This window comes from Frateuria edaphi (assembly GCF_021117405.1).
Taxonomy (GTDB): Bacteria; Pseudomonadota; Gammaproteobacteria; order Xanthomonadales; family Rhodanobacteraceae; genus Frateuria_A; species Frateuria_A edaphi.
Window position 1 is genome coordinate 625,131 of record NZ_CP088251.1, and the last position, 57,671, is coordinate 682,801.

General features: G+C 69.0%; 47 protein-coding genes (1 of these 47 only partly in view). 28 read left to right on the plus strand and 19 right to left on the minus strand.

Features of this window, described 5'->3' with window-relative positions; genetic code table 11:
- The 4 genes from LQ772_RS02780 to LQ772_RS02795 all read right to left on the minus strand — a co-directional run.
- Positions 1-440, minus strand: partial view of a xanthine dehydrogenase family protein molybdopterin-binding subunit gene (locus LQ772_RS02780; protein ID WP_231323796.1) — the start only. It extends 1,813 nt beyond the left edge of the window; only the first 440 of its 2,253 coding nucleotides appear in the window; its start codon is at positions 438-440; its stop codon lies off the left edge, out of view.
- Positions 437-964: a (2Fe-2S)-binding protein gene (locus LQ772_RS02785; protein WP_231323798.1), complete on the minus strand. Its 528-nt coding sequence runs from the start codon at positions 962-964 to the stop codon at positions 437-439. The genes LQ772_RS02780 and LQ772_RS02785 overlap by 4 nt, the downstream gene beginning before the upstream one ends.
- A 146-nt stretch (positions 965-1,110) precedes the next feature.
- A complete protein-coding gene (locus LQ772_RS02790; RefSeq protein ID WP_231323800.1) occupies positions 1,111-2,430 on the minus strand; it encodes an APC family permease in 1,320 nt (439 codons plus the stop codon).
- A gap of 166 nt (positions 2,431-2,596) precedes the next feature.
- Positions 2,597-3,472 (minus strand): PhzF family phenazine biosynthesis protein, encoded by an 876-nt coding sequence (locus tag LQ772_RS02795; RefSeq protein ID WP_231323802.1) that lies wholly within the window; start codon positions 3,470-3,472, stop codon positions 2,597-2,599.
- Positions 3,473-3,610: 138 nt separating this feature from the next.
- Here LQ772_RS02795 and LQ772_RS02800 point away from each other — a divergent pair, with 138 nt between their 5' ends.
- The 7 genes from LQ772_RS02800 to murD all read left to right on the plus strand — a co-directional run bounded on the left by LQ772_RS02800 (position 3,611) and on the right by murD (position 12,596).
- Positions 3,611-4,267: an outer membrane beta-barrel protein gene (locus LQ772_RS02800; protein ID WP_231323804.1), complete on the plus strand. Its 657-nt coding sequence runs from the start codon at positions 3,611-3,613 to the stop codon at positions 4,265-4,267.
- Between the two features lie 58 nt (positions 4,268-4,325).
- The gene (locus LQ772_RS02805) at positions 4,326-4,940 is read left to right on the plus strand and encodes an outer membrane beta-barrel protein (protein WP_231323806.1); all 615 of its coding nucleotides are present in this window, start codon (positions 4,326-4,328) and stop codon (positions 4,938-4,940) included.
- 130 nt (positions 4,941-5,070) lie between these two features.
- Positions 5,071-6,585, plus strand: a complete 1,515-nt coding sequence (locus LQ772_RS02810; protein ID WP_231323807.1) for a fumarate hydratase — start codon at positions 5,071-5,073, stop codon at positions 6,583-6,585.
- A 359-nt stretch (positions 6,586-6,944) separates the two neighbouring features.
- Positions 6,945-9,512, plus strand: a complete 2,568-nt coding sequence (locus LQ772_RS02815) for a bifunctional aspartate kinase/diaminopimelate decarboxylase (protein ID WP_231325867.1) — start codon at positions 6,945-6,947, stop codon at positions 9,510-9,512.
- Between the two features lie 160 nt (positions 9,513-9,672).
- Positions 9,673-9,867, plus strand: coding sequence for a DUF559 domain-containing protein (locus LQ772_RS02820; protein ID WP_231323809.1), 195 nt, complete (start codon positions 9,673-9,675; stop codon positions 9,865-9,867).
- 36 nt (positions 9,868-9,903) lie between these two features.
- A complete protein-coding gene (gene murL / locus LQ772_RS02825) occupies positions 9,904-11,238 on the plus strand; it encodes a UDP-N-acetyl-alpha-D-muramoyl-L-alanyl-L-glutamate epimerase (RefSeq protein ID WP_486606323.1) in 1,335 nt (444 codons plus the stop codon).
- On the plus strand, positions 11,238-12,596 hold the full coding sequence (gene murD / locus LQ772_RS02830) for a UDP-N-acetylmuramoyl-L-alanine--D-glutamate ligase (protein ID WP_231323811.1): 1,359 nt from the start codon (positions 11,238-11,240) through the stop codon (positions 12,594-12,596). Before murL ends, murD begins: the two co-directional genes overlap by 1 nt.
- Positions 12,597-12,773: 177 nt before the next feature.
- On the opposite strand, the gene LQ772_RS02835 is transcribed toward murD, so the two are convergent.
- The 9 genes from LQ772_RS02835 to LQ772_RS02875 all read right to left on the minus strand — a co-directional run bounded on the left by LQ772_RS02835 (position 12,774) and on the right by LQ772_RS02875 (position 23,796).
- The gene (locus tag LQ772_RS02835) at positions 12,774-13,061 is read right to left on the minus strand and encodes a KGG domain-containing protein (RefSeq protein ID WP_231323813.1); all 288 of its coding nucleotides are present in this window, start codon (positions 13,059-13,061) and stop codon (positions 12,774-12,776) included.
- 146 nt (positions 13,062-13,207) lie between these two features.
- Positions 13,208-13,414, minus strand: coding sequence for a DUF2795 domain-containing protein (locus LQ772_RS02840; protein ID WP_231323815.1), 207 nt, complete (start codon positions 13,412-13,414; stop codon positions 13,208-13,210).
- Positions 13,415-13,429: 15 nt separating this feature from the next.
- Positions 13,430-13,753 carry a hypothetical protein gene (locus LQ772_RS02845; RefSeq protein WP_231323817.1) on the minus strand — a complete coding sequence of 108 codons (324 nt, stop codon included), beginning with the start codon at positions 13,751-13,753 and terminating at the stop codon, positions 13,430-13,432.
- A gap of 188 nt (positions 13,754-13,941) precedes the next feature.
- Positions 13,942-14,175, minus strand: coding sequence for a KGG domain-containing protein (locus LQ772_RS02850; RefSeq protein ID WP_231323819.1), 234 nt, complete (start codon positions 14,173-14,175; stop codon positions 13,942-13,944).
- A 57-nt stretch (positions 14,176-14,232) separates the two neighbouring features.
- Positions 14,233-14,415 (minus strand): hypothetical protein, encoded by a 183-nt coding sequence (locus LQ772_RS02855; protein ID WP_231323821.1) that lies wholly within the window; start codon positions 14,413-14,415, stop codon positions 14,233-14,235.
- Positions 14,416-14,867: 452 nt separating this feature from the next.
- Complete coding sequence (locus LQ772_RS02860) at positions 14,868-18,614, minus strand: translocation/assembly module TamB domain-containing protein (RefSeq protein ID WP_231323823.1); 3,747 nt, start codon at positions 18,612-18,614, stop codon at positions 14,868-14,870.
- A 166-nt stretch (positions 18,615-18,780) separates the two neighbouring features.
- Positions 18,781-20,538: an autotransporter assembly complex protein TamA gene (locus tag LQ772_RS02865; RefSeq protein WP_231323825.1), complete on the minus strand. Its 1,758-nt coding sequence runs from the start codon at positions 20,536-20,538 to the stop codon at positions 18,781-18,783.
- A gap of 88 nt (positions 20,539-20,626) precedes the next feature.
- Entirely contained in the window at positions 20,627-23,227 is a 2,601-nt protein-coding gene (locus tag LQ772_RS02870; RefSeq protein WP_231323827.1) for a glycosyltransferase family 2 protein, read from the minus strand.
- A 164-nt stretch (positions 23,228-23,391) separates the two neighbouring features.
- Complete coding sequence (locus tag LQ772_RS02875; protein WP_231323829.1) at positions 23,392-23,796, minus strand: helix-turn-helix domain-containing protein; 405 nt, start codon at positions 23,794-23,796, stop codon at positions 23,392-23,394.
- A gap of 88 nt (positions 23,797-23,884) precedes the next feature.
- Here LQ772_RS02875 and LQ772_RS02880 point away from each other — a divergent pair, with 88 nt between their 5' ends.
- The 4 genes from LQ772_RS02880 (at position 23,885) to LQ772_RS02895 (ending at position 28,654) form a co-directional block, all read left to right on the plus strand.
- Positions 23,885-25,162 (plus strand): HlyD family secretion protein, encoded by a 1,278-nt coding sequence (locus LQ772_RS02880; RefSeq protein ID WP_231323831.1) that lies wholly within the window; start codon positions 23,885-23,887, stop codon positions 25,160-25,162.
- Positions 25,155-27,317 (plus strand): peptidase domain-containing ABC transporter, encoded by a 2,163-nt coding sequence (locus tag LQ772_RS02885; protein ID WP_231323833.1) that lies wholly within the window; start codon positions 25,155-25,157, stop codon positions 27,315-27,317. Before LQ772_RS02880 ends, LQ772_RS02885 begins: the two co-directional genes overlap by 8 nt.
- Positions 27,318-27,384: 67 nt before the next feature.
- Positions 27,385-27,573 carry a class IIb bacteriocin, lactobin A/cerein 7B family gene (locus tag LQ772_RS02890; RefSeq protein ID WP_231323835.1) on the plus strand — a complete coding sequence of 63 codons (189 nt, stop codon included), beginning with the start codon at positions 27,385-27,387 and terminating at the stop codon, positions 27,571-27,573.
- Positions 27,574-27,775: 202 nt separating this feature from the next.
- Positions 27,776-28,654, plus strand: a complete 879-nt coding sequence (locus LQ772_RS02895) for a hypothetical protein (RefSeq protein ID WP_231323837.1) — start codon at positions 27,776-27,778, stop codon at positions 28,652-28,654.
- Between the two features lie 327 nt (positions 28,655-28,981).
- Here the strand turns inward: LQ772_RS02895 and LQ772_RS02900 are convergent, their stop codons facing one another.
- The gene (locus tag LQ772_RS02900) at positions 28,982-29,446 is read right to left on the minus strand and encodes a Dps family protein (protein WP_231323838.1); all 465 of its coding nucleotides are present in this window, start codon (positions 29,444-29,446) and stop codon (positions 28,982-28,984) included.
- 112 nt (positions 29,447-29,558) lie between these two features.
- Here LQ772_RS02900 and hrpA point away from each other — a divergent pair, with 112 nt between their 5' ends.
- The 6 genes from hrpA to LQ772_RS02930 all read left to right on the plus strand — a co-directional run bounded on the left by hrpA (position 29,559) and on the right by LQ772_RS02930 (position 41,679).
- Entirely contained in the window at positions 29,559-33,680 is a 4,122-nt protein-coding gene (gene hrpA / locus LQ772_RS02905; protein WP_231323840.1) for an ATP-dependent RNA helicase HrpA, read from the plus strand.
- A 205-nt stretch (positions 33,681-33,885) separates the two neighbouring features.
- Positions 33,886-36,000, plus strand: a complete 2,115-nt coding sequence (locus LQ772_RS02910) for a RelA/SpoT family protein (protein ID WP_231323842.1) — start codon at positions 33,886-33,888, stop codon at positions 35,998-36,000.
- A 75-nt stretch (positions 36,001-36,075) separates the two neighbouring features.
- Positions 36,076-37,824: a tetratricopeptide repeat protein gene (locus LQ772_RS02915; RefSeq protein ID WP_231323844.1), complete on the plus strand. Its 1,749-nt coding sequence runs from the start codon at positions 36,076-36,078 to the stop codon at positions 37,822-37,824.
- Positions 37,825-37,835: 11 nt separating this feature from the next.
- Entirely contained in the window at positions 37,836-38,666 is an 831-nt protein-coding gene (locus tag LQ772_RS02920; protein ID WP_231323845.1) for an NAD-dependent epimerase/dehydratase family protein, read from the plus strand.
- Positions 38,667-38,842: 176 nt separating this feature from the next.
- Complete coding sequence (gene mrcB / locus LQ772_RS02925; RefSeq protein ID WP_425600833.1) at positions 38,843-41,146, plus strand: penicillin-binding protein 1B; 2,304 nt, start codon at positions 38,843-38,845, stop codon at positions 41,144-41,146.
- Positions 41,147-41,157: 11 nt separating this feature from the next.
- The gene (locus LQ772_RS02930) at positions 41,158-41,679 is read left to right on the plus strand and encodes a tetratricopeptide repeat protein (RefSeq protein ID WP_231323849.1); all 522 of its coding nucleotides are present in this window, start codon (positions 41,158-41,160) and stop codon (positions 41,677-41,679) included.
- A gap of 40 nt (positions 41,680-41,719) precedes the next feature.
- On the opposite strand, the gene LQ772_RS02935 is transcribed toward LQ772_RS02930, so the two are convergent.
- Together LQ772_RS02935 and LQ772_RS02940 are read right to left on the minus strand one after the other, a co-directional pair.
- Positions 41,720-42,109: an MAPEG family protein gene (locus LQ772_RS02935; protein ID WP_231323851.1), complete on the minus strand. Its 390-nt coding sequence runs from the start codon at positions 42,107-42,109 to the stop codon at positions 41,720-41,722.
- Positions 42,110-42,179: 70 nt separating this feature from the next.
- The gene (locus LQ772_RS02940) at positions 42,180-42,752 is read right to left on the minus strand and encodes a TMEM175 family protein (protein ID WP_231323853.1); all 573 of its coding nucleotides are present in this window, start codon (positions 42,750-42,752) and stop codon (positions 42,180-42,182) included.
- Positions 42,753-42,843: 91 nt separating this feature from the next.
- Here LQ772_RS02940 and yoaA point away from each other — a divergent pair, with 91 nt between their 5' ends.
- Positions 42,844-44,781, plus strand: coding sequence for a DNA repair helicase YoaA (gene yoaA / locus LQ772_RS02945; protein WP_231323855.1), 1,938 nt, complete (start codon positions 42,844-42,846; stop codon positions 44,779-44,781).
- Positions 44,782-44,948: 167 nt separating this feature from the next.
- Positions 44,949-45,317: a VOC family protein gene (locus LQ772_RS02950; RefSeq protein ID WP_231323857.1), complete on the plus strand. Its 369-nt coding sequence runs from the start codon at positions 44,949-44,951 to the stop codon at positions 45,315-45,317.
- On the opposite strand, the gene LQ772_RS02955 is transcribed toward LQ772_RS02950, so the two are convergent.
- Positions 45,314-46,171 (minus strand): helix-turn-helix domain-containing protein, encoded by an 858-nt coding sequence (locus tag LQ772_RS02955; protein WP_231323858.1) that lies wholly within the window; start codon positions 46,169-46,171, stop codon positions 45,314-45,316. The genes LQ772_RS02950 and LQ772_RS02955 overlap by 4 nt on opposite strands.
- A gap of 128 nt (positions 46,172-46,299) precedes the next feature.
- Between LQ772_RS02955 and LQ772_RS02960 the strand changes: the two genes are divergently transcribed.
- The 9 genes from LQ772_RS02960 to LQ772_RS03000 all read left to right on the plus strand — a co-directional run bounded on the left by LQ772_RS02960 (position 46,300) and on the right by LQ772_RS03000 (position 55,421).
- Positions 46,300-46,452 (plus strand): hypothetical protein, encoded by a 153-nt coding sequence (locus tag LQ772_RS02960; RefSeq protein WP_231323860.1) that lies wholly within the window; start codon positions 46,300-46,302, stop codon positions 46,450-46,452.
- 45 nt (positions 46,453-46,497) lie between these two features.
- Positions 46,498-47,124 carry an HAD hydrolase-like protein gene (locus LQ772_RS02965; protein WP_231323862.1) on the plus strand — a complete coding sequence of 209 codons (627 nt, stop codon included), beginning with the start codon at positions 46,498-46,500 and terminating at the stop codon, positions 47,122-47,124.
- Between the two features lie 311 nt (positions 47,125-47,435).
- Positions 47,436-48,563 carry a DmsE family decaheme c-type cytochrome gene (locus LQ772_RS02970; protein ID WP_231323864.1) on the plus strand — a complete coding sequence of 376 codons (1,128 nt, stop codon included), beginning with the start codon at positions 47,436-47,438 and terminating at the stop codon, positions 48,561-48,563.
- 28 nt (positions 48,564-48,591) lie between these two features.
- On the plus strand, positions 48,592-51,183 hold the full coding sequence (locus LQ772_RS02975; protein ID WP_231323866.1) for an MtrB/PioB family outer membrane beta-barrel protein: 2,592 nt from the start codon (positions 48,592-48,594) through the stop codon (positions 51,181-51,183).
- Between the two features lie 10 nt (positions 51,184-51,193).
- Positions 51,194-51,913 carry a c-type cytochrome gene (locus LQ772_RS02980; protein ID WP_231323868.1) on the plus strand — a complete coding sequence of 240 codons (720 nt, stop codon included), beginning with the start codon at positions 51,194-51,196 and terminating at the stop codon, positions 51,911-51,913.
- A gap of 131 nt (positions 51,914-52,044) precedes the next feature.
- Positions 52,045-53,346 carry a GGDEF domain-containing protein gene (locus tag LQ772_RS02985; protein ID WP_231323870.1) on the plus strand — a complete coding sequence of 434 codons (1,302 nt, stop codon included), beginning with the start codon at positions 52,045-52,047 and terminating at the stop codon, positions 53,344-53,346.
- 42 nt (positions 53,347-53,388) lie between these two features.
- On the plus strand, positions 53,389-54,219 hold the full coding sequence (locus LQ772_RS02990; RefSeq protein WP_231323872.1) for a helix-turn-helix transcriptional regulator: 831 nt from the start codon (positions 53,389-53,391) through the stop codon (positions 54,217-54,219).
- A 165-nt stretch (positions 54,220-54,384) separates the two neighbouring features.
- Positions 54,385-54,540: a hypothetical protein gene (locus LQ772_RS02995; protein WP_231323874.1), complete on the plus strand. Its 156-nt coding sequence runs from the start codon at positions 54,385-54,387 to the stop codon at positions 54,538-54,540.
- A gap of 113 nt (positions 54,541-54,653) precedes the next feature.
- Positions 54,654-55,421, plus strand: coding sequence for an isocitrate lyase/PEP mutase family protein (locus LQ772_RS03000; RefSeq protein WP_231323876.1), 768 nt, complete (start codon positions 54,654-54,656; stop codon positions 55,419-55,421).
- A gap of 54 nt (positions 55,422-55,475) precedes the next feature.
- Here LQ772_RS03000 and LQ772_RS03005 read toward each other — a convergent pair whose 3' ends face one another.
- Entirely contained in the window at positions 55,476-56,888 is a 1,413-nt protein-coding gene (locus LQ772_RS03005) for an FAD/NAD(P)-binding protein (protein ID WP_231323877.1), read from the minus strand.
- Positions 56,889-57,176: 288 nt separating this feature from the next.
- Positions 57,177-57,650 (minus strand): DoxX family protein, encoded by a 474-nt coding sequence (locus LQ772_RS03010; protein WP_231323879.1) that lies wholly within the window; start codon positions 57,648-57,650, stop codon positions 57,177-57,179.
- Positions 57,651-57,671 lie beyond the last annotated feature (21 nt).

A 57,671-nucleotide genomic window follows, 5' to 3' on the forward strand; every position in this document is an offset into this window, starting at 1 on the left:
CGCGCGGCGGCCTGGGTAATTAGCCAGCGCGCCAGCGCGCCAGCCTGGCGCAGGTCGGCCCATGCGGCGGGAATCGAGTCCCCGGTGCCGCTGCGCTGGTGACCGTACGTCCACACCGGCTTGCCGTCCTTTGCCTCGACGCCCAGGCCCAGCGGCACCACGGTGACGCGGGTCCAGTCGGCATCCAGCTCCTCGGCGAGGATGCGTGGCAGCGCGGTGGCGGTGCCGGTGCCGGTGTCCGGGTCGCGCGCGCCGATCAGTACGTTGCCGTCGCGATCGATGCGCACGTAGGCGCCGAGCTGGCCGAAGTCGTCGCCGAGCATGGCGGGCGGGACCGGCACCTCGGCCTTGGCGTATCCCACGCCAACGACCAGCGCCCCGGCGGTGCCGGCGATCACCTTGAGAAAGCGACGGCGCGAAACCTGCAGGGTGCCGCTCATGCCTTCGCTCCGGCGGCGCGCTTGATCGCGCGGCGCACACGCGTCTGCACACCGCAGCGGCAGCGGTTGGGCAGCTTGTCGATGTCCTCGTCGGAGGGTTTGGGCTTGCGCGTAAGCAGGTCGATGCCGGCGATCAACCAGCCGGGCGTGCAGTAGCCGCAGCCGATCGCGTCCTCGTCGATGAAGGCCTGCTGGAGCGGGTGCAGGCTGCCATCGGGGTGCGCCAGGCCCTCGACGGTGGTGACGCGGGCGCCGGCGAGCTTGGCCATCGGCCGCTTGGTCGCCGAGACCGCCTTGCCGTTGACCAGTACCAGGTCGTAGCCGTCCTCGCCGTGCGCATCGCCGAGTTTGGTGCCGGTCAGGCGCAAGACGTCGCGCAGGTACCAAAGCAGCGGCATCAGCGGATCGCCGGTGTGCCGGAAGCGCTCGCCGTTGACGATCAGGTCGATGCCCTCGCGCACCGGTTCCGGCGTGATGTCGCCGGTGGTGGCGGGCGGCAGGCCCTGGGCTTGCGCTTGCTGCATCGGAGGATCTCCACGCGAGGGTCGCCTATTGTGGCATCGCGCGGGTGATGAGGCAGCCGGGGGAGGGTGAGGCGTTCAGGCGCCGCCGGGTGCGGCATTCGCGCCTGCAGGGCCGCTTTGGCGAAGCAGGAACCGGCCACGGGGGCCTACGGACGAGCCTTGCGGCGCCACACGTAATACACCGGCACGCCGGCCAGCATGATCAGCACGCCGATGCCGGCGTTGCGGGGGTTGTCGCGCATGGTCGCGATCACCACCGCACCGATCGCGGCGACGAACAGCAGCGGCAACAGCGGGTAGCCGGGGACACGGAAAGGCACTTCGCCCCGGTCATGGCGGCGGTACCAGAACAATGTCGCCACGCCGACCGCGCAGGCCAGCCAGTCGCCGAAGGTGGCGTAGTCCAGCAGGGCGCCGTAGCTGCCCGACAGCGCCAGCACGATCGCCCAGGCCGAAAGCGCGGCCAGCGCGACGTTGGGCGTGCGATGGCGCGGATGCAGCCGGGCCACGGCGCCGAAGAACAGCCCGTCCGCTCCCATCACCTGCAGCACGCGCGCGCCGGCGACCAGCGTGATGTTGCAGAAGCCCAGCGTGGAGATGGCGATGCCCACCGCCATCAGCCGCGCGCCGATGGGACCGAACATGCGGTCCATCACCTGCGCGGCCGGCGCGGTGCTGGCGGCAAGTCCCGCGTGCCCGAGCACGGCGAGATAGGCGAGGTTGACCAGCGCGTAGGCGCCGATCACCACCAGCATGCCGATCAGCAGCGCGCGCGGCAGGTTGCGCTGTGGCGCGTCGATCTCGCCGGCGAGGTTGTTGAGGTAGGTGAAGCCCGAGTAGGCGAACAGCACCGGCAGCGCCGCGCCCATGAACCCCACGCCGCCGCGCGCCGGATCGACCGCCAGCGCGGCCGGTGCGTGCGCCCCCGCCAGGTACAGCCCGCACGCCACCAGCACTGCAACGGCCAGCAGCTTGAGCAGCGCGAACAGGTTCTGCACCTGCGCGCCCAGCTTGAGCCCGAACAGGTTGACCAGCGCCACGAACACCAGCGCGCCCACGGTCAGCGGCAGCGCGGCCGACGACGGCAGGGCGAAGGCCGCGACCGTGTAGCTGGCGAAGATGGTGGCGACCGCCGCCGTCGAGCCGGAGTAGATCACCAGCAGCATGGTCCAGCCGAACAGGAATCCCGCGAGCGGCCCGAATGCTTCGCGCAGGTAGACATAGGTGCCGCCCGCCTGTGGCCGGCGCGCGCCGAGCTCGGCGTAGCACAGCGCGCCCACCATCGTGAGCAGCCCCGCGCCGATCCACGCCAGCAGCAGCGCCAGGCCCGATTCGGTGCGCTGCGCGGCGATGCCCGGGTTGAGGAAGATGCCACCGCCGATGATGCCGCCGACCACGACGAGGGCGGCATCCCAGGGGCCCAGGCTGCGCTGGTAGCCTTGCGGTGCGTGGTTGCCTGTATCCATGCGATTCCCCTGGGAGAGCGGGGAGCATCGCCGGTGCGGTATACCCCGGGCAAGCGCTGGACCGCGAAAGACCTCGGAGGATGCATCAGCCCACATCGCGACGGGCGGTGGGCTGAGGCTCACCTGGGGTAGTTCCGGCTGCGACGATGGCACCGGCCGCGCGGGATCAATCGATCGCGAACGTCCCGCGCACGCCTATCGCGCACTGGCCACCGATGGTGACGGTGCCGGACGCCTCGTCGATGGCCACCGCTACGCGCCCGTCCCGGCCCACTTCGCGGCCCTGGCTGGCGACGTAGCGGCCGCCGTAGCGCGCCACGTCGCCGGTGTGGTGCAGCAAGGCGCCGATGGCCGCATTGGCGCTTCCGGTGACCGGGTCTTCCGGGATGCCGTCGGCCGGGCAGAACGCCCGCACGGCCATCGCCGCGTCGCCGCCGTCTTCGGCGCCGAACACGCTCACGCCCACGGCGCCGTGCGCCAGGCACAACGCTGCGATGGCCGAAAGATCGGGCGCCAGCGCGCGCACGGTACGTGCCTGGCCAAGGTCGCAGACCAGCCATAGCGGGCCGTTGTCGATCGGATGCACGGCCGTGGCGGGAAGCTCGGCCCCCAGGGCATCGGAAAGTGACGCGGCGAGGGATGCATCGGCGCGGTCGATGCGCGCCCGCGGCGCCTGCACGTGGATCGTGCGGGTGGCGCCGCTGCCCTGCACGGCTACCGGCAACAGGCCGGCGGCGCATTCCTGCACCAGTTCCGATTGCACCGGCACGCAGCCGGTCTCGATCGCGGCATAGGCGCTCCCGACGCTGGGATGGCCGGCGAAGGGCAGCTCCTGGCGCGGGGTGAAGATGCGCACGCGATAGTCCGCGCCCGGCTGGGTGGGACGCAGCAGGAACGTGGTCTCGGAGAGGTTCGTCCAGCGCGCGATGCGCTGCATCGTCGGCCCATCCAGCGCGTCCGCGCCGATCACCACCGCCAGCGGGTTGCCCTCGAGCAGGCGCGAGGCGAAGACGTCCAGTTGCAGAAAATCGAAGGTCGGCATCGGCGTTCCGAATCAACGAATGAGGGGCGAGTGTAGGTGATCCCCTACAGCGCCGGATCGCCTGCGGACCTAAAATGCGCGCCGCCCGGCATACCCCACCGGGCTTTACCAACAAGACAAAAACAGGGATTTCCAAGCATGAACAAGATTCTGACCGTCGCCCTCGGCGCGGCGCTCGTTGCCGCCTCCGCCTCCGCTTCCGCCGCGGACGCCAATGGCTCCTTCTTCATCAACGCCGGCGTGGGCCAGGCGCAGTACCACGTCGGCCACACCGACGGCCTGGGCTACAAGCTCGACGACAAGGACACGGCCGGCGCGCTGCGCTTCGGTTACGCCTGGAAGGTCGGCAATGGCTTCGACCTGGGCGTCGAGGGTGGCTACGTCGACCTGGGCAAGCTGGTCGCCAAGTACCACGGCGAGAACGAAGACGCTTCCCTCATCGTGAACGAGAAGGCCGACATCGAAGCCAGCGGCTGGATCCTCGGTGCCAACGGCAAGTACACCTTCAGCAACAAGTGGTTCGTCTCGGCGCGCGCAGGCTGGTTCCGCTCCACCGCCGACGCTTCCTACCGCTACGAGGAAATCTACGCCGACGCGCCGGACTACCGCGAATACGCCAGCGGCGACGCCAACGGCAACGGCTGGTACGGCGGCGTGGGCGTGGGCTACAACTTCGCGCCGAACTTCAGCCTCGGCCTGAACTACGACAACTACCACGGCAAGGCCAGGACCGATCTTGGCAGCATCGACGGCAACGTCGGCGCGTACACGGTCACGGCGGAATTCCGCTTCTGATCGACCGGCGGCGGGCCTGCGAAGGCCTGCCGCTTTCTTTTCCCCCAAGGACGAATCCATGAACAAGTACGTGCTCTCCCTCTCAGCCCTGATCCTGGCCGGTGCGTGCAGCTCCGCTTTCGCACAGGACAACCGCGCGTTCTTCGTCAACGCAGCCGCGGGCCAGGCTACCTATCACGTGGACGACGCCGATGGCGACAACTACGCGGGCAACAATTCCGACTCCGCGACGTCCCTGCGTCTTGGCTATCTGTGGCACGGGCCGGTGGATATCGGCGTCGAGGGCGGCTACGTCGACCTGGGCCAGCTGAAAGCCTCGCTGATCAGCGGCGCGGTCTTCGAAGAGGCCACGGTCCACGCGAAGGGCTGGTTGCTCGGCGCGGCCGGCAAGTACCACTTCGCCGACCAATGGTTCGTATCGGCGCGCGGTGGCTGGCTGCGTGCGTCCAGTGACGTCGACTTTCGGATCAGTACGCCAGCGGACTCGACCAGCGCCAGCAGCAGCGTCGACGGCAACGGCTGGTACGGCGGCGTGGGCGTGGGCTATGACTTTTCCGATAACGTCAGCCTGGGCGTCAACTACGACAATTACCACGTCAAGGCGCAGACCGACGGCGTGTCCGCCGACGCCAACGTCGGCACCTGGATGGTGACGGCCGAATACCGCTTCTGAGCGGGGTCGCGTTCGATCGCCGCGACGGCCGCCTCGAGCGGCCGTTGTTTTGTCCGGCCCGGCCGGCTGCGGCACAATAGCGCTCTTGTGCGCCGCGCAAGGCGGTGCGTTTAAGCCGAAAAAGCCGCCCATGACCACCATCAAGCAAGACGACCTGATCCAGTCCGTCGCCGACGCGCTGCAGTACATCAGCTACTACCATCCCGTCGACTACATCACCAGCCTCGCCGCCGCCTACGAGCGCGAGGAATCGCCCGCCGCGCGCGACGCGATGGCGCAGATCCTGATCAACTCGCGCATGGCCGCCGAGGGCCACAGGCCGCTGTGCCAGGACACCGGCATTGTCACCGTGTTCCTGAAGGTCGGCATGGACGTGCGCTGGGACGCCACCATGAGCCTGGAAGACATGGTCAACGAGGGCGTGCGGCGTGCCTACAACCATCCGGAGAACAAGCTGCGCGCGTCGGTGCTGGCCGATCCGGCCGGCAAGCGTCTGAACACGCGCGACAACACCCCGGCGGTGATCAACATGTCGATCGTGCCGGGCAATACGGTGGACGTGATCGTCGCCGCCAAGGGTGGCGGCTCGGAGGCGAAATCCAAGTTCGTGATGCTCAATCCGTCCGACTCGATCGTCGACTGGGTACTGAAGACCGTGCCGACCATGGGCGCCGGCTGGTGCCCGCCGGGCATGCTCGGCATCGGCATCGGCGGCACCGCCGAGAAGGCGATGCTGCTGGCCAAGGAATCGTTGATGGAACACATCGACATCCAGGAGCTGATCGCGCGCGGGCCGTCCAGTCGCGTCGAAGAGCTGCGCATCGAGCTGTACGAGAAGGTCAATGCATTGGGGATAGGCGCCCAGGGCCTGGGCGGACTGACCACCGTGCTCGACGTCAAGATCAAGGACTACCCCACGCACGCGGCCAACCTGCCGGTGGCGATGATCCCCAACTGCGCTGCGACCCGCCATGCGCATTTCACCCTGGACGGTTCCGGTCCGGTGATGCTCGATCCGCCCTCGCTGGAACACTGGCCGAAGCTCACCTACGACGCCTCCAAGGGGCGTCGCGTAAACCTCGACACCGTCACCCGCGAGGAAGTGGCGACCTGGAAACCGGGCGAGGTGCTGCTGCTCAACGGCAAGCTGCTGACCGGTCGCGATGCGGCCCACAAGCGCATGGTCGACATGCTGAACAAGGGCGAGCCGCTGCCGGTCGATTTCAACGGCCGTTTCATCTACTACGTCGGGCCGGTCGATCCGGTGCGCGACGAGGTCGTCGGCCCGGCGGGTCCCACCACCGCCACGCGCATGGACAAGTTCACGGGACAGGTGCTGGCGCAGACCGGCCTGCTGGGCATGGTCGGCAAGGCCGAGCGCGGTCCGGCGGCGATCGAGGCGATCAAGGAGCACCGCTCGGTGTATTTGATGGCCGTGGGCGGCGCGGCCTACCTGGTGTCCAAGGCGATCAAGGCCTCGCGCGTGGTGGGTTTCGCGGACCTCGGCATGGAGGCGATCTACGAGTTCGAAGTCAAGGACATGCCGGTCACCGTGGCGGTCGATTCCGCGGGCAGCTCGGTGCACCAGACCGGGCCGAGGGAGTGGCAGGCGCGGATCGGGAAGATTCCCGTCGTTGTTCAATAACGCCCTGCGCGCAGCGCATACCTTCGCATCTTCTCCGCTCCGGGGAGAGGATCGAGGCGAGGGGCAAGGCTGGCGGGGAACCCGAACTGACCGGGGCCGGTAGGTCAGGCCGAGGCCGGGCCGGCCCCTCACCCGGCCCCTCTCTCCGGAGGAGGGAGGGGGCTGCTCTCGGCAAGCTCCATGATTCAGCCGCCTAAACGTCCAAAAGCTGCCATCAAAAATCCATTGCATTCGCCTTGCCGCAGCGCAACACTGGCGCGATTGTTTTCCGCCACCACTGCAATGGAGCCCTCGTGACCCCGCAAAACCCCGCGCCGCTTCCGGCGGACGCGCCCGTACCAGGCCAACCCTGGATCGTGATGAAGTTCGGCGGCACGTCCGTCGCGACGCTGCCGCGCTGGCAGAACATCCGTGAGCTGATCGCCAGCCGCCGCGCCGAAGGCGCCCGCGTGCTGGTGGTCGTGTCCGCGCTCACCGGCATCACCGACGCACTGAAACAACTGTGCGGCGAGGGCAACGGGGACAAACGCAAGGCGGCGGCCGATGCGATCGCGCAACGCCACCACGACTTGCTGGGCCACATGCAGCTGCCGTTGTCGGATGCGCTCGCGGTGCGGCTGGCCGACCTCGCGGCGCTGGCCGCCGAGGGTCCGGCGTCGCTGGGCGAACTGGCCTGGGCGGCGCAGGTACAGGCGCACGGCGAACTGATGTCCAGCGCACTGGGCGCGGCCTATCTCAGCGCCAGTGGCCTGCCTACGCAATGGGTGGATGCGCGCGAGTGCCTGGCCGCGATCGCGCTTCCGAACCAGAACGAGCGCACGCGGCTGCTTTCGGCCACGGTCGAGGCGCACCCCGATCCGGCCCTGGCCGCGACGCTGGCTGAGCAGGGCGAGGTGTTCATCACCCAGGGCTTCATCGCGCGTGAAAACCAGGGGCGCACCGTGTTGCTCGGTCGCGGCGGATCGGACACCTCGGCGGCGTACTTCGGCGCGCTGCTCAAGGCCTCGCGGGTGGAAATCTGGACCGACGTGGCCGGCATGTTCACCGCCAACCCGCGCCAGGTGCCCGGCGCAAGGCTGCTGCAGCGTCTGGATTACGAGGAAGCCCAGGAAATCGCCACCACCGGCGCCAAGGTGCTGCACCCGCGTTGCCTGTCGCCGCTGCGCGAGCCGCGCGTGCCGCTGCTGATCAAGGACACCAACCGGCCCGAACTCGAAGGCACCGTGATCGGCCCGGAGGTGCGCGAACACGCGCCGAGCGTCAAGGCGATCAGCGCGCGCAAGGGGCTGACGCTGGTGTCGATGGAGTCGGTCGGCATGTGGCAGCAGGTCGGTTTCCTGGCCGACGTGTTCGCGCAGTTCAAGAAGCATGGCCTGTCGGTGGACCTGATCGGCTCGGCCGAAACCAACGTCACGGTGTCGCTGGACCCGACCGAGAACCTGCTCGACTCGGACGCGGTCGCGGCGCTGGCGGCGGATCTGGCCAAGGTGTGCCGGGTCAAGGTGATCGCGCCTTGCGCGGCGATCACCCTGGTCGGCCGCGGCATGCGTTCGATGCTGCACACGCTCTCGACCGTGCTGGCCGAGTTCGGCCAGCTGCGCGTGCATCTGATCTCGCAGTCGTCCAACAATCTCAACCTCACCTTCGTGGTGGACGAGACGGTGGTCGACGAGCTGCTGCCACACCTGCACGAGCTGCTGATCTCGGCCGGCGCGCTGCGCACCGACGACAGCGCGCTGTTCGGCCCGAGCTGGCAGGCGCTGTACGGCAGCGGCGAGGCCGCGGCGCAGGCCGCCGCCTGGTGGCGCGATCCGTTCGCGCGCGAGCGCCTGCTGGCGCTGGCCGCGGAAGCCACGCCGCGTTACGTCTACCACCTGCCCACCGTGCGCGCACAGGCCCGGGCGATGCAGTCGCTGGGCGTGGTCGACCGCGTGCACTACGCGGTGAAGGCCAACACCCATCCGGCGATCCTGCGTGCCTTGGCCGCGGAAGGCTTCGCCTTCGAGTGTGTGTCGCCGGGCGAACTGAAGGCCGTGCTGGCGACCGTGCCGGACACCGCGGCGCTGCTGTTCACGCCCAACTTCGCCCGACGCGCCGATTACGCCGACGCACTGGCCACGCGCGCCACGATCACCCTCGACGCGCTGCACCCGCTGGAACATTGGGGCGAACTGTTCCGTGGCCGCGAGATCGTGCTGCGGGTGGATCTCGGTCGCGGGCTGGGCCACCACGAAAAGGTGCGCACCGGCGGCAACGGCAGCAAGTTCGGGTTGCCGGTGGAACAGATCGATGCCTTCCTTCGCCTGGCCGACACGCATCAGGTCAGCGTGCGCGGGCTGCATGCGCATCTGGGTTCGGGTGTGCTCGATCCGAAGCACTGGGGCGAGGTATACGCGCAGCTGGCGAGCCTGGCCGAACGCATCGGCAGCGTGGCCTTCCTCAACATCGGCGGCGGCCTGGGCGTCCCTTCGCACCCGGGCGAAGCGCCGCTGGACATGGCGGCGCTGGAGCGCGTGCTGCGCGAGGTCAAGGCGGCCTATCCGCATTACCAGCTGTGGATGGAGCCGGGGCGTTATCTCGTCGCCGATGCCGGCGTGCTGTTGGCTCGCGTTACCCAGATCAAGGGCAAGGGCAGCCTGCGTTACCTCGGCGTGGACGCCGGCATGGACAGCCTGATCCGCCCCACCCTGTACGACGCCTGGCACGAGATCGTGAACCTTACGCGGCTGGATGCGCCCGCCGAAGCGCTGTTCCAGGTGGTCGGGCCGATCTGCGAATCGGGCGATGTGCTGGGTACCGATCGGCGCCTGCCCGAGGCGCAGGAAGGAGACGTGATGCTGATTGCGCAGGCCGGGGCATACGGGAAGGTGATGTCGTCGCGGTACAACCTGCGGGACGAGGCGGACGAGGTGATCCTGGAAGGGTGAGGGTCCGCTCTAGCAAAAGACGCCCATGGAGGGGAGGCGATGAAACGCATGAACGTGAAGCGGGCGCCCGGACTGCGCCTTGGCATGACAGACGCCGAGACGGCGCTCGGGTACCGCCTGAAGAATCGGCAGTGAGAGGGCTGCAAGTTTCGCCGACAGCATGAGGTCGATCGGTGGCGGCCGACACTTGGAGCAACAGCACTATGACGACGCACGCACGCGCCACCTCCCATCCAAGGGCTACCGCGTGCTGCGTTTCTGGAACAATGACGTACTGACGAACATCGAGAGCGTGCTCGAGGTGCCGATGGAGGCTTTGACGAGCCCCAGCCCCTCATCCCAGCCCATTCCCTAAGGGAAGCGGGAGCCCGCACGACGGAGAGATAAACGAGTGACGACGATCAACCCGCGCCTCACCCACAGCTTCCGCTTCGTGCGGGCCAGCTACGCCGACGGCGTGGCCGAGCTGGCCTACGCCTTCGACCAGGGCAAGGAAATGATCGAGCGTATCCGCTTCCCGGACGCTCCCACGGTGCCAGCCGAGCGCCAGCAGGCGTTCGACGCGGCGCTGAAGCTGCTGCATTTGATCGCCGGCGTGAGCTACTACAAGGCGGGCGTGCCGCCGAAGATCGGCATCGAACCGCTGGACGAGGCCACGGCCGACCTGGCCGATGCGTTGTATCTGCACGGACTGGCCGAATTCGCCTATCGCAATGGCCTGGACCTGCGCGGGCGCATCGCGTTCCCGCGCGGCGCCGCCACGCCGTCCGCAGCGCCTGCCCTCGACCTGCCCAAACGCACCCTCGTCCCCATCGGCGGCGGCAAGGACTCGCTGGTCGCGGTGGAGGCGATCAAGTCGATCGGCGGCGAGGCCACCGCGGTATGGGTGGGCAATTCCCCGCTGATCGCCGCCTGCGCCGAGCGCACCGGACTGCCGACGCTCAACATCCAGCGCGAACTCTCGCCGGTGCTGTTCGAACTCAACCGCCTGGGTGCCTGGAACGGCCACATCCCGGTGACTGCCGTGAACTCGGCGATCCTGGCGCTGGCGGCGGTCCTCTACGGCTACGACTCGATCGCCTTCGCCAACGAGCGCTCCGCTTCGGCCGCGACGCTGGAGTACGAGGGCCAGCAGGTGAACCACCAGTGGAGCAAGGGTTTCGCCTTCGAGGTATTGCTCTCGGACTGGCTGCACACCCACGTGGCCGCGGACCTGGACTACTGCTCGCTGTTGCGGCCCTGGTCGGAACTGGCGATCACGCGCGCCTTCGCGCGCCTCACGCCGTACTTCGACGCCTTCTCCAGCTGCAACCGCAACTTCCGCATCCTCGGGCCCAAGCCGGCCGACCGCTGGTGCGGGCAGTGCCCGAAGTGCCATTTCGTGTTCCTGGCGCTCGCGCCGTTTCTGCCCAAGCCGCGGCTGCTTTCGATCTTCGGGCGCAACCTGCTGGATGACGAAAGCCAGGCGGCCGGTTTCGATGCCCTCCTGGAATACCAGGACCACAAGCCGTTCGAGTGCGTCGGTGAGGGTGCCGAGGCGCGCGCGGCGATGTACGCACTGAGCCAGCGTTCGGAATGGCAGGAGGACGCGCTGGTCGCCCGGTTCATCCGCGAGATCCTGCCGCAACTGGACCGCTCCCGGCTGGCGCTCGAGCCCTGGCTCACGCCGTCGGAAGAACATCGCGTGCCGGCCCGGCTGCAGCGCGCGCTGGAGGCGATCGGCTGATGCGCATCGCCGACCTGGCCGGCCAGCGCGTGGCCATCTGGGGCTTCGGCCGCGAGGGCAGGGCGGCGATTGCGGCCTTGCACGCACGCCTGCCGCAGATGCCGCTCACGCTCTTCTGCGGCGCCGCGGAGGTGGCCGCGGCGCAGGCGTTCGATCCGGCGTTACTGGTGCGCGCCGAGGAGCCCGACGCGGTCGCGCTGGGCGGCTTCGACGTGGTGGTGAAATCGCCGGGCATTTCCGCCTACAAGCCGGCGCTGCTCGGTGCACAGGCCAGCGGCACGCGCTTCACCTCCGGTACCGCGTTGTGGTTTGCCGAGCAGCCACAGGCGCCGGTGGTGGCGGTGACCGGCACCAAGGGCAAGAGCACGACCACGGCGTTGATCGCGCATCTGGCCCGGTCGCTGGGCGTGCGTACGGCGCTGGCCGGCAATATCGGGCTACCGCTGCTGGAACTGCTCGACGTACAGGCGCAGCTGTGGGCAGTGGAGCTGTCCAGTTTCCAGACCAGCGAGGCAGGGCCGCTGCCGCTGGGCGTGATCACCAGCCTGTACGAGGAACACCTCGACTGGCACGGCTCGCGCGAGCGCTATGTCACCGACAAGCTCAAGCTCGCGCGGGCGGCGCGCACGCTGCTGGTGAACGGCATGCAGGAGACGCTGCTCGATCACACGGCGGAGCACCCGCGGCGCGTGCTGTTCGGGACGCCCGAGGGTTGGCACGTGGACGATGGGTTCATCCGGCGCGGCGGCGAGCGCATCTTCGACACGGCCAGGCTGCCGGTGCCCGGCCAGCACAACGCGCTCAACGCCTGCGCTGCGCTGGCCGCGCTGGAGACGATGGGGCACGACGCGCGCGCAGCGGCGCCGGCGCTGGCGCATTTCCACGCACTGCCGCACCGCCTGCAACCGCTGGGCGAGCGCGACGGCCGCTCGTGGATCAACGACTCGATCAGCACCACGCCGCAGGCGACGCTGGCGGCCCTGGCGAGCCTGGAGGGGCGCGAGGTCACCGTCATCGTGGGTGGGCACGATCGCGGGCTGGACTGGTCGGAGTTCGTCGAAGCGGTGAGCGACCAGGCCGGCCTGGCGATCGTGGCGCAGGGTGCCAACGGGCCGCGCATCGCCTCGGCGCTGGGCGAAGCCCAAGCGGTGGGCGAGGTCGTGCTGGTGGCTTCGCTTGACGAGGCGGTGGAACGGGCCAGGGCATTGACGCCCGCGGGCGGCGTGGTGCTGCTGTCGCCCGGCGCGCCGAGTTTCGACCAGTTCCACGACTACGCCGAACGTGGCCGGCGCTTTGCCGAACTGGCCGGATTCGATGGTCAGGCGATCAGCGGCATCGAAGGACTTGGCGTCGCCTGAACGGATGCGGGAGCACTTCGATCGGCCTTCGACCTACCTTGGGGTGAACGCCCAGTCGCCGACGTCGGAGCGACAGCGCCAGGTTTGCTTCCCCGTCGGGAGAGGGCCGACAAGCGTGTGGGAATTCGGGCAAAGCGGCGTGCCAGGCATCGCCGCCAACCGGGTCGCGAGGTCGCGCTAGCCCTCCGATTCCCTGCCCTTGTTCACCAGGTCGCGGACGCGATGACCACCCTTGGTGCCCAATTCCGAGTAACCCTCGGAACCGAGCTCCTCCTTGCGGGCCTCGCCGCCCTTCTTGCCGAGCGCCGAATAGCCTTCCGGTCCCAGCTGGCTCTTGCGCGTCTCGCCGCCTTTCTTGCCCATCTGCGAGTAGCCCTCGGGACCGAGCTGTTCCTTGCGGATCTCGCCGCCCCTCTGGCCGGCCTCGCGCACGGTCATGTTGCCGGTGTTCTTGTTGCTTGCCATGGTTCGCACCTCTCGGTTGGCAGTAGTTGGGTGGAGCCCACGCGGGCTCCAATGGTTCCGGTGTCCGGGATGCCTGCCGCGTCGACCCGCTCGCCCGCGTGGCGGCCTCATCGGCGGATTCCGTGGCGGACAGCATGCCGACGGGGTTACTCCACGTCGCCGTAGCCCTTCATCACCTCCTGCGGACCGCCATAGTTGTCCCCGGGCAACTCGCGGAGGGTCCGCATCACCTCCTCGGGCGCGTCATTGCGGCGCGCGGCGTCGATCAGATCCCGCTTCCCGGCCGGGTACTCCACGCCAGACAGATACTTCTGCACGTTGGCGGGCGAATTGCCTCCCAAACCTCGTGTCATGGTGAACCTCCGCGATTACTCGCCGTTCTCGGATTCCTTGCCCTTGTTGATCAGGTCGCGCACGCGCTGCCCGCCCTTGGCGCCCAGTTCGGAATAGCCTTCCGGACCGAGCTGTTCCTTGCGGGTTTCGCCGCCTTCACGGCCGATTTCGCTCATCGCGTTCGGGCCACGCTGCTCGCGCAAGGCCTCCACGCCCTGGTGGCCGAGGTCCGAATAGCCCCCGGGACCGAGCTGTCCCTTGCGGATCTCGCCGCCCCTCTGGCCGGCTTCACGCACGGTCATGTCGCCGCTGCCTCTGGGACTGGATGGGGTGTGGTTGTTGCGTTCGTTGTTTGCCATGGTCTGTCTCCGGGTTGATGGGAGCGCCCGCCAGGGGCTGGGCATGCGTTGCAACCCGTATGCCACTGCGCAAGAAGCCAAGCCGCGCCGGTTGCGGGCCGGGAGGCGGATGGCGGGGCGTGTAATTTGCGCCTGCCGGTGGAAAGAACTGCCAGCCTTGCGCGCGTGGGTGGAGCGCCTGCCTGGTGTCAGTTGCCCTCGCTCTGCTTGCCCTTGTTGATCAGGTCGCGGACGCGGTGGCCGCCCTTCGTACCGAGTGCCGAGTAACCCTCGGATCCCAGTGCCTCCCGGCGTGCTTCGCCGCCTTTCCTGCCGATCGCCGAATAGCCTTCGGGACCGAGCTGTGCCTTGCGGATCTCGCCGCCCTTCTGGCCGGCTTCGCGGACGGTCATGCCGCCCCTGTCGTCGTTCTGGTGCTTCATGCCCGTCTCCTGGCTTCGATGCGAAGGAAGTGCGGTGGTGGTCGCCATGCAGGCCGATCAGTGGCGGCGGCCGTCGCGGTCCTCGGCCTCGCGGCCCTTTTCGACCAGCTCGCGTTCGCGCTGCCCGCCCTTGTGGCCGCCCTTCTGGCCGGCCTCGCGGACGGTCATGTCGCCCCTGCCGCTGCCATGGGCCTGTTTCGAAGGTTGCTGGTCGCGCTCGTTTTGCTGTCTGTCTCTCATCGGTCGGCTCCCGTGGTGGATCGTGGTGGCTGTTGCCTGCGCCCTGATCGCCGTGCTGTCCGGCCTGGCGGGATCGCTGACCAGCTCCCGCGCGTGATGACCGGCTCGAACACCAGCGCGCCGGTGTCAGGCAGCCAAGGGACTGCATCAGCGATGCCAGAACCAGGCGTGCCGCGGGCTCCGGGGTTTCGCTGCTCGGCGCTCGGCGGGTGCCTGAAAATTTGCGTTGCCCGGGAAAGAACTACAGGCGCGACCAGGCGGGTGGCTGCGTGGTTGGCGGGCAGGGCGCCGGGCACAGCGGGCAGCAACCATGACCGCGTGACGCCGCGCCACCGGCGAGGAAGACGGGCGGCATCGACCGCTACGGAGTGCCCGCGCGCCAAACGACATGAAGGCGGGCCACAGGATTGCCCGGGAATTGCGCGAACGAGCAGCGGCGCTTCCGGGAACGCTCAGCGCTCCAGCCGGTAATTGAGGCTCGCACGGCTGAATTCGGTGGCGTTCTGCACTTCGAGGTTCCAGCGCTGGCTGAGCCGGTAGCGCAGCGTGATCACCTGGCCCGGCTCGAACAGCCCTACGCCATAGCTCAGGTACAACCGCGGCGAGAGGTACTTGCCCACCGTGAAGGCCGACTCGCCGCCGAGCGCCTCATTGCTGGACACGCCGATCTCGTCGATGCCCAGCCGGCTGCCGATGCTCTTGGCCAGCAGGTCGCCGGCGGCCGAGCCGAGTGCCTGCGCCGCGGCGCCGACCATGTCGCCCTCGCCGCCGCTGACCTGCGACAGCGGCTTGCCGGTGATCAGGTAGGAGAGCGCGTCGGACTGCTCCATCGGCGGATTGGAAAACACGGTGAGGACCGGACGCTGCGCCGTGCCGGTGATCAGCAGTCCGACCTCCTGGCCCTCGTCGATGGTGGCGTTGGGGTTCAGGCTGCGCACCGCGCGCAGGTCCAGGCCGGGGTTGTCGATCGGCGTGCCGGCGAACAGCAGCTTGCCCGCCTCGATGTGCAGGTCCTGGCCGTAGGCCTGGTAGGTGCCGCTCACCGCGATCTGGCCCTGGCCGCGGGTGGCGCGGCCGGGTTCCTCGATCACCGTGAGCGTGCCGGCAAGCTTGCCGTCCAGGCCCTTGCCAGTCAGGTGCGCGCGGCGGCCGAGATCGACCTTCACGCGTGCGTAGATCGGCAGCTGCGCGGCGGCGGCTTCCTGCTCGCGCTCGTCGACCACGACCACGTCGGACGATGCCTTGGTGGCGCCGCCACCGGGCAGGCGGTCGAGGTTAACGTCGGCACTGTCCAGCGCGACGTCGCCGGTGACGTGCACGCCTTGGACATCGCGCTGCACGCGCAGGTCGGGCGTGAGCACTACTTGGGCCGCGGGGATGTCGGCCACGGTCACGTTCTGGCCGGTGAGCGTGATCGCGCTGGGCGTCTGGGTGGTAAGTCCGTAGCTGCCGCCGATCACCAGCGTGCCCTTGCCCGAGCGCACGTGGCCGTCCAGTTCCACGTGCTGCGCGTCGGGGGCGCGCAGCACCACGGTGCCGTCGGCGAGTTTGAGGCCCAGCGCGGGCACCTCGGCGGCGAATCCGTCCACGGTGGCCTGGCCGGTCACCGCCGGTTGCGCCAGCGTACCGGCGAAACCGAAGCGACCGTCGAGGCGGCCCTGCACGTTGGCCAGCTCGCTGGTGAGCAGTTCCAGCGGGGCGAGGCTGTCGAGGTTCACGGTGAGCTCGCCGCCAAGCGCCTGCGCATCGCCATCGATGGTCACGCGGCCGTCCAGCCGTCCATCGGCATTGAGCGCGGCGTGGGCTTCCAGCTGCTGGTGGCCGGGAGCGAGCCTGGCGTCGACGGTAAGCCCGCGCCATGCCAGCAGCGGGCGTTGCGCCTGCTGGACGTAGGTGACCGATCCCTGGTCGGAGGCGAGCGTGGCCTGGCCGCTGAGCGCGCCGGCGGCGCTGCGCTTGAGCGTGCCTTCGCCATGCAGTTCGCCGTCGGCGCGCATGGGCAGGTCCGCGTAGCCGGCGGCGTTGAGCAGCAACGCCAGCGGCAGCGCCCGCAGGCGATAGCTGGCTGCCAGGTTGCCAGCCTTGTCCTGCCTGCCCTGGACGCACAGCAGCGGATCGCCGGCGGTGAGGCACAGCTGGGACAGCGCCAGCGCACCGTCCTCGTAGTCCAGCGTGGCCGGGTCCTGCAGCCGCCAGCGCGGCAAGCCCTGGGGCTCCAGGTCCAGCCTGTCCAGAGTGCCCTTCCAGTGATGCCGGTCCAGGCTGCCATGCAGGGCGAGTTGAGCGGAGAGCTGACGGCCATTCGCGTCGAGCGTGAGCGTGTTGGCTGCCTCGGTGCCATCGGCGTGCAGCGCCAGCGTGTCGAAGGCGAGGCCGCCGAGCCAGGCGTCGCGCGCGTCGAGGTCGACATGGCCGCCCGGGCGGCTGATGTCCGGCACGTGCGCCTGCACATCGAGGCGACCGACGCGCTGGGTGCCGTAGGCGATCGTGCTGCCGTGCACTTCGGCGTCTATCCCCAGCGCGGGCTCCAGGCCGGTAACGTGCACATGCGCGTCGAGCCGACCGCCGGCGTCGGGCAGCCAGTCGGCCAGCGTCGCGATGGTCGCCTGCACCTGCACATCGTTGCGTGCGCCGGGCTTGCCTTCGACTGACAGCGTGCTGCGGCCGGAGGCAAGCGACAGCGTGCCATCCACCACTTCATTGGGCGAGAGGTGCAACTTGCCCTGGCCTCGCACGGCGCGGCCGCGCAGTCGACCGTCGAGGCGGGCGAGATCCAGCGTCGCATCGGGGTGGCCCGAGGGCAGGGTGCCGCGGGTCGTCAGTTGCGCGTCCAGCGCGCCGTTCCAGCCGGCGAAAAGTTGGCCCGGGTCGAAGTCCTCCGCGTCGGCCGCCAACTCCCAACCGAACACCGGTTGCAGCGTGAGCGTGCCTTGCGCGTGCAGGTGCCCCTGCGGCTGGCGGACATCCAGCATGTGCAGGGCCAGCTGTTGCGGCGTGCCGTCGACGTTCACCACCAACTGCGCGAGCTTGCCGGGCGGGCCGATCGCGATGTCGCCCTGCGCGTGGAACTGCGCCGTGCTGCCACGCACGTCCAGCTGCCCATGACTGGCCAGCGGCTGGCCAGCCAGCTCGGCGGGCAGCTCCAGGTCCTGCCATGACAGTTGCAGCGTGCCGCCGGGCGGTGTGGCGTCGAGCTGGATCTGCCCGTGCGCCTGCAGCCTGCCCTTGATCTGCGGCGAGGTGAGGGTGAGCGTCTCCAGCGCGAGGCGGCTGCGGTCGTCGCTCAGCTGCGCCTTCAGTGGGGCCAGTTGCAGGCGCCACTGGTTGAGGTCGACGGTGCCGGTGAGCGTGCCGCCAAGGCGGTCGCCCTTGCCGGTCAAGTCGAGCGCGAGGCTTTGCAGCGTGCCTTGGCCGAGTAGCGATGCGGGGTTGAAGCGCGGCGCCTTCAGCGCGGCTGTCCAGGGCCAGGCGCCGCCTTGTTCGAGCTGGACCTGCACATGCGCCGCCATCGGCTGGCTGAGCGCGAGGGCGAGCCTCGCGCGGGCACCGTCGCTGTGCGCCTGCAATTGGCCCGCGTAGGTGGTGTCGCCCAGCGTCCAGGCGAAGCTCGCCTGGCCGGTGCCCTGCCAGGTGCCGCCGATGGCCAGCGTGCCATTTACGTCCGCGCGGCCCTGGGGCGAACGCAGGCGCAGCGTGCGGATGACGACGCCCTGCGCGTTCCACTGTCCGGCGAGATCCAGCGTGTCGGCGGTGAACAGCGGCTGCTTGCCCTGGTGGATGGCGACGTCCGCCACGTGCGCCTGGTCGACCTGGATCGCCAGCGGCGGGTTGAGCGAGAGCGGGCCGCGGCTTTGTTCGTTCGGTGCGGGAGGCGGCAACGCGACATCGACGCCCTGCACGTCGAGCATATCGAGGTGCAGTTGCTTGCCGAGCAGCGGCCAGAGGCGCGCGTCCAGCCTGGCGCTGGCCACGCGTATGTCCAGGCCCTTGCCGTCGGCATAGCGCAGGCCCTTGAGCTGCAGCGGGCCGGCAAGGCTGCCGCTCGATTGCTGCACGCTGAGTGCGCCATCGGTGAACCCGCTGGCGCGGGCGAGCGCAAAGCGCAGGCCCGCGCCGGTGCCCAGCAGCCACCACAGGCCCAGCGCCAGCAGCAGGAGCAGGACCAGCACGGCGATGCCGATGCGCTTGAGCCACTTCATGCGCGCCGCCCGCTGTTGCCACAGCCGCGTACCACGGCGCTACGGAGCAGAAGGTCCGGCACTCGGGCCTTGGGCGCGGGGTTTCCCTCGCCGACCCCCGGGCACCGCCCCCCCCGCGCGGGGGAAGGACCGATGGCGTGCATTGCGTGGAGGAGGCCGGTGCGCATCACAGGTCCGGTCCTATCACCACGTGCAACTGGATGCCGTGTGCATGGTCGTCGCGGATCGGCGTACCCACGTCGACGCGGATCATCCCCACCGGCGACAGCCAGCGCACGCCCAGGCCCGCACCCAGGCGCGGGCGGTAATCGGTGCCGTTGAACGCGTTGCCGGCGTCGACGAAGGCCGCCATGCCCCAGTTGCGCGTGAAGTAGTGCTCGACCTCGGTGCTCGCCACCAGCAGGTTGCGGCCGCCGATCACGCGGTCGAAGCTGTTGCGCGGGCCGATCGCCTGGTAGCCGTAACCGCGCACCGAGCGGTCGCCGCCGGCGAAGAAGCGCAGCTGCGGCGGCAGGGCGGAGAAATCGCCGGTGGAGGTGAAGCCGGCGCTGGCGCGCAGGATAAGCCGGTCGCGCTTGGTAAATGCATCGATCCACTTCGCATCGGCGGCCAGCTGGCTGAAGCGCGTGTCCGAGAGCAGCGAACCGGCGGTGCTGCGTGCGTACACGCTGAGCGACCAGCCGTGCCGCACGAACGTGGGGTTGTCGCCGTGCTTCTTCGACAGCGACGCCTCGGCGAACACCAGCTTGCTCTGGCCGCGTTCGATGCCCGGCGTGTTGTCCGGCTCGTTGCCGCGCTTGCCGACGGTGAAGGTGCCGATCAGCGCGTGCGCGCCGACGGTGCGCGTCCAGCCGCGCCACAGGTCGGTGTGGTTGCCGACCAGTTCGAGCGTGCGCGATTGCGAGGTGACCGTGTCGGCGTCGCGGAAGTTGACGCCGAAGTTGAGGCTGCGCTGCTCGCCGCCCGGCAGCGGGATCATGTACAGCGAGGACAGCGTCTTCAGCCGCTGCGCCAACACCAGCTCGTTCTTCCACTTGTGCCCGCGGCTGTTGACCCAGCGCCGCTCCAGCCCCAGGCGCACGCCGACACCGGTGTCGGTGCCGAAGAACGGGCCGCCGGTGTACACGCTGCGCTTGGCCGGTTGCAGCTCGACCTGCACGTCGACGGTGCGGCCGGTGTCGTCCACGTCCGGCCGCACGTTCACCACCGAGAAGTAGTCGGCGCCGTTGAGCGCCTGTTGCAGGCGCAGCAGATCTGTCTGGTCGAGGTAGTCGCCCTGCTTGAACGGCACGTAGCGTTCGAGGAAGCCCGGATCGAACTGCGAACCCGTGAACTGCACTGCGCCGAAGCGGTAGCGCGGACCGGCCTGCCACGCCAGGTCGACCACGGCGCTGTGGTCGGCGCGCGTCACCCGCACGGTGTGCGTGACCAGCTTCGCGCCGAGGAAGCCATTGGCGGTCAGCGCGCCGCCGACGTCGTCGCGCGCCTTCCCGTAGGCGCCGTGGTCGAGCACCTTGCCCTTGAGGCGTTCCACCGCGCGTACGGCACCCCGGACCGCAGGGATCGTCTGCGCCGCCTCGTCCAGCTTCACGTGCACCTCGGTGATGCGCACCGGCTCGCCCGGCTTCACCGTCAGCGTGACCTGCCAGTCATCCGCGCCGGTGCGGGTCAGCGCGCCCTGCACGCTGGCCTCGTAGTAGCCGTAGGGTTCCAGGGCTTCGCGCGCCTCGTCGGGCGCGTCGTCGTACAGGCGGCGGATCTGCGCGTCGCTGACCGGCCGCTTCGCGTACTGCGACAGCGTCAGGCTACCCTGCACCGCGGACTTCAGCGGATCGTCGATGCCCTTGATGGTCAAGCGCACGCCTGCGTGCGCCGCCAGCGGCAGCAGCAGGAGCAAGGCGATCAGGCGTCGGAGGCGGCGCATGTGGTGGGGGACGTCCCTGTGCGGAGGCCTGCGGGGCGCTCCAGCTTAGCGACGGCGATGTTGCCGTCGCATAAACGTTCCTCGGGGCTCAACCGACCTTGTCGCCAGCCTTGTGCGCGATCCAGGCGCCGACCACGGCCGAGAAGTACGGGATCGACTGCGCCGCCAGGATGAACATCCACAACGTGCCTTCGATGTACCGCGTGCCGAAGGACAAGCCCATGCCGACGATGCACAGCACCAGCGCGCAGGCCATCAGCAGTTCTTCGCGCACCGGCGCGAAGGCGGCAAAGCCCGACTCGCCCAGGCGCCGGCTCTTGGCCGTCACCACGAACGCGGTCTTCTCGCGGGTCAGGCCATGCAGGATGCCGCGCGCGATCGCGTGCGAGAGGCCCATGCTGGCTACCGAGGCCATCAGCGTGTCGTACCAGCCGCAGGGCACGCGCGCGCGGTAGAGCACGATGCCGAAGATGGCCTTGGCGAAGAAGAACCCGATCACCGGGATCAGGAACAGCTGCATCGGCAGGCTGAAGTACTGCGGGTAGGCGACCATGCCGGCGGTCCAGAACAGCGCCATCAACGTAAAGATCAGGTGCAGCGCGTCGGCGAACCAGCTGAACCAGCCAGTGAGGAAATGGAAACGCTGGCCCAGCGACAGCGGCCCCCGTTGCGTCATCCATTCCCAGCGCCCCTTCAGGATCTGCATGGCGCCGAACGCCCAGCGGTAGCGCTGGCTCTTGTAGGCCTTGAAGTCGGCGGGGGTGAGGCCCTTGCCCATCAGCTCGTCGACGTAGACCAGCTCGTAGCCGGCATGCATCAGGCGCAAACCGAGCTCGGCGTCCTCGCAGATCGTCCACTCCGACCAGCCGCCGGTGCCTTCCAGCGCGCTGCGGCGGACCATGGTCATGGTGCCGTGCTGGATGATCGCGTTGCGCTCGTTGCGATGGTGCATGCCGATGCGGAAGAAGCCGTCGAACTCCCACGCGGTCATGCGGCGGAAACGGTTGTGCTCGAAGTCGCGGTGCGCCTGCGGGCACTGCACCACGGCCACCTTCGGGTCGTGGAAGTAGCCGGTCAGGGTGGACAGCCAGTCCTCGCGCACCACGTAGTCGGCGTCGATCACCGCCACCACCTCGGCGCGCGGGTCGGTCTCCTTCAGACCGAAGTTGAGCGCGCCGGCCTTGAAGCCCGGCCACGGCTCAAGGTGGAAGAAGCGGAAGCGCTTGCCCAGCTGCTCGCAATAGGCCTGCACCGGCTTCCACACGTCCGGGTTCTTGGTGTTGTTGTCGATCACCAGGACTTCGAAGTTGTCGTAATCCAGCACCGCCAGCGAGTCGAGCGTGGCGATCACCATTTCCGGCGGCTCGTTGTAGCAGGCCAGGTGGATCGACACGAACGGCTGCTTGTCCGGCCGGTCGGGCTTGAGCATGGCCGCGTGGCGCTGCCAGCCCCGGCGCCATAGCACCTCGGTGAACTCGAAACCGTTGATCAGCAGGATCGCAAGGATCGCCACCTGCGCCGGGAACAACAGGACCAGCATGGTCCAGTCGATCCAGCTCAGGTAGAAATTGAAGGGCAGGGTGGCCGACCAGACGATCAGGCCGCAGGCGAGCTGGATCAGCAGGCAGAAGAACAGCCGGCCCATCAGTCTGAAGCGCGCGAACTTGCGCGCGAACCAGATCATCGGGAGCAGTGCGAGCAGGCTGGCCGCCAGCGCCTTCCACGGCCAGGCGGTGTCCTCGGTGACCGGACCGGTGAACGGGAACTTCAGTTGGCGGTCGGCGTTGAAGGTGCCCCAGTAGGCGCCGGTGCGGCCCTCGCCCAGGTTCTCCTTCCACGGCTGGTCGAAGGCCTCGAGCAGGTAGTAATCGATGTTCCGTGTCTTGGCCGCATTGAGCCAGTCGCGGATGAAGATCGCCTCGTTGGAGATCGAGGGATCGGCGTACTCGTGGCGGTCGCCGTTGGACGGCCAGCCGATCTCGCCCACCACCACCGGCTTGTCCGGGTAGTGCTGGACGATGTTGTCGTAGGCGCCGAGCGCCGCATCCACCGCGTCCTTGCGCGCGATGCCGTTCCAGAACGGGAACAGGTGGATGGTGACGAAGTCCACGTGGTCGCCCAGTTCCGGATACTTCAGCCAGATGTAGTCCGGCTCGGCGATCGACACCGGCTGGCGGATCGCCGCGCGGGCGCGATCGAGGTAGTCCTCCATCTGCTCGACGGTCAGGTCGCCGCGGAAGAGCACTTCGTTGCCGATGATCACGCGGTGGATGGTCTCGGGATAGCGACGCGCGAGCGCGATCACCGTCTCCAGTTCCTTCTCGTTGTTGATCAGGCGCGTGTCGATGTTCGCGCCAGCCATCACCTTGAGGCCTTCCTTCTCGGCCAGGCGGTAGACCTGCGGGTTTTCCAGCGTCGAATAGGTGCGGATGCGCGGGGTATAGCGGCGCAGCAGCTTCAGGTCCGCGTCGATCTCCTCGTCGGAGGGAAAATCCTGCTTGAGCGGGTTCTGGTAGCGCTGGAACACCGACACCGAATAGCCGCTGATCGGCCCGTGGAAGTCCTCCGGGCCGTGCGGGCGGTTGCTCCACCACCACAGGGCGATATTGAGCGCGGCCACGATCAGCGCGAGCAGGACGGCCGCAAGCAGCGGGTACCGGCTGTCGTGGGTGGGTGCTGTGGCGCTCAAAAACGTTCCCCGTCGGACGCCTCCATTTGAGGCCAAGTTAGCCCGCGGAGCTTAACGATCCGCGCGAGATGGCTCAATAAAGGCCCTGGGGGGTGGTCAGCGCGAGGTCAGCCGATCGGACGGCCAAGGGTTCGCCTGCGCGCCAGCGGTGTCATGCCACGCCGTCAGAACAAGAGCCAATCGCCGAGAATCGCCAGCAAGGCCTGGCCGGCGGCTTCGCCGCTGATCATGTCCGCGGAGCCGACAAGTGCGGAACGCAGGCCCGGTAGACCAGCGATGGTCGCGATGCCCGCCAGCTTGAAGCCGAAGTGCTGCGCTACCCGCCGCCAGACCTGCTTGTTGGACGCGTCCGATGCCTGCTCGAACTGCACGCGCAACAACCACGGCGCCGTGGCCTCGCCCAGTACCGCGCACATCTTCTCGATCAGCCAAGGTTCGGCCTGGCTTCCTCGGGTGCGCCAATTGCTGACGGTCTGGTTCTTCACGCCCAGTGCCTGCGCGGCTGCGCTGTCCGCGTGCATGGCCAGGGCCTGCTTGTATCTCGTCAGGAGTTCCAGCGTCGCGCTCATATCCTCACCCTGTTGACTTTTGTCCTCACCCTGAGGAAATCTGGAAGAAGGGAACGGTCCTCGGGGGAGGATCGTAAAGGGCAGGGACGTGTCAGGGGAATCACTCTTTCGGCGGGAAGTGCTGGAAGCGCGGCAGGGCAGCTGGCTGGGCGGGATCGCCGTGGCGGCGCCAGTGTCGCGCTGGCTCGTGGCTGTACTTGCGCTCGCGCTGGGCGCCGCCATTGTCCTGTTTCTCACCTTCGGCTACTACACGCGACGCGAGAGTGTCGTCGGCCAGCTCGTCCCCAGCTCCGGCCTCCTCAACGTGGTCGCGCCGGGGGCAGGGACGATCAGCCGCGTCGTGGTCCAGGAAGGCCAGAGCGTCAAGGCGGGTGATGTACTGCTCGAGCTGGCCAGTGCCCAGGACAACAGTATGCTGGGCGACACGCACGCGCTGGTCGGCCACCAGCTCGACCAGCAACGCGCGGGGCTGCAAGCGGACCTCCGGACGCAGGAAAAACTCGCTGCCCAGCAGGCAGATGCCATGCGCGACAAGGCGCGGTTGCTGCAAGCGCAGCTGGACCAGGTCAGCGGTCAGATCGGCCTGCAGCGACAACAGGCGGCCAGCGCCGAACAACTGCTGGATCGTATCCGCCCGCTCGGTGGCAAGGGCTACGTATCCGCGCTGCAGATCCAGCAGCAGGAGGCCTCGGTGATCGAGGCCAAGACGCAGTACAGGGCCCTGGTTCGCCAGCAACTGGATGTCCGCCAGCAACTGCAGGCGGTACGGCAGCAGCTGGAGCAGCTCCCGCTGGATACTGCCACGCGCCACAACGAGACCGAGCGCCAGCTGGCATCGATCAACCAGTCGATCGCCCAGAACGAGGTCCAGCGCGCCCTGGTGCTGCGTGCCCCCCGCGACGGCGTGGTTTCGGCGGTGCTCTTCAAGCCCGGCCAGATGGTCAGCGCGGCACAGCCATTGCTGTCGATCCTCCCAGGCGGCTCGCGTCTGCAGGCGCAGTTGCTTGTGCCCAGTCGCGCGATCGGTTTCATCGAGCCGGGCAGTCGTGTGGTACTGCGTTACCAGGCCTTCCCCTACCAGAAATTCGGCCAGCAGTATGGCCGCGTCGCGGATATTTCGCGCAGCGCGCTGTCGCCGGCGGACGTCGGCGCGCTGGTCGGCCAGCAGGCACGCGAACCGCTCTATCGCGTGCAGGTCGACCTGGATCGGCAGACGGTGCCCGCTTACGGCAAGGCGGAGTCACTGAAGTCCGGCATGGCGCTGGAGGCGGACATCCTGATGGAACGCCGCCGGTTGATCGAATGGGTATTCGAGCCGCTTTACGGCATCGGACACCGCCTGTCCGGGGACGCGGCACATGGCTGACGGAACGCAGCCGGACGAGCGTCCGGCAAGCACGCCAGGCCAGCCTCTGCAGCTGCAATTCGGCTGGCGTCGCGCGCTACCGCTGATGCTGCAGACCGAGGCGGCCGAATGCGGCCTGGCCTGCCTCGCGATGGTCGCGGCTTATCACGGGCACGACGTCGACCTGGCGGGCCTGCGCCGCCGCTTCTCGACCTCCCTGAAGGGAACGAGCCTGTTGCAGATCATGGGCATCGCGGGCCAGCTGGGATTCTCCACGCGGCCGTTGAAGCTCGATCTGGAGGAGCTGGGACAGCTCAAGCGGCCTAGCGTGCTGCACTGGGATCTCAATCACTTCGTCGTGTTGAAAGACGTCACGGCCAGGCGGGTGGTCATCCACGATCCGGCCCGTGGCGCGCGGTCGTTGAGCTTCGAAGAGGCGTCGCGCCACTTCACCGGTGTCGCGCTGGAGCTTTCCCCAGGCGCCGATTTCAAGCCGATCGCCGCGCGCCGACACGTCACCCTGCGGGCGCTTACGGGCAAGTTCCATGGGATCGTATCGGCCCTGCTGCACGTCCTCGCGTTGGCCGTGGTGCTGGAGCTATTCACGCTGGTCAGCCCGTTCTTCATGCAATGGGTCATCGATCAGGTCCTGGTCTCGGCCGATCGCGACCTGCTGACCTTGTTGGGGATCGGCTTCCTCGGCGTCACTGTCTTCCAGGCCGCCTTCACCGCAGCGCGTTCATGGACCCTGACCTGGTTGGGCGCCACGGTCAGCGTGCAATGGCAGACCAATCTGGTGCGGCAACTCCTGAAACTGCCGCTGGACTGGTTCCAGAAGCGCCATGTGGGCGACGTAGTGTCGAGGTTGGGGTCGGCGCAGACCATCCAGAAGACGCTCACGACGCAGTTCATCGGCTCCCTGCTCGATGGAGTCATGGCCATCACGACGTTGGTGGTGATGGGCTTCTACAGTGTGCCGCTTACCCTGTGGGTGGCGGGCGTGTTCGTCCTCTATGGCCTGCTGCGCTGGATCTTCTTTCGGCCTCTCCGGCGGGCAACCGAAGACCAGATCGTTTACGCCGCCCGCCAGCAGAGCGAGTTGCTGGAATCCATCCGCGGCGTGCTGCCGGTCAAGCTGGCCAACCAGCAGGATGAGCGCTCCGCGCGCTACGCCAATGCCACAGTCGAGACCACCAACCGAGATGTCGGCGTGCAGAGGCTGACGATCGCGTTCAGCGCCAGCAATCAGATGATTTTCGGCTTGGGGCGGGTAGCCCTGGTCTGGATCGCCGCACTGCAGGCCCTCGATGGCAACCTTTCGGCCGGCATGATGATCGCCTTCGTCAGCTTTGCCGATCAGTTCACCAGCCGGGCTGGCGGGCTGATCGACAAGTGGGTCGACTTCCAGATGCTCGGGCTGCATGCCGAGCGCCTCGCCGACGTGGCCTTGACCGAGCCGGAGCCCGAAGACACTTCCACTTGGACCGGCTCCCTCCAGGACTCGAGCATCGAGTTGCGCCACGTGAGCTTTCGCTATGCGGACGGTGAGCCCTGGGTGTTGAAGGACTGCAACCTGCGGATCGAGTCCGGCGAATGCGTTGCAATCACCGGACCTTCCGGCTGCGGCAAGACGACCCTCGTCAAGATCGTCCTGGGATTGCTGGAACCCACCGAGGGTGAGGTCTTCTTCGGCGGCGTGCCGCTGCCCAAGATCGGCGTGAAGCGATTCCGCAGCATGGTCGGCGCCGTCATGCAGGAGGACCAGCTATTTGCCGGTTCGCTGGCGGACAACATTTCGTTCTTCCAGGCCCGCCAGTCGGACGAGCGGATCGAGGCAGCGGCTCGCATGGCGGCGATCCATGAGGAGATCGCGCGCATGCCGATGGGCTACCAGACGCTTGTGGGCGACATGGGTTCGAGTCTTTCCGGCGGCCAGAAACAACGGGTGATCCTCGCTCGCGCCCTGTATCGCGAGCCGAAGCTGTTGCTGCTGGACGAGGCGACCAGCCACCTGGATGTGGAAAGGGAGCGGCTCATCACGCAGGCCGTCAGGGGCCTGGATGTCACCAGGGTGATCATCGCCCACAGGCAGGAAAGCGTCTCGAGCGCGGATCGCGAAATCAGCTTGGCAGCACATGGCCAGGCGAGAGTCGGCCCAGGACGGGCCGATGAGTGAGGGGAAGGGAAGCGATCGAAAGTGCAGTAACGGATCTGTCAATCAACTCAACAGAAAGGAAACGATCATGCAGAAGTTGACCTTCGATCAGGTGAAGAACGTCAATGGCGGCCTTATCTCCGCCGGTCTCGAGTGCGTTGGTGGCGCCATCCTCACCGCGGCTTCCGACGGGCTGTGGCTCCTCGTGGGTGGTGCCATGGTGGAAGCGGGCGCCTGTTACGACTTCGGCTACGAGCTCGGCGAGGCCATGAACTGAGCGCATTCATAGCAGCCTGGACCCCGCATGGGGTCCAGGCTTCTTGTTTCCCGGAGGACTGTATGAAGCTTGCCAAGACGAAGCTGCGCTCGGCGTTCACTTGCCTGGGCATCGCGTTGATCGTGATCGGTGTCGTCCTCAAATACTTCGGCTGGTGAGTCTGTCAGCCCCCAACTGACTTCCATTCCATGCGTACGCTCCCATGATCGACTTGTTTCGTTGTGCGGGCACGGTGCTCCTCGCCAGCGTCCTGTTGCTCTCGATCCTGCTCAAAGCCAGGGACAGGCGTCCGGTCGAGCAATGGTTGCGCAACCGTTTCCCCCGCGTGCGTGCGGCCGTGCTGTTCTTCGCGATCATCGGAGCCGAAACTGCCTTGTTGGTGGCGGTGCTGGCCGTTGGGCCACGCAGTACCGGGTTCATGGTTGCCGTCTGCGGAGTCCTGGCGATTTGTGCATGGCTCTTCCGCGTCTTTGGCCGTGGCAAGGTCGGGTGCCCCTGTTTCGGCTCCGCCTCGCTGAGCGCGGATTTGCGGGCCGAAGTCGTGTTCCTGCTCGTCCTCGTGGCGGAACTCGTGCTTGGTGGCTTGTCGATGCGCTGGCAGTTGCCGGTTGCCCTGTTCTGCGCGTTCGCTGCTGCCGTGGCCGTGGGTTTCTACGTGCTTTCGCGCGGGCTTGCCTTGCAGGGCTTCACCGGCACACCGGTGGCGGACGCGGGAAAGGAAGGAACCGCGCTCCTGGGCGAAGCCAGCCGGGACGGACGCCCCCTCGCGCTGATTTTCCTGTCCACCCGGTGTCAGGTATGCATGACCTTCTTGAAGTATCTGGAGCAATCCTCGGAACTGTTCGCCACTTGGATCGACTTGCGCCTGGTCATTGATGGCCTGGAAGTGGCCGAAGAAACGCTGTTTGGCGGCAGCACGATCGTCTCCGTGCCTTACCGTCGATTGGCCAATGCGCTGCAGGTAGTCGAAAGTCCCACGATGGTGCTCTGGCGCAAAGGCGTGGTCACGCGATACCGCGGGATCCAGGCATGCAATCTCGCATTGTCGGAAATCGTCCGCGTGACCGTGGCGGGTGCCTGACTTCCGGAGCTTTCGTCGGCGAAGGCAAGAGTTTTCAGGCGGCGGGACTATGGCGCCATCGGGTTGAGACTACGACCGCCACCACGCTGCATCCGGGCATGTCGGCTCAGACGTTCGGGAAAGCATCGACCTCCACAGGCGCCTTGTGCCTCGCCTGACTCACATCTTCGGGCAAATCCGGATGTTGCGGTTCCTAAGAGAGACATCCGCTCGTGCCTGCTGGCGGTCCGGGCAGGAACCCCCACGCCGGACCAGTGCCGACTGCGGCTGCCTCACGCCATCGGTGCGGCACCTGAGGAAGCTGCCCAGGCCCGCAACCGACGCCTTTTACTTCAACAGCGAGCGCAGCATCCACGCGGTCTTTTCGTGTTCCTTCAAACGCCCCGTCAGCATGTCGGCAGTGCCTTCGTCGCCGCCGTCCTGCGCGACCTTGATGGCGCCGCGGGCGGTGTGGGCGGCGATCTCGTGGCCTTCGACGAGCTGGCCGACCATCTCCTTCCATTCCGGTACGCCCGATTCCTCCTTGATCGAGGTGAGCTTGCCGAACTGGCTGTAGGAGCCCGGCGCGAATACGTCCAGCGTGCGGATGCGCTCGGCGATCTCGTCGGCGGCCAGCCACAACTCGTTGTACTGGGTCTCGAACATGGCGTGCAGGCTGTTGAACTGCGGGCCGGTGACATTCCAGTGGAAACTGTGGGTCTTCAGGTACAGCGAATAGGTGTCCGCCAGCAGCTTGGAAAGCTGTTCGGCGATGGTCTGGCGATCCTGCGGGGCGATGCCGATGTTGGTCATGGAAATCCCTCCTCGTGAGTGGGTACGGGATCCACGGTACCGACTGGCGAGCGCGCCGTGAAATGAATCGTTCCGATGAGGGCCATAGCCTGCGGCTATCATGTGCGGTCCCATGAACGACACGCCGCCCGCATCCTCCGACGAAGCCCGCCTGCGCGCCTTGCGCGAGGCGCTCTCGGGCGTGTCCAGTCGCGACTTTGGCCGGCTGCTGGGACGGTGGCGCGGGCTTTCGCGCCAGCCCGATGCCCGCAAGCTCGACGCACTGGCGGCCGACATCGGCGTCTCGGCGGCGCGGCGCCAGGCGCGCGCCGCGGCCAAGCCGGCGATCCGGCTGGACGAATCGCTTCCGATCACTACGCGCGCCGACGAGATCGTCGAACTGATCCGCAAGCACCAGGTCGTGGTGATCGCCGGCGAAACCGGCTCGGGCAAGACCACCCAGCTGCCCAAGCTGTGCCTGGCCGCCGGCCGCGGCGAGGCGGGCATGATCGGCTGCACCCAGCCGCGCCGCCTGGCTGCGCGCTCGGTCGCCCGCCGCGTGGCGGAGGAACTGGGTACGGCGCTGGGCGAACAGGTCGGTTTCCAGGTGCGCTTCACCGACCAGGTCTCCGAGCGCACGCTGGTCAAGTTCATGACCGACGGCATCCTGCTGGCCGAGACGCAGGGCGATCCGTGGTTGTCGTCCTACGACACGGTGATCATCGACGAGGCGCACGAGCGCAGCCTCAACATCGACTTCCTGCTCGGCTACCTCAAGCGCCTCGCCCAGAAGCGGCCGGAGCTGAAGATCATCGTCACCTCGGCGACGATCGACACCGCACGCTTCGCCCAGCATTTCAACGACGCGCCGGTGGTGTCGGTCGAGGGGCGCGCTTATCCGGTCGAGGTCCGCTGGCGCGCCGCCGACGCTCTGGGAGCGCACCCGGTGCGCGACCGCGGCCCTCACCCGCGGGACACGTCCGACCGCGTCCAGCAGGGCAGCGCCGAACACATCGGCCTGGTGCTCGACGAGATCATGGCCGACCGCAGCCTCGGCAGCGGCCCCGGCGACGTACTGGTGTTCCTCCCCGGGGAGCGCGAGATCCGCGACGCGCACCTGCTGCTGTCGCGCCGCCAGTACCGCGAGACCGAAGTGCTGCCGCTGTATGCGCGCCTGTCGGCGGCCGACCAGGATCGCGTGTTCAAGCCCGGACCGAAGCGGCGCATCGTGCTGGCGACCAACGTGGCCGAAACCTCGTTGACCGTGCCGCGCATCCGCTACGTCGTCGACACCGGCAGCGCGCGGGTGATGCGCTATAGCCAGCGCAGCCAGCTGGAGCGGCTGCACGTCGAGCCGGTCTCGCAGGCGGCGGCCGACCAGCGCAAGGGCCGCTGCGGGCGCATCGGCCCGGGCATCTGCTATCGCCTGTACGGCGAGTCGGATTTCGAGACCCGTCCGCGCTACACCGACCCGGAACTGCTGCGCTCGTCGCTCGCCAACGTCATCCTGCGCATGCTCTCGCTGAAGCTCGGCGAGGTGGAGGATTTTCCCTTCCTGGAAGCGCCCGATCCGCGGATGGTGGCCGACGGCTACCGGCGCCTGGCGGAGATCTCCGCCATCGACGAGCGCCGGCACCTGACCGCCATCGGTCGCCAGCTGGCGCGACTGCCGATCGACGTGCAGCTGGCGCGCATGCTGGTCGAGGCGCAGGAACGCCATGCCCTGCGCGAGTTGCTGGTGGTGGTGGCGTTCCTGTCCATCCAGGACCCGCGCGAGCGGCCCGCCGATGCGCGGCAGCAGGCCGATGCGGCGCATGCGGCGTTTGCCGATCCCAAATCCGATTTCGTCGGCGTGCTCAACCTGTGGCGCGAGTACACGAAGGCGCACGAGGAGCTGACCCAATCGAAACTGCGCGACTGGTGCGGGCGGCATTTCCTGTCGTTCCTGCGCATGCGCGAGTGGCGCGAGCTGCACCGGCAGTTGTTGCTGGTGGTGGCGGAGCTGGGGTGGACGCTGGACGCCAGCGCAAAATCTGCTCCCTCTCCCCCCCGGGGAGAGGGTTGGGGTGAGGGGACACCCTCGCGAAAGAGCCCGGCTCAAGTCCGAGGTGCCCCAGCACGCGCTTCGCGCAGCGAGGCGCAAGGGTCGCGCCGCGCCAGGAAAGCTCCGGGCGAGCCCCAGCCCCTCACCCCAGCCCTCTCTCCGGAGGGGAACGAGGTCGAGGCGCGCCCCGAACAATACGAAGCGATCCATCGCTCATTGCTCGCCGGTCTTCCTACCCAGGTCGGCCACAAGGACGAGAAGGGCATCTACCGCTCCACCCGCGAGCGCCGGTTCCAGGTCTTCCCCGGCTCGGCGCTGGCGAAGACGCCGCCCGCCTGGCTGTTCGCCGCGCAGATCCTCGATGTCGGCGGTCGCGTCTGGGGCATGAGTTGCGCGCGCGTGGAACCGGCCTGGATCGAGCAACAGGCCGCGCACCTGGTCAAGGGCAGTTGCCGCGATGCGCACTGGTCGCGCAAGCGCGGCACGGTGGTCGCCTACGAGCAGGTCAGCCTGTTCGGGCTGACCCTGGTCGAACGCCGTCCGGTCACTTTCCAGAAGCAGGATCCGGCACTCGCCCATGCGATCTTCTTGCGCGAAGCGCTGGCACGCGGCGACCTCGATGCGCGCGCGGATTTCGTGCGAGCCAACCAGCGCGTGCTCGACCAGGCGCACGAGATCGAGGCCAAGCAGCGCCGCGAAGGCCTGCTGCGCGGCGAGGACGAGCTGGCGGCGTTCTTCGACGACAAGTTGCCGGAGGACGTTGCCAGCACGCGCGCCCTCGATGCCTGGTACAGCCGCGCGCGTCCGGCCGAGCAGGCCGCGCTGCGCTGGTCGTTGGACGAGGTGATGGCCGGCGGTGCCGGGCTCGACCCGAAGGCGTTTCCCGCCACGCTCGACCTTCCACCACAGCGCTACAAGCTCGAATACCGCTTCGTTCCCGGCGACGAGGCCGACGGCGTCACCCTGCAGCTTCCCCTGGCGATGCTCAACGCGCTGCCCGCCGCCCGCTGCGAATGGCTGGTGCCGGGCCTGCTGGCCGACAAGGTGGCCGAACTGATCCGCGGTCTGCCCAAGGCCCTGCGGCGCAACTTCGTGCCCGCGCCGGACTTCGCGCGCGCCTTCGTGGAAGCCGAGGCGCCGCGCGAGCAGCCGTTGGTCCCGGCACTCGCCGCTTTCCTCAAGCGCGCCACGGGCGTGGACGCGCCGCCCTCCGAATTTGCGGCGGTGGAACTGCCGCCGCACCTGAAGATGCGCTATCGCCTGCACGACGAGCGCGGCAGGACGCTGGCCACCGGCCGCGACCTCGCCGCATTGCGCGCGCAATGGGAAACCCAGGCCCGCGAAGCCTTCTCGCGCAAGACCGACGTCGAGCTGACGCGCGAGGACGTCACCCGCTGGGACTTCGAGGAGATTCCCGCGCAGGTGCGCTCCGAGGGCGGCCTGAGCGCCTTCCCGGCACTGGTCGACCTGGGCGAGGCGGTGGCGCTGCGCGTGTTCGAGCGCCACGACGAAGCCCGCGCGGCGCATCTGAAAGGTGTCGAGCGGCTGCTGCGCAACGCGCTGGCAAGTGACATGAAGCAGGCCCGTCGGCGCCTGCCCATCCCCAATCCGCTGTCGCTGAAATATGCGCCCCTTGGCAGCGTGGAATCCCTACGCGAGGACCTGGTCGAGGGTGGCTTTGCCGACCTGCTGGCGACGCACGCCTTGGACGCGCGCACGGCCGGCGACTTCGAGGCACTACGCACCGCCCTTGCACGCGAGCTGTTCGGCGCAGCCGTCGAGCGATTGAAGCTGGTCGAACCGGCCATCGAGGCCCAGGCCGATCTCAAGCCCTGGCTGGAACCTCCGCTGATCGGCTTCGCCCGCGCCAGCTATGACGACCTGCGCGAGCAGCTCGACGCGCTGCTCGCGCCCGGCTTCGCCCGCGAACTGCCGAAGGCGCGCCTGGCGCACTACCCGCGCTACCTCAAGGCCATGCGCCTGCGCGCCGAACGGCTGCGCCAGGACCCGGCCAAGGACCAGCAGCGCATGCTCCAGGTGCTGCCGTACTGGCGCGAGTACCTCCGGCACCACGCCGGCGGCGCGGCAGACCTCGACGAACTGCGCTGGTTGATCGAGGAATGGCGCGTCTCGTTGTTCGCGCAGGAACTGAAGACCGCCGAACCGGTGTCGGCCAAGCGCCTCGCGAGGGCGCTGGAGGCCCTGGGGTGATCGGTCAGCCGTCGGGCTGAACGCTGCGCTCCGTTTGCCCCGCAAGCGGGAAGGGAGCGTGAGCGAGGCGTCCGGGGGCAGAATCCTTGCGTCGCCATGCGGCGCAGGGCACGCGGCGCAGGGTGTGCGCCCGGATGGGGCAGGTTGCGGGGGAACCTTCCGCCACGGCCACCGGCACGGACCTTCTTCTAGAATGTCCCTTCCCATGTCCCAGCCCACCCATCCCGCATCCACCCGCCTGGCTCAATGGCACGCCCGCGCGGCCGCGCTGCCGCCGCTGGCGGATGCTCTGGCGACCTGCACGCCGGCGAACGAGGCCGAATGCGCGGACGTGCTGGACCTGCTCGCCATGCTCGGCTGCGATGCGCAGACACAGGCCGCCGCGGTGTGGTTCGAGCTGGCGCAGAGCGACCCGGCAGCCTGGCAGGCTCGCGCGCCGTCGCTGCCGCTGGAAGTGCAGCGGCTGGTCGAAGGCCAGCTCGCCGCGCAGAAGGTCTGGGCCCTGCACGCGCAGCGCGAGACTGGCACGCACGAGGGCCTTCGCCGGCTGCTGCTGGCAATCATCCGCGACCTTCGCGTGGTGTTCGTACTGCTGGCCCGGCAACTGGCGAAAATGCGTGGCGCGACGGCATTGCCCGAAGCCGAGCGCATGGCGCTGGCCAGGCTCACCCGCGACATCCACGCGCCGCTCGCCAACCGGCTCGGCATCTGGCAATTGAAGTGGGAGCTGGAGGACCTCGCGTTCCGCTACCTGCAGCCGGACACCTACAAGCGCATCGCGCGCCTGCTGGACGAGCGCCGCGCCGACCGCGAGGCGTTCATCGCTCAGGTGCTCGCCGAGCTCGGCGCCGCCCTGGAAACGGCCGGCATCAAGGCCGACCTCGCCGGCCGCCCCAAGCACATCTATTCCATCTGGAAGAAGATGCACCGCAAGGGACTGGAGTTCTCCGACCTGTACGACATCCGCGCGGTGCGCATCCTGGTCGACAGCGTGGCCGACTGCTACGGCGCGCTGGGCGTAGTGCACGCGCAGTGGCAGCACCTGCCGCGGGAGTTCGACGATTACCTCGCCCGCCCCAAGGGCAACGGCTACCGCTCGCTGCACACCGCGGTGATCGGTCCGCAGGGCAAGACGCTGGAAGTGCAGATCCGCACCCATGCCATGCACCGCGACAACGAACTGGGCGTCGCGGCGCACTGGCGCTACAAGGAGGGCGGCGGCGCCGATGCCGAGTTCGAGGCGAAGATCGCCTGGATGCGCAAGCTGCTCGAACCGCGCGCGGACGAGGAGGTAGCCGCAGAGCTGCGCACCGAGTTGCTGGAAGACCGCGTCTACCTGCTCACACCCAAGGGCGAGGTGTTCGACCTGCCACACGGCGCCACCGTGCTCGACTTCGCCTATTACGTGCACACCGAGGTCGGCCATCGCTGTCGTGGCGCCAAGGTCAACGGGCGCATCGTGCCGCTCACGCACCAGCCGCGCAGTGGCGACCGCGTGGAAATCGTCACCGCGAAGAACGCCGAACCGAGCCGCGACTGGCTCTCGCCGCACCATGGCTACCTCAACACCAGCCGTGCGCGCGAGAAGGCGCGGTCCTGGTTCCACCGCATCGCGTTCGACGCCAACCTTGCCGCCGGTCGCGCGCTGCTCGAACGCGAGCTCAGGCGGCTCGCGCTGCCCAACGCCGACCTGTCGAAACTGCCCGCCCATTTCCACCTGAAGACGCACGAGGAACTGCTGGTCGCGCTCGCGCTTGGCGAGGTCAGCGCTGGCCAGATCGCGCGCGTGCTGCAGGAAGCGGCACACCCGGTCGAACCCGCGCCGCCGCCGGCGCAGCCGGTCGCGCGCCACGTCACGCCCGACCATGGCGCGCTTCGCATCGAGGGCGTGGGCAACCTGCTCACCGTGCTGGCGCGCTGCTGCCAGCCGCTGCCGGGCGATCCGGTGCGCGGCTTCATCACCAAGGGCCGCGGCGTATCGGTACACCGCGCCGACTGCGCCAGCCTGGCGCGGCTGGCGCGACGCGATCCGGACCGCGTGATCGACGTCGAGTGGGGTCGCGCCACGGCGCAGTCCTACCAGGTCGACGTCGAGCTGCACGGCTTCGACCGCAAGGGCCTGCAGAAGGACGTGATGAACCTGATCAGCAACGTCGGCACGCCGATCGTGGCGTCCTCCAGCCGGCTGGAAAGCCGCACTGGCGAGGTGGAGATGCGCTTCACCCTGCGCGTGCGCGATTTCGGGCAGCTCTCGTCCCTGCTCGGCAAGCTGGTGGCGCTGCCCAACGTCGTGGAGGCGCGGCGCGTCAGCGCAAGCTGAATGCACCAGTTTCACCGGCGGGCGCGTGAAGTGGGCGATGCTAAGCTGGATCCGTTGCCAGGACAGCTTTGGACCATGAGCGGACGCAGAGACCAAGACAGCCGGGACGGACGCGCCGAACCCACGCTGGGCGACCTGGGCGACCTGGACGCACCGCGCCCGCGCGCGGACGATCCGGACGACCGCTTGCCGCCGATCGCCTTCCATACGCCGCGGCGCCCGCCACCCGCGCGCCGTCGGCGCCTGCGCCTGCGCAGCTGGCACCTGGTCGCGCTGGTGGTCGTGTTGCTGCTCGGCGCGGGCGTCTGGGCGCTGCGCGAATACCAGAACAGCCTGCGCGACATGGTCCCGCGCACGGAACTGAATGACGTCCTGAGCCGTGCCGACAAGGCGTTGCAGGACGGCCACCTGGACGGCACCGACGGCATAAGTGCGCGCGAGCTCTACCAGGGCGCCCGCGCACTCGAACCGGACAACGACCGCGCCCGCGACGGCCTGCACCAGGTCGGCATGGCCGAACTCTCGCGCGCCGACACCGCCTTCCGCGCCGGTCGCCTTGACGAGGCGCAGCAGGAACTCACCGTCGCCCGCGAACTGCTCGGCGGCGGCAGTGACGTCGACCGGCTCGACGGGATGATCCGGCAGGCGCGTGGCGCCGCGCAGCCGGCCGACGACCTGGTCGAACGCGCGCAGCAGGCGCTCAACGCAGGCAAGCTCACCGGCCAGGACGGCGCCGGCGCGCTCTACCAGCAGATGCTTGCCGCCGATCGCGACAACGCGGTGGCCCAGCACGGCCTGGATCAGGTCGGCAGCGGCCTTGCCGCACAGGCGCGCGCCGCGCTCGCCCATGGCGATGCGACCACCGCTGCCACCATCATCGACCAGCTGACCGCGCTGCTTCCCAGCTACGGCGACCTGCCCGCGTTGCGCGCCGCGCTCGCGCAGGCGCAGCACCAGGACGACGGCGCCCTGCTCGACGCCATTTCGCAGGGCCAGCAGGCCTTGCGCGACGGCCGTATCGCGGGCGAGGGCGACGAGACCGCGCTGGCGCACTTCCAGGCCGCGCTCAAGCTCGATCCCGGCAATGTGCAGGCCCGCGCAGGCCTGGGCCAGGTCGCCCAGGCACTGGTGGTACAGGCCAACGCGGCGCTCGATGCCGACGACACCGACCAGGCCTCCCGCCTGCTCGACCAGGCCGAGGCGCTGGCGCCCAAGTCCGCCGATCTCGCCGCCGCGCGGGCGCGGCTGAACACCAAGGCCGCGCGAGCCACGCCGCCTGCCACGCAGCCCGCAGCCACGCCGCCGGCGCCAACCGCCGCCAAGCCGGCGCAACCTGCGCCCGAAGCCGAACCGCCGCCCCCCCCGCCGCCGGAACTGACCGCCGACCAGATCGAACAGGTGGCCGAACTGGTGCGCCGGGCACGCACCGCCGCCACGCAGGGCCTGATCATGCTGCCGCCGGGCGAGAGCGCGTACGACCTCTACCGCAACGCGCTGGCCATCGACGGCAACAACCAGGCCGCGCTGCAGGGGCTGGAAGACCTGCCCAACCTGGTCGTGCAACTGTTCAACCAGGCCCTCGCCAGCAGCGACCTGGACAAGGCCGGCGAATTGCTCGGCGCGCTTGGCGACCTCTCGCCCGGCGACTCCAACGAAAGCGTGTTGCGCGAGCGGCTGGTAGACGCCTGGCTGGACCAGGCCGAGCAGCAGCTCGACCGCGGCGACCGCGCCAACGCGGCGCAGTCGATCGAGCAGGCACGCCGGCTCGCGCCGTACCTGCCGCGCGTGAGCGAACTGTCGCGGCGCCTGCAATCCGGCCACTGACCGGGGATCGCATGACCGTCGTGGTGTTCGGGGCCAGCGGCCAGATCGGCCATTTCCTATTGCCGCGCCTGCGCGCGCGCGGCGAGCCGGTGATCGCGGTGAGCCGCGAGCCGCATGCCGACAGCGAGGGCGTGCGCTGGGTGCGCGGTGGCCTGCCCGATGCGGTGCCCACGCTGTCGCCTGTGTCCGCCATCGTCAGTTACGGACCGCTGCAGCCGTTCGCCCGCTGGCTCGCCGCGGCAGCGTCAACCGGTTCGCCGTGCGTCGTGGCCACCAGTTCGATGAGCGCGCAGAGCAAGGCCGCTTCCGAGGTGCCGGCCGAGCGCGAGATCGCGCGGCAACTGCAGCAGGGTGAAGCGGAACTGGTGGCCGCCTGCGAAGTGCTGGGCTGCGCCTGGACCGTATTGCGGCCGACACTGATCTACGGCGCTGGCCGCGACAAGAGCCTGACCCCGCTCGCGCGCCGGGCGATGCGCACCCGTGCGTTTCCGCGCCCCATCGGTGGCGGCCTGCGCCAGCCGGTCCACGCCGACGACATCGCGCTGGCCACGCTGGCCGCGATCGATCGACCCGCCAACCGCGTGCTGATGCTCGGCGGTGGCGAGCGGCTGACCGCGGGCGACATGTTTGCCCGCGTCCAGCGCAGCCTGCCGATGGCAACCTTGCCGTTGCCGGTCCCGACCTGGCTGCTGCGCCTGGTCCGCCATGCAGTGCCGCGGTTGCGCGGTCCGCTGGCGCGACTGGATGCCGATCTGGTCGCCGACAACAGCGAGCTGGAACGCCTGCTCGACGTGCATCCGCGACCGTTCCGGCCGGATGCGCGGTGTTGGGAGCCGGGCTGACCCTTTTTGCGCGGGCGGGCGGGAAACGCACCACCCGGTTTGCCCGCCCCGTGCCATCCGTACGCCCGCGCCACGCCACATCCCGCCGCCCACGTTCAGATGCGCGCCGGGTGGCACGCCCTATCATCGGAGCCCACCTTGGATCCAGGTTCCCAACCTTGGCACTGATCTCTCGCATGGGCGCGTTCGCGCGCCACAGCTGGCGCTGGCTGCGCATCCCTTTCTGGGTCGTGCTCGGCCTGGGGCTGGGTTTCGTGCTGCCGTACACGCTGATCCTCAACAAGCGCGTGCAGGACCGTTTCAACGACCTGGTGTTCGCCGTGCCCACGCGCGTATATGCGCGTCCGCTGGAACTGGCCGCCGGCGTACCGATGTCGCCGTCTGCGCTGGAACTCGAACTGACCTTCGCCGGCTACATCCACGATGCCGCCGGCAGCGTGCCGGGCACCTGGACGCGCAATGGCAGCCGCTACGTGATCTCCTCGCGTGGCTACGCCGGTCCGGACGGCGGTGAACTGCCCAAGCGCATCCGCGTGACACTGGGTCGCGGCCAGGTCGAGTCGCTCGCCGAGGCGGCCAGCGGCGCGCCGATCAAGCTCGCCCACCTGGATCCGGCACGCATCGCCACCGTCTACGGCTCGCAGCAGGAAGAGCGCCGCATCGTGCGGCTGGCCGACGTGCCGCCGCTGCTGGTGAGCGGCCTGCAGGCGGTCGAGGACCGCGACTTCAAGCATCACATCGGCCTCGATTTCAGCGCGATCCTGCGCGCCGCCTTCGCCAACCTGCGCGCCGGCCACACGGTGCAGGGCGGCTCCACGCTGACCCAGCAGCTGGTGCGCAACCTGTTCCTGGACCGCAGCCAGAACCTGGTGCGCAAGTTCAACGAGGCGCTGCTCTCGCTGCTGATCGAGGCGCATTACTCCAAGGACCGCATCCTGGAGGCCTACATCAACGAGGTCTTCCTGGGCCAGCAGGGCAACCAGGCGGTGCACGGCTTCGCCGCGGGCGCCGAGTTCTACTTCGGCCGCCGGCTGGAGGACCTGCGGCCGCAGGAAATCGCGCTGCTGGTGGGCATGGTCAAGGGCCCGAGCTACTACGACCCGCGCCGCTTCCCCAAGCGCGCGCTGGCGCGGCGCAACCTGGTGCTGAAGGAGTTCTACGACACCGGCCTGCTTGGCGCCGGCCAGGTCAACGCCGCGCAGGCCGCGCCGCTGGACATCGCGACGAACGCGCAGCTGCCGCACAACCGCTTCCCGGCGTTCATGCAGCTGGTGCGCGCGCAGATCACCAACGACTTCGACGACGAGACATTGCGCAACGGCAAGCTGTCGATCTTCACCACGCTCGACCCCGCCGCGCAGCTCTACGCCGAGCAGGCGATCACCACCGCCATCAAGAACATGGGCAAGCGCGGCGACAAGGTGCAGGCGGCCGGTGTGGTCACCGATACCGACAGCGGCAGCGTGCTGGCGGTGGTCGGCAGCAAGACGCCCGGCGACCCCGGCTTCAACCGTGCGCTCGATGCGCGCCGGCCGATCGGCTCGCTGGTCAAGCCCTTCGTCTACCTGGTGGCGCTGACCGATCCGGCGCACTGGAACCTGGGCACGCCGCTGGACGATTCGCCGATCATGCTGCGCCAGCCCAATGGCAAGACCTGGATGCCACAGAACGACGACAACCAGTCGCACGGCTTCGTGCCGATGGTCGACGCGCTGGCGCATTCGTGGAACCTGGCGACGATCCACCTGGGCCTTGCCGTCGGCGTGCAGCGGGTCAGGGCGTTCCTGGAGTCGTTCGGCTTCACCGACATCAATCCGAGTCCCTCGATGCTGATCGGCGCTGTCGACATGTCGCCGTTCCAGGTCGCCCAGCTCTACGAATACGTGGCCGCCGACGGCCACGCGCTGCCGCTGCTGGCGGTGCGCGGCGTAGTCGATGGCGAGGGCCATACCGTCAAGCGTTATGAGATCGAAGGCGGCAAGGGCGAGTACCAGCAAGCGGTGCGGCTGGTCACCTGGGCGATGCAGCAGGTAGCCGAGTACGGCACCGCGCACAGCCTGGGCGACTCCTCGCTGGCCTGGCTCAACGCCGCCGGCAAGACCGGCACCAGCAACGACATGCGCGACAGCTGGTTCGCCGGCTTCACCGCCGACCGCCTCGCGGTGTTCTGGATGGGCCGCGACGACAACAAGCCGACCGGCCTGTTCGGCGCCACCGGCGGTCTGCGCGCCTGGCAGGACCTGTTCCGCCACCTGCCCACGCGCCCGCTTTCGCCGCAGCCGGGCGAGGGCCTGGAAATGGCCTGGATCAATCCGGTCGACGGCAAGCCCACGCAGCCCGAGTGCGAGGGCGCGCGCCAGTTCCCGGTCGTCGCCGGCTCGCTTCCGGCCGATAGCGAGGGCTGCTTCTGGCAGCGCATCGGCAACTTCTTCGGCGGCGACGGCAACACGCCCGCGCCCGCCGCTTCCACGCTTCCCTAGAGACCCTTTCGATGTTTTCCGTTTCGCGCTTTCGTTTTGCCTCCGCCACGCTCGCCACGCTGCTGCTCGCCGGCTGTTTCAGTGTCCCGCCGCAAGAAGAAAAGCCGGTGCTGCCGGCCCACGACATGGTCAGCGCAATTCGCGCAGCCGGCGCTCGCGAGCAGTCGGTCATCGACGTGGCGCCCTTGCGCGACCCCGGCGTCAGTGCCTGGCAGGACGCAGCCCAGGCAGACGAACGCGCTGGCCGTTACGCCGATGCGGCCGCCAAGCTCGACCAGGCGCTCAAGCTCAATCCCGACTCGCCGGACCTGTTGCAGGACCGCGCCGAAGTGGCGATCCGCCTGCATGACTACACCAGCGCCGAGCGCCTGGCACGCCATTCCTGGTCGCTCGGACCGCAACTCGGGCCGCTGTGCGCACGCAACTGGCAGACGGTGGTCGAGATCCGCCAGCAGGCCGGCGACAAGACCGGCGCCATCGCGGCGCGCAAGGGCGTGCAGGACTGCCACAAGGAGGGCGTCCCACGTTACTGAGGGCTTAGCTCCCCAAAGGGGGAAGGGGAGCAGGTAGCGTTCAGAGCAGCGCGGCGAGCAACATCAGGATACCCACGATGCTCACCGCCCAAACCAGCGTGCGCAGGTAGGGAATGCCCGCCGCATACACCGGCACGTAGACCAGCCGCGCCCAGAAATACAACTGCGCGCCGAGCGCGCTGGTTGCAGCCTGTTTGCCCATCGCGACCACCGCGAGCGCCAGCGCGGCAAAGAACGCGAACGTCTCCAGGAAATTGGCGCGCGCGCGGTCCAGTCGGCCAGGAACGCCGGTCAACGGCGCCGCAGACCCGTCCCTTGCGCTGGCCGCCCAGCCCGGGCCGCGCTGGGCCATCGAGCCGACCGCCGCAATGGCGATCTGCGCCAGCCCCAGGATCACGCTCCATACCAGCATCTGCAGTTCGGTCGTCATCGGTGCTCCCAGGTTCGAGGTGGTGCCATCGGCGGGGCGGGGCGCATTCGGCGTCCCGCCGGTTCGTTGCTCAGCGACTTGCTTCGGGCCGCAAATGCAGCATCAGGCCGCCGCATATGAGCGCGAATCCGATGCGCGGGGCAACCAGCGCCACGAGCGCGGCGGCCAGGAAGACTGCCAGCACGACCAGCGACCGCCGCCGCGCGAGCCGCCGCGGGCGTTCGGGCAGATAAATCGCCGTGGCAAGTACCTGGCGTTCGAAGACGTTGTAGACGGTGTCGATGCAGACGAAGAGTCCGGCATAGAACACCATCGGCGCCGAGGCGAGCCCGGTGCGCGCGATCCAGGAGGTCGCAAAAGGCAGCAGCGACACCAGGAAAAGGTGGGCGAAGTTGATCCATATCAGCCCGAGTGTTGGCTGATCGGCGAGCCGCATCAGATGGTGGTGGTTGATCCAGATGACGGCGATGAAGAGATAGCTCACCGCATAGCTGATCGCCGTGGGCCACAACGGCACCAGCGCCGAGAACGACGGCCGGTCGGGTGCCTCCAGTTCCAGCACCATGATCGTCACGATCACGGCGAAGACGGCATCGGAGTAGGCGGCCAGCCGTTCCGCCGTGGCCTTCTTTTCCCCACCCATGGCGCGCTTCCCGGAAAAGTTGCCGCCATGGTGCGCCGGCGCCGGGTCGCTCGCCAGTGCGCCCCCGCCTCGGCTCGGCGATACTTGCTCGATGACCGATCCTGAAGACATCGGCGCGCTGCTCGGCGCCGACGGCCCGTTTGCCCGCGAGCTGCCCAACTTTGCCCCGCGCCTGGCGCAACAGGCGATGGCCCGCTCGGTCGCCGACGCCATCGCCAACCGCGACACGCTCATCGCCGAGGCCGGCACCGGCACCGGCAAGACCTACGCGTACCTCGTGCCGGCGCTGCTCTCGGGCGAGCGGGTGATCGTCTCCACCGGTACCAAGGCGCTGCAGGACCAGCTCTATTTCCGCGACCTTCCCAGGGTGCGCGCGGTGCTCGGCACGCGCGGCAAGGCGGCGCTGCTGAAGGGGCGCGCCAATTACCTGTGCCTCTACCGGCTCGACCAGACCGTGCGCGAGGGCGGCACCTTCGAGCGCACGGAGGCCTCGCAGCTGGCCGCCATCCGCGCCTGGTCGGCACGCACCCGCGCCGGCGACCGCATGGAACTGGCCGAGGTCCCGGAGGAATCGCCGCTGTGGCCGCGGGTCACCTCCACGCCGGAAAACTGCCTGGGCGTCGAGTGCCCGTTCTTCGACGACTGCCACGTCGTCAAGGCGCGCCGCGAGGCGCTGGAAGCGGACCTGGTGGTGGTCAACCATCACCTGCTGTTCGCCGACCTCGCGCTCAAGCAGGAAGGCTTCGGCGAGATCCTACCCGGTGCCAGCGCGTTCATCCTGGACGAGGCGCACCAGGTGCCCGAGCTGGCCGGCCAGTTCTTCTCGCAGAGCGTGAGCGCGCGCCAACTTGGTGACCTGGCCGCGGACGCGCTGCGCGAATGCACCGGCGTCACCGGCGCCATCGGCCTGCTGCTGGAACCGGTCGAGGCGCTGCAGGATGCCCTGCGCCGGCTGCGCCTTGCCATGGACGCGCTGCCCACGCGTGGCCCGTTCCAGCAACTGGACGCGTTGGCCACTGTGCACGAAGGACTCCGGGATCTCGGCGAACTGCTCGCGGCCTTCACCGACCTGCTCGCCTCGCAGGCCGAGCGCTCGCGCGGCCTTGCCAATGTGCACGAGCGCGCGGCCGCGCTCGCCGAACGGCTCGACCGCATCGTCGAAGGCGGCGGCGCCGAGGACGTTCGCTGGTACGAACTCTTCCCGCGCGGCTTTTCTCTCCACGCCACGCCGCTGGACCTCGCCGCGCCACTGCGCGCCATGCGCGAGCGCACCGGCGCGGCATGGATCCACACCTCCGCCACGCTCTCGGTCGCCGGCAGCTTCGACCACTTCGCCCGCCAGCTCGGCCTGGACGATCCGCAGGCGCTGCATCTGGACAGCCCGTTCGACTACGCCAGCCAGGCCCTGTGCTACCTGCCTGCCGGCCTGCCCGATCCCAACGCACGCGACCATACCGAACGGGTGATCGAGGCTGCGCTGCCCGTACTCGAAGCCTCCCACGGCCGCGCCTTCCTGCTGTTCACCTCGCACCGCGCGCTGCGCCGCGCGGCCGAACTGCTGGCCGACCGCGTGCCGTGGCCGCTGTTCGTGCAGGGCAGCGCGCCGCGCCACCAGCTGCTCGAAGACTTCCGCGCCAGCGGCCACGGTGTGCTGCTCGGGGCGGCGAGCTTCTGGGAAGGCGTCGATGTCGCCGGCGAAGCATTGAGCGTGGTGGTGATCGACAAGCTGCCCTTCGCCGCGCCCGACGATCCGGTGCTGCAGGCACGGCTGGATGCGCTGGAGCAGTCGGGCATCAATCCGTTCATGGGCTGGCAGGTACCTGCCGCCGCGATCGCGCTCAAGCAGGGCGCCGGCCGCCTGATCCGCGACGTGCACGACCGCGGCGTGCTGGTGCTCTGCGACCCGCGCCTGACCAGCAAGGGTTACGGCCGCCTGTTCCTCGCCAGCCTGCCGCCGATGCCGCGTACCCGCGAGCTGGCCGACGTGCAGGCGTTCTTCGAGCGCTCCACCCTGCCGATCGCCGGCTGATCCCCTGAAGGAGTGCGCCTGTGCGCGACTGCCATGCATCGCGGTGCCGGTGCACTCCTGCAGAAACCCCGCGGGCAATGGATGGCTGGCACCGGCCTGTTGGCGCACTATTCGCCCGGCGCCTGAGACGGCCGCATCCGCGGTCGTAGGCGAACCGGGGAGCGGACATGGGCAAGGTCATCGGACTGGGTGGGATCTTCTTCAAGTCGCGCGATCCGGGCGCGCTGACGGCGTGGTACGCGCGGCACCTCGGGCTCGAGCCGGAGGCGTGGGGCGGCGTGCGTTTCCAGGAGGATGCGTCGCGCCCGGGCTACCTGCTGTGGACGCCGTTTCCCGCCGACACCACGTACTTCGAGCCGAGCCAGCAGGCCTACATGATCAACTTCCGCGTCGATGACCTGACCGAGCTGCTGGAGCGCTTGCGCGCCGACGGCGTGGAGGTGGACGAGCGCGTGGACCAGAGCGAGTACGGCGCGTTCGGCTGGATCATGGATCCCGAAGGCAACCGCATCGAACTCTGGCAGCCGCCGGCCTAGGCCCGGCTTGCGGCTGCGACGGGCCGACCCGTGGCGCGACCGGCCGCGGGCGCCGGGTTTTCCGGCACCAGCATCGTCGGCGCCAGGCCGAACATGCGGCGGCAGGTGCGGCTCAGGTGTGCCGAATCGGCGAACCCGGCCTGCTGCGCCGCTTCCGTCCACGAGCCGCCAGCAAGCCCCCGCGCCACCGCGAAACCGACGCGCGCCCACAGCAGGTAAGCGCGGAACGAAATGCCGGTCTGCGCGACGAACAGATGGCGGAAGCGGCTGGGCGACAGGTGCGCCATCGCGGCCGCCTGCGAGAGCGTGAGTTCGGCCCCGGGCTGGTCGCGCACGCGGTCCAGCACCACGGCGATGCGCCGGTCGACGGCCTGCGGTCCGGCGGGCGTGGCGGCCAGGTGTTCGACCACGCGCTGCGCCGCCTCGATGAGCGACTGGTCCGTGCCGCGCGCGTCGAATACGGCATGCAACGCGGCGGCGAGCGCACCCAGGCCGTCATCGGGCAGCAGGCTCACGTGGTGTTCGCCATAACGCGCGAGCAAGGCGCGGCCGGCCAGCGTTTCCGGTTCGACGAACACCATCGCCACCGGCTGGCCGCAGCCGTCGAAGACGTGCCAGCGGTCGGGCATCACGATCGCCGCCGAGGTTTCGTGCCACGTTTCCTCGGCCGCATCGCGGATGCGGATCGGTTGCGCTGCGGCGAGCGTGACCTGGATGGCATGGTGGCTGTGCGGCTGCACCTGTCCGGTGTCGCGGCCGACCCACACGCTCGCGCCCTTCCACAACAACACACGGCCGACGCCACCCGCGCCGCGGCGGGAATCGCTGCCGTTGCCGGCCATGCCTGGGGACATCGCGGGCCTCCGCGTCGAACAGGGACCCGCGAAGGTTAGCCCCTCGATTCAAGCGTGCGGTAGGGGCGGTCCTGAAAATGGCGTCCACGGATCGAGCATCCGTACCCCTACCCATCGAGGACACGACCATGAACAACACCGACACCTTCGCCTGCCGCTGTGCCAACTGCGCCGGCGCCACCTGCACCTGCGGCTGCCAGGCCGCCCCCGCCAGCCAGCCCGGCTGCGGTTGCGGTTGCAGCATCGGCCAGCCCTGCCGCTGCGGCGAGCCGAACGCCTGAAGTCCTGTCGGCGGCGTGCCCCGTGCACGCCGCCCAAGGCCGCCCATGCGCTACGACCTGATCATCTTCGACCTGGACGGCACGCTTGCCGATTCCTTCCCATTTTTCGTGAGCGTCCACAACAGCCTGGCCGACCGCCACGGCTTCCGCCGCATCGAGCCGGCCGAGGTCGAGCCGCTTCGCCGGTTGTCGGCGCGCGAGATCATGCGGCGCCTGGGCTTGCCGCGCTGGAAGCTTCCGCTGGTGGCACGCAGCTTCGTGCGGCTGATGCGCGAGGCGGATGTCCGCCTGTTCGACGGCGTCGCCGAGGCGCTGGAAACCCTGCACGTGCGCGGCGTGGCGACCGCGCTGGTCTCCTCCAACACCAGCGACAACTGCCGCCGGATCCTCGGCGACGAACATTGGCGACGGCTGGCGCATGTCGAGTGCGGCGCGTCGATTTTCGGAAAGCGCCGGCGCATCGCGCGCGTGCTCAGCGCCACCGGCACCCTCCCGCCGCGCGCCATCTATGTTGGCGACCAGATCACCGATGGCGAGGCGGCGCGCGCCGCCGGGGTCGATTTCGGCGCTGTCGCCTGGGGCTATGGAGCGCCGCAATCGCTGCAGCGCCTGCTGCCGGCCCATCTGTTTCACCACGCCGACGAACTGGCCATGCTGGCGCACTCTTTGTAGAGCCCGCTGTGGCGGTGCTCTTCCGCCCAGCCCGGCGATAAGCATCGCCCACCAGTAGCTCCGACCAGGGAATGGGCGCGCCTGCGTTTCCGGCGGGCCCATGCAACCCCGAAGCCGCCAGGCGGCACTTACTGTGGGTTCCGGCGGCAGTTACTCGCTTCGGCCGCCGGAACTGCCCGAAGCGCTTGCATCCGCGCTTCACGCTGGAGGGTCTATTCGGCTCCGGCGGCGGATGCATGCGTCGCCGTGCCGGACTCCGCGGGGGCGGGGTCTGCGTCGAAGGTTCTCGCCAGCCATCGGGGATGCCAGCCATGCGTGCCATACCGGTTTCGTTCGCGGCCGTGCTGTCCATCGCCGTGGGGCTCGGCGGCGTGGTGTGGTCCGCGGCCCGCGCGCAATCGACCCCGCAGATCGAGCCCGCGCCGGCCGCTAGCCAGCCGTCCAGCGGGCTGACCCAGTCCGACATCGCGCGCATGCTCCCGGCCACCGACATGGGCGCGGGCGATTTCCGCAAGGACAACCCGCATCTGCGCCAGGTCGAGGACAGCCCGGCCACCTCGTTCGACGCCGCCCCGATCCCGCACAACCCGCTGGCGCCCGACGCCGACCCCGTCGGTGCGAAGACCTGCGCCGCCTGCCATTCGCTGGAGGACATGCACGCCGCCCACTCCGTGCACGTGCAGGCGTTCAATGCCGGCGCGGCCAACAGCGGTCCGCAGGCGGCCTGCGAGAGCTGCCACGGCCCGGGCTCGGAACACGCGAAGAACCCGACCCAACCCGGCGCGATCATCGCCTTCACCCACGGCGCGAAAACCGACGTGCACACCCAGACCACCGTCTGCCTGGGCTGCCATGCCGGCGGCGCGCGCCAGCACTGGCTTGGTTCGGTGCACGAGGCGCGCGGGCTGTCGTGCGCCGATTGCCACAACCCGATGGCGCGGCTGTCGCCCGAGGGCGTGCTCGCCAAGCCTTCGATCAACGAGGTCTGCGCCACCTGCCACAAGGACATCATGGCCAAGTTCAACCGGCGCTCGCACATGCCGCTGCCGGAAGGGCAGATGGCCTGCACCGATTGCCACAACCCGCACGGCACGCTGACCCGTCCGCTGCTGAAGACCGATACGGTCAACGAGACCTGCTACGCGTGCCACGCCGAGAAGCGCGGACCGTTCCTGTTCGAGCACGCGCCGGTGCGCGAGAGCTGCCTCAACTGCCACGACCCGCACGGCTCCAACCAGCAGACGCTGCTGGTGGCGCCGGTGCCGATGCTGTGCCAGCAGTGCCACACCATGACGCGCCACCCGAACGACCTGCAGGTGCCGACCAACCTGGGCCGCGGGCCGAACCCCGACGAGCGCCTGATGGGCCGCGCCTGCCTGACCTGCCACACCAACATCCACGGCTCGAACAACCCTTCGGGCTCGCGCTTCCACAAATAGGGCGAAAAAGCGGGGGAGGAGCCACGCCATGCGCACCATCCATCCGATGTCCCGCGCCATTCTCCTCGCGCTGCTGGCCGGCGCGCCGCTGGCGCACGCCAGCGACAGCAGCGACACCATGCGCGTGGGCGACATGCAGTACGGCAACGGGCTGGACCCGCGCGGCTGGTCGCCGTTGATGACGCCCGGTCCGGACGGCATGTCGTGGCTGCACCCGGGCATGCTGCGCACGCCCAGTGGCGCGCTCTATCCCTACCCGTACGACCTCGCCGGCAAGCCGTCGGGGCAGGGCGGCGACTGGACCTATTGGGGCCTGCTGCAACTGGGCTACATCCACGTCGGCGGCGACCGCAACGCGGAGTTCTTCCGCCAGTACACCGACTGGAAGAACGGCGCCGCGCTGGGCCTGTTCGCGCTCGGTTTCGACAATCCGAAGACCGGCAGCTACGTCGAGTTCCGCGGCAGCCGGATCAGCGGCGACGACCAGTATTACCGCCTGCGCGCCGGCCGTTACGGACACTACAAGTTCCAGGCGTTCTACCGCGACATCCCGCACACGGTGTCGACCAACGCTTTCCCGATCTGGGACGGCATCGGCAGCAGCAACCTCACCTTGCCGGCGAGCCTCGTCCCGGGCGGCAGCACCATCGCCGCCGTGCAGGCGGCCTCGGCTGCCGCGCCCCGGCGCACCATCGCGCTGACCCGCACGCGCACGGGCCTCAGCCTCGAAGGCGCGCTCTACCGCGACTGGATCGGCTTTGCGTCGATCACCAGCGAGAAGCGTGACGGCACGCGGCTGTGGGGCGGGCCGATGTTCTTCAACTATCCGTTCTTCACCGACACCGGCTCCCCGTTCGGTGGCGACGGCGGCATCATGGAAACGGTCCGGCCGATCGACTTCACCACGACCGACGTCAATATCGGCCTGCGTCGCGTCGGCAAGCTGTGGCACTTCAACGCGCTCTACAGCGGCTCGTTCTTCCGCGACCACAAGAGTTACCTGGACTACCAGAACCCGTTCCTGATCCACAACGTGGTCGGCGTTCCCAACGTCGCGCCGGTGGTCGATGGCGAGTATTCGCTGGAACCGGACAACGACTACCACAACCTGCGCCTGGAGCTGTCACGCGAGCTCAAGTGGCGCGGCGAACTCTCGCTGGCGGCCGCCTACGGGACCATGCGCCAGAACGACGCGCTGCTGCCGCCGGTCAATTGCACCGGCACGCTGGGCTTCGCCGTGGGGCCGCTCCAGCAGCTGATCCCGTGCGACCTGTGGAACACGCCCGCGGCGCTCTCGCGCACGCATGCCAACGCGCGCATCGACACCGGATTGTTCGACGCCAAGCTCAGCTTCCATCCGGGCCGCCGCTTCGGCTGGCACGCGGAACTGCGCTATTACGACGAGGACAACAAGACCCGCTACCTGGCCTACAACCCGCTCACCGGGCAGTACGGCTACATCTCCGAGAACGGCGCGCAGGGCAGCGTGGTGCCGGGCGAGACGGGCATCTTCGACAGCGGCTACTACGCCACCTCCAACGTGCAGATCGCCAGCGTGCCGTTCGGCTACCGAGACACGCTGCTGGAACTGGGCGCGGACTGGAACGTCGGCGAATCCGATTCGCTCAGCCTGGTCTACACCTTCGACCACAACCAGCCGCGCCACCGCGAACGCACGCGGCTGGACGAGCAGCGCATCAAGCTCTCCTGGGTCAGCCGCTCGCTGGGAGACGCCACGTTGCGGGCGAGCTTCGAGTACGGCGATCGCAGTGGCGGCACGTACAACTACGACCCCTACGAGGCGTATTACTCCAGGTCGCTGCCAGGCTTCATCAATGCCGGCGGCATTCCGCCACCCGCATTCACCGTCGACGCCATGCGCAAGTACGACATGAGCGACCGCAAGGAAACCAAGGCACGGGTGATCCTGATCTATCCGCTGGGCGACACCAGTACCGTCTCGGCGACCTTCTACGGCAGCCGCGACCAGTACGACGCGCTGGTCGGCCGGCAGAATACGCGCAGCACCGGCTTCACTGGCGAGTGGGATTGGCAGCCCGGGCCGCATACCAATGCCAGCGTCTACGTCGGCGCCGAAACGACGAGGCTCAAGCTCGCCAACGTCGCCGACGACGAATCGGCCTTCGGCGGCCCGGGCCGCGTCGATCCGAGCTTTGGCGGAACGCTCTATCCGCTGGAAAACTACTGGCACGACCTGGACCGCGAACGCGACTACAACGCCGGCATCACCTTCGCGCACGACTTCGGGCGGGTGAAGCTCGACCTGGCGTGGAACTACACCCAGTCGCTCTCCCAGCTCAACTACGACTTCGCCTCGCCCGGCGCACTGACGTTTCCGGATGTGGCGCCGCTGCTCGACGGCAGCTTCCCGGACAACCACTACCGTTCCAGCACATTCGACGCGGGCCTGAGCTTCCCGGTCACCGACAGCATCGGCGTGCGGCTGTTCGGCCGCTACCAGAGCGGCAGCTTCCTGGACTGGCACTACCTGGGCTTCGATGACACGCTGGTCTACGACCACCGCATCTACACCGACCGCGGCCCGCAGCTGCATTACCGCGCCACGCTGGTCGGCGCCATGCTCAGCATCAAGCTGTGAGGGCCATCGCATGAACCGCCTGCTGCTCGCGCTGCTGTCCCTACTGGGCGTCGCCTGCGTACCCCTGTCGGTACAAGCCCAGGTCGATACGCCGCCATCGGCGACACCCGCTGCGGCGTCGTCGGCCGCGTTCCTCGATCTGCGCGCACAGGCTCCGATCCAGGGCGATGCGGCTGCCGGATCGGCCAAGGACGGCGTGTGTTCGGCCTGTCACGGGCCGCAAGGCATCGCGATCGCGCCCAACTTTCCCAACCTGGCCGGGCAATCGGCCACCTACCTGTACGTCCAGCTCAAGGCGTTCCATCAAGGCCAGCGCAGCGATCCGATCATGAGCGGGCAGGCCGCGCCGCTGACCGACACCGACATGCGCGACATCGCCACCCATTACGCCTCGCTCGCCCCGAAACCCTCCGGCCCGACCGATGCCAGCTCGCGCGGCGCACAACTGTTTCTCACCGGCGATCCGGAGCGCGGCATCCCCCCTTGCCAGGGCTGCCATGGCAGCGACGCGCTCGGCCCCCGCGTGCAGCCGGCCCGTTCGCCTCACCCGCCCTGGTCGACCATCCCGCGCCTGCGCGGACAGTCGGCGATCTACCTCACGAAACGTCTCACCGACTTCCGCAACGGCGTGCGCCCCGGCAGCAGCAACACGCGGATCATGGAAGGCGTCGCCCGCTCGCTGGACGACGAGGACGTGCAGGCGCTGGCGGCCTATCTCTCCAGCCTGTGAGCGGCGACCGGTTCCCGCGGGAGGAGTGGACGGAGGGGGAGGCCGCACGCGACGGTCTGACACGCGTCACCCTTCGTCGCCGTTCAAGCCGCTAGTCTTCGGCCGGTCTGACGCGGGCCGGAGGCTTCGGGATGAGATGGGAACAACGGTTACGGCAGCTCACCGTTGCCCAGCGCCTGGCGCTCTTCCTTGTGCTGGTGCTGTTGCCACTGGTCGCGCTGAGCGTGGTCAGCGTAGCGGTGCTCAACGAACAGGAGGCGGGCTTCAGCGAGTCGGTCGAAGAGTCGGTGACCATGCTTTTGCCGCTGAGCACGCTCGAGCACTATCTGCAGCGCGCGCTGGTCGACGAACTGGAGGAGCAGTCGGGCCAGTCCTCGCCCAACTTCGCGGCGCTGGCCGACACGATCGACAAGACCTTCGCCAGTATCGAGGCAGTTGACCAGGGCACCGCCATTGCCCCGGAGGTCGGCGAGGCCGAACAGGCCTGGGACAGCGCCCGTCCCTCGGTGCGCCGCTTGATCGAGCAGGTCAGGCCGTTGGCCACCGGCCAGGCCGACGCAATCGCCGACGCCCGCGCCCGGGCGGAACTGCAGGCGGCCATTGACGAGATCGCCAAGGCCCGGCGACAGCTCACGGCCGTGGTCAAGGCCCGCTATCTCCGCGCGATCGCCCAGCGCCACCAGCAGTTGCGCTGGCTGGTGGCCGGCTGGGCACTGACGCTTTTCGCCGCCGCGCTGATGGTGGCCGCGCTGGTGCGCTCGCTGCTTCGGCCGATCCATGAGCTGGGCCGCGCCGCGCGCAGCGTGGGCGAAGGCGTGCCTGGGGTGCGCGCGCCGGTCAGCGGCAGCGACGAACTCACGCTCCTGGCCGAGCGCTTCAACGAGATGGCGGCGTACTGGGAGACCTCGCGCCAGAGCCTGCTGACCGAAGCGGCGCAGGACCCGCTGACCGGCGTGCTGAATCGCCGCGGCGTCCTGGCTGCGCTGGAAGCGGACCTTGCCGCGCATGCCCGCGAGCAGGCGCCGCTCAGCCTGTTCATGATCGACCTGGACCGCTTCAAGACCATCAACGACCAGTTCGGGCACAGCGCGGGCGACCGCGCGCTGGTCTGGGTGGCGACGCGCCTGCGCGAGATGCTGCGCGACGGCGACCGGCTGGGCCGCTACGGCGGCGACGAATTCCTAGTGGTGCTTCCGCGCACCACGCTGGCACAGGCCGAGGATATCGCCGGCCGCATCGAGGCCGGCCTCAACGAGGCCGCCGCGCGCGAGTCGGCCCGGCCCGGCGCCAGTATCGGCATCGGTGCCGCTCCCGAACACGGCTGGGCCGCCGCGGCGCTGATGGAAGCGGCCGACCGCATGCTCTACGCCCGCAAGGGCCAGCGACGCGCGGATGCCGGTGGCGGCTGGCGGCCCACCTCCGCCACCGGCTGAGAGCGCTAATCTGCGCATCCCCTTGCCGCCTTGCTCCGCCCCATGACGGATTTCCAGGTCCAGACCTTGCTCAGCACGCCGCTGGTCGACGTGCACGATGTGGTCTGTGCCGGCACCTGTCGGCACCGGGGCGAGGTTGAGCGAGCCAGCCGCACGCACCTGGTCTTCCCCTATCGCGGCACGTACGTGCGCCATGTCGGCAGTGACGACGCGGTAGCCGATGCGAGCCAGGTGCTGTTCTTCAACGCGGGGGAGGACTACCAGGTCAGCCATCCGAACCCGGGCGGCGATGCGAGCCTGTCGATGACCCTGGACGAGGTGCTGCTGCGCGAGATCGCGCCGGCCGAACTGGTGTTTCCGGACGAGCCGCTGCGCTTTCGCGAGTCGCGCCTGCGCATCGACCCGCGCGCGCAGGCGCTGGTGGCGCTGTTGCGCCACTCGCTGCGCGAGAACGTCGCCGAGCCGCTGGAGGGCGAGAGCCTGACGCTGACCCTGGTGCACCGCGCCCTCGCGCCGCGCACCACCCACGCGGCCGCTTCCAGCCACGGCCGCCAGCGTCTGGTCGACCGCGCCAAGCTAGTCCTCTCGCGCGACCTGGCGCGTCGCTGGACGCTGGCCGAGGTGGCGGCGGAAGTCGGCGTGTCGGCGGTCTACCTCACCCAGAGCTTCCGCCAGGTCGAGGGCGTGCCGCTGTACCGCTACCAGTTGCGCCTGCGCCTGGCGCGCGCGCTGGACCTCTTGCGCGATTACGACGACCTCGCCGCGCTGGGCGTGGACCTGGGCTTTTCCAGCCACAGCCACTTCAGCGCCGCATTCCAGAAGATGTACGGGCGCACGCCCAGCGAGTTCCGCCAGATCGCGCTGCACCGATGATCGCTAAAGTTTTCGACAGCGTCCGGAGCGCATCCGGGGTCTACTGATCACGCCCACCCCGGGCGACACCCGGCCTTCATCCCGCATTGCCCGCGCAAAAGCGCGTGGCGGTTTGCGCGAAGACGCACGCCGAGGGTGTTCCACCAATGGTTAGGAGGATCCGACATGAGCGAGCGAACCTGCGCCGCATGCGATTACCCGCTGGACGAAAACGCCATCCAGGTACGGATCGGCGGACAGACGGTCGAGGTCTGTTGCGACGATTGCGCCGTCAAGCTGAAGGAGGCGCACGCCTCCGCGATGGCGTCGAAGCCGGCGTGATGCCGGCCCCCCGAGCCGCACCGCCCGGACGTGGCGGTGCGGTTTCCCCCGCGCATGCCACGGCGGCCACCAGGCCCCGTGCGCCGATGCGTGCGACCCCGATGGAGTGACCAATGACTTCGCAGAACGACAATGCCCGGCTGTTCCATGCCCTGCACGTGAAAGGCCGGCCGCTGGTGCTCTTCAACGCCTGGGACGCCGGCAGCGCGCGCGTGGTGGCCGAAGCCGGCGCCGCGGCGATCGCCACCGGCAGTTGGTCGGTCGCGGGCGCGAACGGTTTCGAGGACGGCGAACACATGCCGTTCCCGCTCGCCCTGGATAACCTGCACCGCATCGTCGGCGCGGTCACGCAACCGGTGACGATCGACCTGGAAAGCGGCTACGGCGAAGCGCCCGAGGAAGTCGGCGCCACCGTCGCCGCGGCGCTGCGCGGCGGTGCGGTCGGTTGCAACCTGGAAGACAGCTTTCCCGCCAACGGCCGCCTGCGCGACACCGCCGCGCAAGTCCAGCGTCTCGCCGCCGCGCGCGCGGCGGCAGACGACGCGGGCGTGGCGATGTTCATCAACGCGCGCACGGACGTGTTCTTCCAGAAGCCCGCCGCCGAGCACGACATGGCGATGGTCGAGGATGCGTTGCAGCGCGCCCGCGCTTACGCCGATGCCGGCGCGAGCGGCCTGTTCGTCCCCGGCGTGGTTGCCGAGTCGCTGATCGCGCGCCTGGCCGAAGCCTCGCTGCTGCCGGTCAACGTCATGGCCATGCCGGGTGTGCCGGGTCGTGCGCGCCTGGGCGAACTGGGCGTGGCGCGCGTCAGCCACGGGCCGGGCCCCTGGCGCGGAGCCATGCAGTGGCTGGCCGAGGCGGCCAGGGCGGCCATGGCGTGACGTAGCGGGCTTCCGCCCGTCGATCTCCGGAAACGTCGGTGGGCTGAAGCCCGGTTACGGGGCCAGGGCGGGCCGCGCGGTGATCGCGCTTTCGCGCGGCACCTGCGCATCCGCTCCTGCCAGCCGACGGGCCAGTTGCTGAGCGGCCACGCGGATCTCGGCCATCGCGCTGCACTCCCACAGATTGCCGCGCAGCAGCGCCCCGATCGCGTACAGCCCGACCTGCAGCTCGCCGCGGGCGTTGAGCAGTTGCCCGTCCGGATGCGCGGCCACGCCCAGTTGCAGCGGGTCGGGCGTGGCCAATCCATCGCGCAGAAGTCGCGAAAGCAGCGTGTGTTCGGTGAACGCGACGGCGGTGTCCAGTCCGGTGGCTTGGATCACCAGGTCCGCGCCGAGCGTGTCCAATTGCTGCGTGGCGCGGTGGCGCACGCTGACCTGCAGCGGCCCGTGTCCGTCGACGCCAAGCACGCGCGCGGCGTGTACCTGCAGGCGACCTTGTTCGAGCATCGCGTCCAGCGCGCGGGCCGAAGCCGGCGCGACGCGGTGGCGCGCCGCCTCCCACAGCCAGCGCAGGTGGCGCAGGAACTGCCGCCGTTGCTGCGCATCCAGCCGCCGCCACAGGCGCGCGTTGATCGGGCGCATGCCGTCGAGCAGGCTGCGCCAGTCCGTGCGTGGCGAGGCTTCGATGGCGGCATGCACGTGCCTGAGCATGGCGAGCGGGTTCTCGCAGGCAAGCAGGGCGGTATTGAGCGCCGACTGCCGCGCGTACGGCGCCAGCGGCAGCGCGGTGTGCTCGAACGGGAATCGGCCGTGGCGGGATAGCGCCACCAGTTCGGCCGTCGGCCAGCGCTCGGCGGCGGAGAGCAGCGTGTCGACCGCCGTGAGTCCGGTGCCGATCACCAGCACGCGGTGCGGCGCCGGTTCCCGTCGCGCGATGCGCCACGGGTCGAGCACGTAGGCTCCGCTCTGCAGCGCCTCGCGCGTCACCGCCTTCAGCGGCCGCGGCGCCAGCGCACCCAGCGCGAGCACGACCGCGTCGGCCTTGATCAGTACGCCGCCGGCGAGGCGGACCGCGTAGCCGCCGTCGCACAGCGGCTCGATCTGGACCGCATCCTCGCCGTGGATCTGGAACTGCCGCCCCTGCTGCAACGCCTGGTCCGCGCAGGAACGCACCTGCGCCTCGATGAAGTCGCCGAACAGGCCGCGCGGCAGGAAGTCGTCGCCGCCGACGCCATCGACCTGCCGCGCGGCGAACTGCAGGAACTCGCCCTCGCTGCCGGCGAACAGACCCATCGCGTGTGCACGCACGTTGAGCAGGTGCCGGTCGCTGCCGGCGGCGTAGGCGACGCCACGGCCGGCCACCGTGCGGTCGCCGGTGATCCAGTGCACGCGCGCGCCGCGCCGCAGCAACTCGCCGAAAAGCGAGGCGCCCGCGGCGCCCCCGCCGATGATCGCAATGTCAGCCATACGCACTCCTGTCGGGGACAACCCGGCAGCGCTCTGCCACGGGGCAGGGCGGGAAGGGTGGGGGATGTGAAAGGACGGCCCGACCTGCCGGTCAGGCGCGGCGGGCGGGGCGCTCCGTGGATGCCGTGCGATGCGGGGTCTGCATGGGGCTCACCTGGGACCGGTTGGTTGGCAGCCACTCGAACACAGCATCCGTTAAGGAACGGCTAGGGCCCCGCAAGGATCGGGTTTGTCACGGCGAGCACGAAACGTAGACGCCAGGGCACCGCCCGGCTGCGGAACGCCCCGTCACCGCTTCCGCCACAGGCGGTCCAGCGCCCACGGACCGCTTCCGCCCAGCACCAGGGCGACCAGCGCGGCGAGGTAAAGCAAATCGGTCTCGTACCCCGGTTGCCCGAAGTGCGCACCGGATGCGGTGACCGCCTGCAACTTGATCGAGCTGAAGCCGTTGGGCAGGTGCACGGTGAAGATCGCCACCATCAGCACGATCGCCATCGGGATGCTCGCCAGCGGAATGAACGCGCCGACCAGCACCGCCAGGCCGCCGAACAGCTCGACCAGGATCGTCGCCCACGCGAGCAGCTCCGGCGCCGGCATCCCCAGCGCGTGCAGGATGCCGGTGAACGACTCCGGCCCGCGCGCGAGCTTGGCGTAGCCGTGTTCCATGAAGCCGAAGCCAACGATCAGGCGCAGCGGGATCGCGTACCAGTGGTAGCGGAGCGTCGGCAGCAGGTGCCGGGAGCGGTCGATGAGGGTGTCCATGCGGGCGTTTCGCTCCCGCCC

Coding starts and splice junctions, on each gene's coding strand:
- LQ772_RS02805 (WP_231323806.1), top strand. CDS start 4,326: ATGAACAAGTACGTGCTCTCCCTCTCAGCCCTGATCCTGGCCGGTGCG.
- LQ772_RS02845 (WP_231323817.1), bottom strand. CDS start 13,753: ATGGCAAACAACGAACGCAACAACCACACCCCATCCAGTCCCAGAGGC.
- LQ772_RS02820 (WP_231323809.1), top strand. CDS start 9,673: ATGAGGTCGATCGGTGGCGGCCGACACTTGGAGCAACAGCACTATGAC.
- LQ772_RS02910 (WP_231323842.1), top strand. CDS start 33,886: ATGTCCCAGCCCACCCATCCCGCATCCACCCGCCTGGCTCAATGGCAC.
- LQ772_RS02980 (WP_231323868.1), top strand. CDS start 51,194: ATGAACCGCCTGCTGCTCGCGCTGCTGTCCCTACTGGGCGTCGCCTGC.
- LQ772_RS02865 (WP_231323825.1), bottom strand. CDS start 20,538: ATGCGCCGCCTCCGACGCCTGATCGCCTTGCTCCTGCTGCTGCCGCTG.
- LQ772_RS02985 (WP_231323870.1), top strand. CDS start 52,045: ATGAGATGGGAACAACGGTTACGGCAGCTCACCGTTGCCCAGCGCCTG.
- LQ772_RS02835 (WP_231323813.1), bottom strand. CDS start 13,061: ATGGCAAGCAACAAGAACACCGGCAACATGACCGTGCGCGAGGCCGGC.
- LQ772_RS02960 (WP_231323860.1), top strand. CDS start 46,300: ATGAACAACACCGACACCTTCGCCTGCCGCTGTGCCAACTGCGCCGGC.
- LQ772_RS02860 (WP_231323823.1), bottom strand. CDS start 18,614: ATGAAGTGGCTCAAGCGCATCGGCATCGCCGTGCTGGTCCTGCTCCTG.
- LQ772_RS02915 (WP_231323844.1), top strand. CDS start 36,076: ATGAGCGGACGCAGAGACCAAGACAGCCGGGACGGACGCGCCGAACCC.
- LQ772_RS02940 (WP_231323853.1), bottom strand. CDS start 42,752: ATGGGTGGGGAAAAGAAGGCCACGGCGGAACGGCTGGCCGCCTACTCC.
- LQ772_RS02900 (WP_231323838.1), bottom strand. CDS start 29,446: ATGACCAACATCGGCATCGCCCCGCAGGATCGCCAGACCATCGCCGAA.
- LQ772_RS02875 (WP_231323829.1), bottom strand. CDS start 23,796: ATGAGCGCGACGCTGGAACTCCTGACGAGATACAAGCAGGCCCTGGCC.
- LQ772_RS02785 (WP_231323798.1), bottom strand. CDS start 964: ATGCAGCAAGCGCAAGCCCAGGGCCTGCCGCCCGCCACCACCGGCGAC.
- LQ772_RS02850 (WP_231323819.1), bottom strand. CDS start 14,175: ATGAAGCACCAGAACGACGACAGGGGCGGCATGACCGTCCGCGAAGCC.
- mrcB (WP_425600833.1), top strand. CDS start 38,843: ATGGGCGCGTTCGCGCGCCACAGCTGGCGCTGGCTGCGCATCCCTTTC.
- LQ772_RS02815 (WP_231325867.1), top strand. CDS start 6,945: ATGAAGTTCGGCGGCACGTCCGTCGCGACGCTGCCGCGCTGGCAGAAC.
- LQ772_RS02800 (WP_231323804.1), top strand. CDS start 3,611: ATGAACAAGATTCTGACCGTCGCCCTCGGCGCGGCGCTCGTTGCCGCC.
- hrpA (WP_231323840.1), top strand. CDS start 29,559: ATGAACGACACGCCGCCCGCATCCTCCGACGAAGCCCGCCTGCGCGCC.
- LQ772_RS02930 (WP_231323849.1), top strand. CDS start 41,158: ATGTTTTCCGTTTCGCGCTTTCGTTTTGCCTCCGCCACGCTCGCCACG.
- LQ772_RS02920 (WP_231323845.1), top strand. CDS start 37,836: ATGACCGTCGTGGTGTTCGGGGCCAGCGGCCAGATCGGCCATTTCCTA.
- LQ772_RS03005 (WP_231323877.1), bottom strand. CDS start 56,888: ATGGCTGACATTGCGATCATCGGCGGGGGCGCCGCGGGCGCCTCGCTT.
- LQ772_RS02995 (WP_231323874.1), top strand. CDS start 54,385: ATGAGCGAGCGAACCTGCGCCGCATGCGATTACCCGCTGGACGAAAAC.
- LQ772_RS02935 (WP_231323851.1), bottom strand. CDS start 42,109: ATGACGACCGAACTGCAGATGCTGGTATGGAGCGTGATCCTGGGGCTG.
- LQ772_RS02950 (WP_231323857.1), top strand. CDS start 44,949: ATGGGCAAGGTCATCGGACTGGGTGGGATCTTCTTCAAGTCGCGCGAT.
- LQ772_RS02810 (WP_231323807.1), top strand. CDS start 5,071: ATGACCACCATCAAGCAAGACGACCTGATCCAGTCCGTCGCCGACGCG.
- LQ772_RS02990 (WP_231323872.1), top strand. CDS start 53,389: ATGACGGATTTCCAGGTCCAGACCTTGCTCAGCACGCCGCTGGTCGAC.
- LQ772_RS02840 (WP_231323815.1), bottom strand. CDS start 13,414: ATGACACGAGGTTTGGGAGGCAATTCGCCCGCCAACGTGCAGAAGTAT.
- LQ772_RS02970 (WP_231323864.1), top strand. CDS start 47,436: ATGCGTGCCATACCGGTTTCGTTCGCGGCCGTGCTGTCCATCGCCGTG.
- murD (WP_231323811.1), top strand. CDS start 11,238: ATGCGCATCGCCGACCTGGCCGGCCAGCGCGTGGCCATCTGGGGCTTC.
- yoaA (WP_231323855.1), top strand. CDS start 42,844: ATGACCGATCCTGAAGACATCGGCGCGCTGCTCGGCGCCGACGGCCCG.
- LQ772_RS02795 (WP_231323802.1), bottom strand. CDS start 3,472: ATGCCGACCTTCGATTTTCTGCAACTGGACGTCTTCGCCTCGCGCCTG.
- LQ772_RS03010 (WP_231323879.1), bottom strand. CDS start 57,650: ATGGACACCCTCATCGACCGCTCCCGGCACCTGCTGCCGACGCTCCGC.
- LQ772_RS02975 (WP_231323866.1), top strand. CDS start 48,592: ATGCGCACCATCCATCCGATGTCCCGCGCCATTCTCCTCGCGCTGCTG.
- LQ772_RS02885 (WP_231323833.1), top strand. CDS start 25,155: ATGGCTGACGGAACGCAGCCGGACGAGCGTCCGGCAAGCACGCCAGGC.
- LQ772_RS02895 (WP_231323837.1), top strand. CDS start 27,776: ATGATCGACTTGTTTCGTTGTGCGGGCACGGTGCTCCTCGCCAGCGTC.
- LQ772_RS02955 (WP_231323858.1), bottom strand. CDS start 46,171: ATGTCCCCAGGCATGGCCGGCAACGGCAGCGATTCCCGCCGCGGCGCG.
- LQ772_RS02965 (WP_231323862.1), top strand. CDS start 46,498: ATGCGCTACGACCTGATCATCTTCGACCTGGACGGCACGCTTGCCGAT.
- LQ772_RS02790 (WP_231323800.1), bottom strand. CDS start 2,430: ATGGATACAGGCAACCACGCACCGCAAGGCTACCAGCGCAGCCTGGGC.
- LQ772_RS02855 (WP_231323821.1), bottom strand. CDS start 14,415: ATGAGAGACAGACAGCAAAACGAGCGCGACCAGCAACCTTCGAAACAG.
- LQ772_RS02890 (WP_231323835.1), top strand. CDS start 27,385: ATGCAGAAGTTGACCTTCGATCAGGTGAAGAACGTCAATGGCGGCCTT.
- LQ772_RS03000 (WP_231323876.1), top strand. CDS start 54,654: ATGACTTCGCAGAACGACAATGCCCGGCTGTTCCATGCCCTGCACGTG.